Here is a 55632-nt window from a genome sequence, read left to right as displayed (position 1 = left end):
GTCGCTCTCCCCCACGCGGGCGAGCAATTCCATTTCCCCGCCGCGCGCAATGCGGAACAGGGGCGGCGAACCGGCGCTGACGGTCTGCCCCGGCTCGACACTGCGCTCGAGGACGAGGCCGGACACCGGGGCGACCACATTGAGACGCGCGTTTCGCGCCTGCAGTTCGGACAGCTGTGCCTGTGCGACGTTGACGCGGGCGCGCGCCGCGTCGCGGGTCGCGGTCAGGCGATCGACATCGGCGCGGGAGATGAAGCCACGATCGACCAGCTGGAGCGCGCGGTCCAGATTGCTTTGCGCCAGCTGCGCGTCGGAGCGGGCGACTTCGACCTGTGCCGCCTGGGCGCGGGCCTGCTGGTTCTGGACGGAGCGGTCGATCGACACGAGCACCTGGCCTGCATTGACCCATTCGCCCTGCTCGGCCGCCACGGCAACGACGCGGCCGCCTTCACCCACGACGCCGACGGGAATGTCCCGCCGTGCGGCCAGCGTGCCGGTGGCGGAAATCTCGCCTTCGATCGTCGCCTGGCCGGGAGAGATGACGGAAACGCGCGGCGCCTGTTCGTCGCGGTCGGCCGCCGGTGTCGCAGCGCCGTCACCGCCGGTAACGAAGTAATAGGCCCCTGCAATGACGGCGGCGAGAAGCACGGCAATGCCCACCCAGACCCACAGGCGGCGCGAGGATTTCCTCTCCGGCTGACCGTCCAGTCCGACCGGCGCTTCGTCGAGTTTCGGCGCGTTTTCGCTGTATTCGCTGGTCGAGTGGTAATTCATATCAGGCCCGTCACTGGTTTCCCTAGTGTGTTATACGGGTATATCACCCCGCGCAATCCCCATACCGCGCGCGATCGGGCCTTGGCAATCGAACCTTCTACCAACGGCGTTGAGCAAAAGACCGGCGTCAGGACGATACTTCGCAGCGGGACGAAGTCCTGCAACGAAAAAGGGCCGACTCTTGCGAGCCGGCCCTTGTTCGTAAATCGTTCTGGCTGCGGCGACTTAACGCACGCGGCCACGCTGGATCAGGTTCATGATGGCCAGCAGGACGATCGCACCGATAACGGCGATGATCAGTCCGGTCAGGCTGAATTCCTGGATCGAACCGCCCCAGCCGAATGCACCGGCGATGACGTTACCGATGACCGAGCCGATAATGCCGACGACGATATTCCAGAAGATGCCCATTGAGGCATCGCGGTTCATGACCAGGCTTGCGAGCCAGCCGGCGACACCGCCGACGATAATTGCGATAATCCAATCCATTGTTCTTTCATCCTGTTGCAGGCGTATCGGGGCTTTCAACGGGCCGACTGCGCGCCGGTTCCCGAACGAAAGCATTATAGCCTTTGGGAGGTATACACCCGTCCGGGCGCTTGCCCAGCGCGTTAGTATTTGAGCTGGCGCTCGTAGAGATCGCGGTAGTGCTGGATGCGGGTCACCCGCAGGCCCTGCATCCCCGAACGATCCACTGCGCGCTGCCAGGAAGCGAACTCCTCGAGCGTCAGATTGTAACGCTCCAGGACCTCGTCAAGGGTCAGCAGGCCACCGTTTACGGCAGCGACGACTTCGGCCTTGCGCCGCACGACCCAGCGTTTCGTCTTGGGCGAAGGGAGATCGGCCACGGTAAGCGGCTCGCCGAGGGGGCCGATCACTTCTGCGGGCCGGATTTTCTGGTTCTCTATCATTGTGCCTCTCGGTCGACATGGTCCGCGTGAGCCGCGGTCGGGGCAGACAATGCGTCGCCAGCTTTGCCGTCGGCTAAACCAACAAGGTTAATCGGCTCTTCATTTTTGCAATTTGGATGAGCGCCGCTTGCATCCAGGAGCTTTTCCGCTTTCAGGAAACTGCCCCCTGCCGCAGGCCGGGCATCCGCCAGGACCGTGCGAACATCCCGGGTCGCGGCAAGGCGTGCAACCAGCTCCGGCCACGCAAAGGCGCGGAGCGAAGGCGAATCGACGCCCGTTGCAGCCTCACGCAGGGCCGTGTCGGTGAGGTTGGTGTTTTCGAACATGCCCTGTCCAATAGGGCGGGCTGGTCAAGATCGGGTAAACCCGTGATTTACTTCGGGTTAGGATTACCGGAAAAACGGCTGCGGAGCGCGGAAACCCGGATGGCGCACCCTTTGCGGAAAACCTATTTGCGCCCTATATGACCGCCATGTCCGACACGCTGACCATGACACCGGCACAGGCTGCCGAACTGTTCGACCTGCCCGGCCCCATGGCCGAACGGCGTATTGTCGTTGCGATGTCGGGCGGCGTCGATTCCTCCGTGGTCGCAGCGCTTGCCGCGCGCAGCGGAGCACATGTCATCGGCATCACCCTGCAATTGTACGATTACGGCGCGGCCACGGGCCGCAAGGGCGCGTGCTGCGCCGGCGACGATATTGCCGATGCGCGCGCCGTGTCGGACAGGCTCGGCATTGCACACTACGTCTTCGATCACGAAAGCGCTTTTCGCGAGGACGTGGTCGAGCAGTTTGCCGACGATTACCTGCAAGGCCGCACGCCGGTTCCCTGCATCCGCTGCAATATGGGTCCGAAATTCACGGACCTGCTCCGCATGGCGCGTGAATTGGGGGCCGATTGCCTGGCCACCGGCCATTACGTCCGGCGCGTGACCGGTCCGGGCGGGCCGGAATTGCACCGTGCCCACGACCCCGCGCGCGACCAGTCCTATTTCCTTTACGGGACGACGCAGGAACAGCTCGACTTCCTGCGCTTCCCGCTGGGCGGCCTGCCCAAGGCGCAGGTGCGTGAACTGGCCGAGGAGGCGGGTCTGCGCAATGCGGCCAAGCCCGACAGCCAGGACATCTGCTTCGTACCCGATGGCGATTACGCCAAGATTGTCCGCAAGATGCGGCCCGAAGGTGGGCAGGCCGGCAGAATCGTCCATGCGGGCACAGGGGAAACGCTGGGTTCTCACAAGGGCGTCATCCATTACACGGTCGGCCAGCGCCGCGGTCTCGATATCGGCGGCCAGCCGGAGCCGCTTTATGTCGTCGGCATCGACGCGGAGAAGGCGCTGGTCCGGGTCGGCCCCAAGCGGATGCTGGCCATAGCGGAAGCAAAGCTGATCGAGACGAACCGCATCGGCCCCCTACCCGATACACAGCTCACCGCAAAGGTTCGCTCGCTATCGAAGCCCGTGCCTGTCGCGGTTGCCGGCGCGCTGGGTGACGGGGCGCAGGCCACCCTGCATTTCGAAACGGCGGAGCTGGGCGTCGCGCCGGGACAGGCCGCGGTCATCTATGCCGGGGACCGGGTCGTGGGAGGCGGGTGGATCGACCAGACGGTTGCAGCCCACTCTGCGCTCGGTGCAGTCACCGGGTGAAACCCCCGCGCAACAGGAACGGGCGGATCCCTCCCGCCGCGCTGGCGCTGTTACTGACCATCCTTGCCCTTCCCTTCATCTATTACCTCCTGCCGGACAGCCGGATTTGGACCGACCCCGGCTTCGCCCCTCCCCGCGTCGAACTTCGCTGGGAAGTCGAGCCGGGCGACGAAGACGCACCGCCGACCATCGGCATGGTGTTCGACGACGAAGGACGCGCTTCGGTCGGGGATGCACTGCAAGTCCTGCCGGTCGAGACCTACGGCCCCGGCGAAAGCGGCTTTTTCCCCGATCCGCCGGTCCAGCCCGACGTCGCCCGCTTCATCCTGGCCCGGCCGCACGAGATCACTCTTGGCCCGAGCGCGCAACGGGAGCGTGTGTCGACCTGCACCCTCGAAGGCGAGGCGCGATATGAAGGCCGCATCGTCCTGCACGATGGCTGTTTTCGCCTGCAACGCGGCGGGGACGCGGCGCCCGGCCCGATCGTGATGGGGTATTTCGCGGTTTTCCGCGATGCCGAAAATTACCTGACGATCGGGGCCATGGACGGACGACCCGAAGCAGCACTGCGGGTCGGTGAACCCGGTGCGCAGCTTTCCGGCATCGGATGTTCGAAAGACAAGCCCGTAAAGGCGCCGCCCGCTCTCGCGAAGCTCTGCCAGGCGGAAACGATGATACGGGTCGGTACCATCCGCCGCGAATCGATCTGCTCCGAAGAGCGCATCGCGGATCTCGTCAAGCGCGCATCCGACTACCGCATTGTCAGCGACCGCCTTCGCGCGGAAAACGCGGCCTGCATCGCCGAAAACGGTCGCGGCGCGCCCTGTCCGCCTGCTGCCGCTCCATTGCCTCCGCCCGGCGCGCAGACCTGCCGGATGCCGGAGGGCGCGGCCGAGAGGATCGAGCGCGCGATGCGCCCCTCAGCTTAGCCCTCCCAGGGGTCTAGCACGCAGCCATAGCCGTCCTTGAGGCGCGCCGTATCGCTCGCCACGAGGGGGAACGTCGCGGTGACGCTCTTCGCCTCCTCGTCCTCGCTCAGCATGACCAGTTCCATGCCGGGCAACTGGTCCTTGCCGCAATCGTCCAGATCGCGCCCCGCCACGAAGCGGCAGGAACAGGCGACCCGCGCGGAATAGGCCGTGCCTGCATTGCCATAACCGGCGATGGGCGCACGGTACGCGTAGGCAAGCGCTGCCACGGCCAGCAGCACGATCAGAAGAACAATAGGCCATCGGCGCCCCCTTCTCGCCGGGCCGGTGCGGGCAGTGGAACGCGGGGCGGGTTTTGCCATTGCAGGTCGATTTCCATCATGCGAGTGAGCCGCACCATGCCGATGCGCCGCGCCTCCCCTATCGCCATCCCCGCCGTAATCACAAGCCTTGCGGCGTTGACGCTGGCCGCCTGCGATTCGGACCCCGCCGAGCTGCCCCCGCTGAGCGAAGAGGCGCTGGCCGCTGTCGCAGACGATCCCGGTGCTCCCAACGACCAGCTCGCGCGCCAGCTGGACGAATGGTTTACCGACGAAACGGTGGGCGAAACCCGCGCGGCGCTGGTCATGCATGGCGGCGAAATCGCGGCCGAGCGTTATGCCGAGGGCTACGACGTCGATACGCGCTTCGTCAGCTGGTCGATGGCGAAGACGGTCACTGCCGTGCTGATCGGGATGCTGGTCGCCGACGGGAAACTGTCCCTCGACGAAAGCCCGCCCATCCCGCGCTGGCGTAGGCCGGGCGACCCGCGCGGCGAGATCACGCTGCGCCAGCTGCTGCAGATGCGCGCGGGCCTGCGCCATACGGAGGCCGGCAACCCGCCATTCGAATCGTCCGAAGTGCGGATGCTGTTCCTCGACGGGCGCGACGACATGGCGGATTATGCCACCGCGCAGCCGCTGGAGGACGAGCCGGGTCGGACCTTCGAATATTCCAGCAATACGACCGTGATCCTGGCCGATATCGCGGCCCGGGTCCTGTCCGATGACAGCCCCGATCCGGAGGTGCGGCGCCGGGCGGTGGCCGAGTACCTCCAGTCCCGCCTGTTCGGACCGCTGGGGATGGATTCCATGGTTCCGGAATTCGACGCCGCCGGCACCCTGATCGGGGGCAGCCTGATGCATGCGACGGCGCGCGACTGGGGGCGGTTCGGAGATTTCCTGAGGAATCGCGGCTCCTATCGCGGATCACAGCTCCTGCCGCGCAGCTGGGTCGATTTCATGACGAGCCCCAGCCCGGCCTCGGACAATTACGGGGGCCAGACCTGGCTCAATCGCGGCATCGGACTGGACCAGGACGGCAACAAGGCCAATCGGGGTCCGGACACGCTGTATTCGGCCATCGGGCACATGGGGCAGTATGTCCTGGTCTCGCCGGACCAGAAGCTGACACTGGTCCGGCTGGGGCATTCGAGCAGCGAGGAACGCGCCGTCCTGATGGACCAGATGATGGACGTGATCGAACTTTATCCGGCCGAGTAGCGCCTAGCCCGGCAGGCGGAAGCTCCCCTCGACGACGGTCACGCAGCCACCGCCGAGCCAGGCGCGATCTCCGTCCAGACGCAGGGCGAGATCGCCGCCGCGCTGCGAGGCCTGGTGCGCGGTGAAGCTGTCCCGCCCGAGCCGCGCCGCCCAGAAGGGCGTCAGGGCGGCATGCGCGCTGCCGGTCACGCTGTCCTCGTCGACGCCGCCACCGGGCACGAAGACGCGGCTCACGATATCCGTCCGCTCGCCGGGCGCAGTGCAGATGAACTGGTCGTCGCCCAGCGCGCCCAGCCCCTTGAGGTCCGGATCCAGCGCGCGCACCTCGGCCTCGCTCGAGAACAGGTAGATCCCGTAACGCCCTTCGTTCTGCCAGACTTCCTGCGGTTGAGCGCCCAGCAGGGCGACGGCTTCCGGCCAGTTCTTCGGCGAAACGGGTATGACCGGCAGGGCCAGCTCGTAACCCGCCGCACTCCGCCGCACTTCGAGTTCGCCCGCCTGGCGGGTGCGGAAGGTCACCCGCTCGCCGCCGTCCCGTTCCAGCAGCACGTGACCGCTCGCGAGCGTCGCATGGCCGCACAGCCGGATTTCGGTGGCCGGCGTGAACCATCGCAATTCCCAATCGCTGCTGCCAGTGTCGTCCTTCACGAGGAAAGCCGTTTCCGCGAAATTGTTCTCCTCCGCGATGGCCTGCAGGACATCGTCCGGTAGCCATTCCTCGAGCGGCATCACGGCCGCCTGGTTCCCCGTGAACGGACGGTCGGCGAAGGCATCGACATGCCAATAGGGCAGGGAAATCACGGCGTCTCGTCCTCCAGTTTTTCGAACTCGTCGGCTTCGACCAGGTCGTTCCCCGGTTCGTCGACATGACCCGCAGGGTCTATATGGATCAGCAACTCCGTTCCGGGAAACGCGCTGCGCAGGTCGGCCTCCACACGGTCGATCACGTCATGCGCCTCGCGCACGGTCATCTCTCCGGGCAGGTCGACATGGAATTGCACGAAATCGCGATTGCCCGCCGTACGGGTCCGCAAATCGTGCAGGTTCGACAGTTCGGGATGGGTCGCGGCCCGGGCGACGAAGGCGCTGCGGCGGTCCTCCGGCCATTCGCGGTCCATCAGGTGATCGACCGCCTCGTGGGAGGCATCCCATGCGCCATAGGCCAGCCAGGCCGCGATGCCGAGGCCGAAGAACGCATCCGCCTTGCCCAGCCCCAGCTGCGTCTGCAGGACCAGCGCCGCGATCACGGCAAGGTTCAGCAGCAGGTCGCCCTGGTAATGAACGTGGTCCGTCCGGATGGCGACCGAACCGGTTCGCGACAGGACGTAACGCTGCCACCAGAGCAGCACGAAGGTCAGCGCGATGGCGGCCACCGACACCCCGATCCCCACGGGCGCCTCGCCCACGGGTACGTCCTCCATCCATTGCTGGATGCTGCGCACGACCAGGGCAAAGGCGCTGAGCGCGATGAGGACGACCTGAACGATGGCCGCGATCGCCTCCGCCTTGCCGTGGCCGAAGCGGTGATCGTCATCCGCCGGCATCGCGGCATAGACCACACCGAACAGGGTGACGAGGCTGGCGACAAGGTCCAGCGCGCTGTCGGCCAGGCTGCCGAGCATGGCGACCGAATTCGTCTCGACACTGGCCCACAATTTCAGGGCGACCAGAACGGCCGCCACCGTGATCGATGCCATCGCGGCGCTGCGCGCCAGCCGGTTGCGGGTCAGTCGGTCGTCGTCCTGGGTCACGCAGTCCCCATTAGGGGTAGAGCAGCGTATCGGTCCAGCCGTCTCCTGCGCGTGTGAAAACCCGGCGATCATGCAGGCGGTTCGGCCGGTCGAGCCAGAACTCGATGGCTTGCGGTGCAAGCGTGAACCCGGTCCAGTGCGCGGGGCGCTCTACCTCGTCGCCTTCGAATTGCTCCTTCACCTGCTCGAACCGGTCGAGGAAGACCTGCCGTTCTTCCAGCGGGCTGGATTGGAAAGACGCAACCGCACCCAGCTGCGAATCCCTGCTGCGGGAATGGAAATAGGCAGTCGCCGCTTCCGGATCGACTTCGGTCAGCGTCCCTTCGATGCGGATTTGCCGGCGCAGGCTCTTCCAGTGAAACAGCAACGCTGCCTGGTCGTTTGCGCGAATTTCCTTGCCCTTGCGGCTTCTCGCATTGGTGTAGAAGGTGAAGCCGCCCTTCGGGCCGCCGACATCCCGCCCATGCCCCTTGAGCAGGACCATGCGCACCGACGGCGCGCCATCGGGCGCAGCGGTTGCCAGCGCCATGGCATTGGGATCGTTCGGTTCGCTCTCCTTCGCCTTTGCCAGCCATTCGTCGAACAGGGCGAAGGGGTCGGTCGCGGGGATGGCGCTTTTGCCGGGGTCTGTCTGGGCAGAATTCATCGAGGGTTCCTCAATATCGGGGAAGCGTGAGTGCAGTGTCCAATCGATCGGGCTTTGTCGATGTTCCCGTCGGCTTCCCGAAGAGCGCGGCCCCAGCCTTCATTTCCGCCGATTGCAGAACGTTACCGCGCTTGCATGGGGAGCATCGCCTCCCTAGCTGCAAGGAATGGCCGATCCTTATGCCACACTGGGTGTCCCGCGAACCGCCTCCGAGAAGGAGATCAAGAGCGCGTATCGCAAGCTTGCGAAAGAACTGCACCCCGACACCAACAAGGACAATCCCGCCGCCGCCGACAAGTTCGGCAAGGTGACGCAGGCCTACGACCTGCTGTCCGACAAGGACAAGCGCGCGCAATACGATAGGGGCGAGATCGACGGCGACGGCAATCCTGCGAACCCGTTTGCCGGCATGGGCGGCGGCGGTTTCGGGGGCGGCTATGGGGGCGGACGCGGCCAGCAGGGCGGCTTCCGGGCAGAGGATTTCCAGGGCTTTGGCGGCGGTGAAGCCGATCTGGGCGATATTTTCGAAGGCCTGTTCGGCGGCGGCGGTGCCCGCCAGCGCGGCGGCTCTCCCTTCGGCGGGGGGCGCAGGCCCCCTCCGCCGCAGAAGGGTGCCGACATCGCCTATCGACTGCGCGTCCCCTTTACCGAAGCGGCGACGCGCGCCGACCAGCGCATCACGCTGGCCGATGGCAAGACGATCGACCTGAAATTGCCCGCCGGCGTCGAGGACGGCACGCAGATGCGGCTGAAAGGCAAGGGCGAGCGCGGTCCGGGCGGCAATGGCGACGGCCTGGTCACCGTGTCGATCGACCGCCACGCCTATTTCGAGCGTGACGGACAGGACGTGCGGCTGGACCTCCCGGTCAGCGTTTCGGAAGCGGTGAAGGGCGCGAAGATCAAGGTCCCGACCGTCGATGGTCCGGTCATGCTGACGGTGAAGCCCGGCCTGTCCGGCGGCACGGTCATGCGCCTGAAGGGGCGCGGCTTCTCGACCAAGAGCGGTGGGCGCGGCGACCAGCTGGTGACCCTGCGTATCACCCTGCCAGACGACCTTTCGTCGCTGGAAGAGGCGCTGGGGGACTGGTCCGATCCCGGAAACCCCCGGGCTTCCCTTGGGGTGTAATCCATCATGAAGGGCTGGCGCGAGGTCTATGACCCGGACGAACGCCTGCCGGATCCCGAAGAACGGATCGTCCAGTCCCTGAGCCCGGAAGACAGGCGCCGCCATGCGATTCGCTTCTCGGGCGCTGTAACAGGCCGGGTCACCGAACGGGTCGGGCCCGGCTCGCGCATTTTCGAAATCGTCAAACGGGTGGCGGTCGGTACCTTCAACGACGGGTTCATTCACGCGGGCAATCTGGCCTATCTGTCGATGCTGGCCATCTTCCCGTTCTTCATCACGGGCGCTGCGCTGTTCTCGGTGATCGGTGAGGACTCCGAGCGGGCCGCCACGATCAACGCCGTCATCATGGCCCTGCCGCCGGTGGTGGCCGAGGTCATCGAACCCGTGGCTCGCAACGTCATCGAATCGCGGTCCGGCTGGCTGTTATGGGCCGGCGGGCTGGTGGGACTGTGGACGGTCAGCAGCCTCGTCGAAACCATCCGCGACATGCTGCGCCGTGCCTATGGGACGCAGGCGACCCAGGCTTTCTGGAAATACCGTATTGCATCGGCCGGGGTCATCATCGGGGCCGTCATCCTGCTGATGCTGTCGCTGCTGGCGCAGGTCATCATCGGAACGGCGCAGCAGGTCATTGATGCATATTTCCCGTGGCTGACCGACGTCATATCCCAGCTTGCGCTGGCGCGCTTCGTTCCGGCGCTGGGCCTGTTCGGGTCGATGTACATGCTGTTCTACACACTGACGCCGAAATCCTATCGCAATCGCCGCTATCCGAAGTGGCCGGGCGCGCTGGCCGTCACAATCTGGTGGGTCGGGGTGACCATCGCCCTGCCCGTCGTGCTGCGGCAGTTCTTCGCCTACGATCTCACCTACGGATCGCTGGCGGGCATGATGATCACGCTTTTCTTTTTCTGGCTGGTGGGCCTAGGGATGGTGGTCGGCGCGGAACTGAACGCCGCGCTTGCCGAAACGCCCGAGGAAGAAGACGTGATCGGGCAGGCGGATAATCGCAGACGGGCGGCCGAACGTGCTGCCGCCGCTGCCAGGGAAGGTGCAGAATGACCGGATTGATGGCTGGAAAGCGCGGGCTGATCATGGGCCTCGCCAACAACAAATCGCTTGCGTGGGGGATTGCGAAACAGCTCGCCGACCAGGGCGCACAGCTGGCCTTCAGTTATCAGGGCGACGCGCTGGCAAAGCGGGTAAAACCGCTGGCGCAGGAACTGGGAAGCGACTTCACCTTCGAATGCGACGTGTCCGACATGGATTCGCTGGACGCTGCCTTCGCCAATCTGGCGGAGCGGTGGGACAGCCTGGACTTCGTGATCCACGCCATCGGATATTCGGACAAGAATGAACTGCGCGGCAAATATGTCGATACCAGTCTAGACAATTTCCTGACCACGATGAACATCTCCGCCTATTCGCTCGTCGCGGTGGCGCAGCGTGCGGCCAAGATGATGCCGGAAACCGGCGGGTCCATCGTCACGCTGAGCTATTACGGCGCGGAAAAGGTCATCCCGCATTACAACGTCATGGGCGTTGCCAAGGCAGCGCTGGAGGCCAGCGTTCGCTACCTCGCGAACGATCTGGGCCCCGACGGCATCCGCGTGAACGCGATCAGCGCCGGCCCGATCAAGACGCTGGCTGCCAGCGGAATCGGCGATTTCCGCTACATCCTGAAATGGAACGAATACAACGCACCGATGCGCCGCAATGTCAGCATCGAGGATGTCGGCGGCGCCGGCCTCTATTTGTGCAGCGACCTGTCGGCAGGCGTTACCGGCGAAGTGCACCATGTCGATGCGGGCTATCACACGGTCGGCATGAAGCAGGAAGACGCCCCCGACATCTCGGTCGAATGAACATTTGTCGAATGCTGCGATGGGCGATGGGTTGAAGCAATATCTCGGGTTCTGACGGCGATAGCCGGTCGACTTGTGTCGGTGCGAGCGCGCCTCTAGGCGGAGCCGGCGAGAGCAATCACCATTAGACAAACGGGAATCGGCGAAGATGAAGGGTATTATTCTGGCAGGCAGCAGCGGAACGCTGCCTCTATCCTGCGACGATGTCGGTGTCGAAGCAGATTTTGCCCGTCTTCGACAAGCCGATGATCTATTATCCGCTGTCGGTCCTGATGCTGGCAGGCATTCGCGAAGTCCTGATTATCTCCACCCCCCGCGACCTGCCCGTGTTCGAGGCCCTGCTCGGCGATGGCAGTGCGTTCGGCATCGACCTGTCCAATGCCGTGCAACCCGATCCGAATGGCCTTGCGGAGGCATTCATCATCGGGCGCGACTTCGTGAACGGACAGCCCAGCGCGCTGATCCTGGGCGGCAACATCTATCACGGCGACAAGATGGGCGAAAAATGCCGCGCGGCTGCCGAAGAGGCGCAGGCCCGCGGTCCCAATGTCTTTGCCTATCATGTCGAAGACCCGGAGCGGTACGGCGTCGTCGATTTCGACAGCAGCGGCAAGGCAACCTCGGTCGAGGAGAAGCCTGCCGAACCCAATCGAACTGGGCGATTACTGGTCTCTATTTCTACGACGGTCAGGTGTGCGATATAGCCGCGAACATCGCGCCCAGCGCGCGGCGAACTGGAGATCACCGACATCAACCGCGCCTATCTGGAAAAGGGCACGCTGACAGTCAGCCGTTTGGGCCGCGGATATGCTTGGCATAATACCGCAACGCATGGTTCGTTGCATGAAACGATTGCTTATATCTGCACGCTGGAGCACCGCACCGGGATCAAGATCGCGCGTCTAGAGGAAATGGGACTGGAATTGGGCTGGATCGACGCGTACGCCGCGCTGGCCGGCGCGGATGGGTTGGGCGCTACGGGCTATGCCCATTATCTGCGCCGCCGCGTGCGCGAACTGGCCCGCTGACGCCACCGAGCTTGTGCCGACTCAAATCCACGTTCGGGCTTTTTGCTTTAGAACGGAACTGCTTAACAAGGGGTGCTTTCACCATGCGCGTTCTCATTACCGGGGCTGCCGGTTTCATCGGCGCGGCGCTGGCCGAGCGGTTGCTGGCGCGCGGAGATCAGGTGCTCGGCATCGACAATCTCAACGACTATTACCAGGTTTCGCTGAAGGAAGACCGGCTGAAGCGCCTCGGCGACGGCTTTTCGTTCCGGAAGGTCGATTTCGCCGACAACGCCGCCCTCGCCGCCGCGCTGGAGGGGGAGGCATTCGACAGGATCGTGCATCTCGGCGCACAGGCAGGCGTCCGGTATTCGATCGAGAACCCGCATGCCTACGTCCAGTCGAATCTCGTGGGGCACGTCAACATGCTGGAACTGGCACGGGCGCGCGAAGTACCGATGGTCTATGCCAGTTCCTCCAGCGTCTATGGCGGCAATACGAAACTGCCCTTCGCTGTCGAGGACCGGGCGGATTATCCCGTCTCGCTCTATGCCGCGACCAAGAAGGCGGACGAGTTGATGAGCGAAACCTACGCCCATCTTTACCGCATCCCGCTGACCGGCCTCCGGTTCTTCACCGTTTACGGACCGTGGGGCCGCCCGGACATGATGCTCTGGAAATTCACGAAGCGTATCCTCGCCGGGGAAACCATTCCGGTTTTCAATAATGGCGATATGTACCGGGACTTCACCTTCATCGACGATATCGTTTCAGGGGTCGTCGCCTGCATCGACGCGCCGCCAGCAGACGATGGCACTGTGAAGGCGGGCGGCAGCGTGAAGCCGCACGCGCTCTACAATATCGGAAATCATCAGTCGGAAAAGCTGATGGACGTCATCGCCGTCCTGGAAAGTGCGATCGGCCGCAAGGCGGAGATGGAGATGCTCCCCATGCAGCCGGGGGACGTTCACAAGACCTATGCCGATATCGAGGCGATCCGTCGCGACCTGGGGTACGAACCGACCACGGGTGTAGAGACCGGCGTGCCGGCCTTCGTCGACTGGTACCGCACCTATCACCAAGTCTAGGCGGGGCCCCGGCGGCCACCGCCCGGAGACCCTTAGCTGGCGAGACGCAGGCCCGGCGCCGTGCGCTTCACCTGCGCGTCCGGCCAGATGCCGCGCGTGTCGTAGATGGCCGCATGAGCGCGCTCTTCCGCCGGGATGACCTTGAAGACGTCATGGTCCACCAGCACGATCATGACGTCGCACGTTTCGAGCGCCGCGTCGATGTCGACCAGAGACGCGCCGGTGCCGTCGAATTCCCTCGGCAGTTCTGCCGCATAGGGTTCGACCACGCTGATGCGATCGCCGTAATCGCGGGCCAGCGCCGCGGCCACGTATCGGGCCGGGCTTTCGCGGAAATCGTCGATATTCGCCTTGAAGGCGAGGCCGAGACAGGCGATCTGCGCGTTCGGGTTGTCGTCCACCAGCGCTTTGGCCCGGGCAAGGACGTGATGCATCTTCGCATCGTTGGTCTGCCGCGCCTGCCGGATCATGTTCGCCTGTTCCGGCGCGCCATGGACGATGAACCACGGATCGACCGCGATGCAGTGCCCGCCCACGCCGGGTCCGGGCTGGAGGATGTTGACGCGCGGATGGCGGTTGGCCAGCCGGATCACTTCCCAGACGTCCAGTCCCTGCGCATCGGCAATCATGCTGAGTTCGTTCGCAAAGGCGATATTGGTGTCGCGAAACGCGTTTTCGACCAGCTTGGTCATCTCTGCGCTGGCGGCATCGGTCGTCACGCATTCACCGCGCACGAAACGCTTGTAGAATGCGAGCGCCTTCCGAGCGCAGCGGGGCGTGATACCGCCAATGGACCGATCGTTGCGGATCAGTTCTTCCAGGATTTTTCCGGGCAGGACGCGTTCGGGGCAATAGGCGATCGAGACGTCGGGCGTCCTGTCGGTCAGCCCGGGCATGGCGAGATCGGGCCGCAGCCCTGCGATGAGGTCGCGCATCGCCGCGGTCGTACCTACCGGCGATGTCGATTCCAGGATGATCGTGTCGCCTGCCTTCAGCACGCCTGCGACTTCCGTCGCCGCGCTCATGACATAGCTGGTGTCGGGCGTATGCTTGCCGTCCTTCTCGAACGGGGTCGGCACGGCGATGACGAATACGTCTGCCGGCCGGACCTGCGTGGACGCCTTCAGCGTGCCGCGCTGGACAACCGAGCGAACCAGTCCGTCGAGGTCGACTTCCTCGATATGGATCTCGCCCCGATTGATCGTGTCGACAACGGCCTGGCTGACATCGACGCCCGTGACCGGGCAGCCGCTACTGGCAATGACCGCCGCGGTCGGGAGCCCGATGTAACCGAGGCCGACAACGCAGACGTCGGGTTTGTTTTCGCCAATCATGGTGGTCGTGTGTCCTGCTAGCTAAGTCTGGCCGCCAGCCTTGGCAGGACGAGGTAAATATAGGGGTAACGCTTGCGCGAGTGCCGTGTCTTATTGCGCCAGCAGGTCGGCGATCCGCATCGCGGAACGGCCATCGCCGAACGGATTGTGGGCGCGGGCCATGGCTTCATAGGCCGCGGGGTCGTCCAGCAGCGCCGTCACTTCGGCCACGATCCTGTCGGCATCCGTACCCACCAGCTTCGCTGTGCCGGCATCGACGCCTTCCGGCCGCTCGGTCGTCTCGCGCATCACCAGTACGGGTTTGCCAAGCGCGGGCGCCTCTTCCTGCACGCCGCCGCTATCGGTCAGCATCAGATGGCATATATCCAACAGGCGGGCGAAATGCGGGTAATCGAGCGGTTCCAGCAGCGCGACATTATCCAGCCCCGACAATTCCTCGTTCATCACCGCGCGGACATTGGGGTTCAGGTGGACCGGGAAAACAATCGCGGTATCGTCCCGCGCGGCGATCCGTTTGACGGCATCGGCAATGGCCCGCATGCCCTCGCCGAAATTTTCGCGCCGATGGCTGGTCATGCCGATGATACGCTTGCCGGCAAAGCGCTTCTCTACCTCGGCAAGACCGCTTGCCAGGCCGGGCTCTTCCTCGACCTTCGCGGTGATCCAGTGGAGCGCGTCGATCACCGTGTTGCCGGTCACATGGACAATGGCGGGATCGACGTTCTCGCGCAGCAGCGCAGCCTGCGAAACCTCGGTCGGCGCACAATGGATCGCGGCCATGCTGCCGATGATCTTCCGGTTCACCTCTTCGGGCCAGGGATGATAGATATCCCTGCTGCGAAGGCCCGCTTCGACATGGCAGACCCGGATCTTGCGGTAATAGGCGGCCAGCGCGCCGCACATGGCGGTGGCCGTATCGCCCTGCACCACGACGTGGTCTGGCCTTACCCGGTCCATGACCTCGCCGATACCGGTCAGAAGGCGCGCGGTGAGTGCATCCAGCGTCTGGTCCGGCTGCATCACGTCCAGATCGTCGTCCGGCGTGATCCCCGCAATGTCCAGCACTTGGTCCAGCATCCCGCGATGCTGCCCGGTCACCAGGACATGGCTGTCGAACCGCTCATCGGCTTCCAGCGCATGGACGAGCGGGAACAGTTTTATGGCTTCGGGACGGGTGCCGAATACGGTCAGGATCTTGCGCGTGGTCATGCCGCCGCCATTAACCATCGAAGGTTAAGGCGATGCTAGCCCACACGGCGAAATGCGTAGCGAATTACGCGACGATTTGGCTTAACGGGTCCGGAGAACAGCCGAACCCGCACCGCGTCAGTTATCTCCGCCGATCTGTGCCGGCGCGCTGGCATCGACCGGCAACGGCTCCCCGGCGCCGTCGTCGAACGGACCTTCGCGCTCCGGGGCGGACGGGATGGCGCGGCCTTCGGTGTCGATGAGCGGCGGCGGGCTGCCGTCGACGACTTCGTCACCTACGGGTGCGGCGCGCTCCGCCTCCAGCCGTTCGAGATATTCGCGTTCGATCGCTTCGACCTCTGCCTGGCGAATGGCCGCGTCTTCGTCGATTGTTGCAAGCCGGGCGGCGCGCGCCTCGGCAATCAGCTGTCCGAAGCGCACTTCCGAGCTTTCGCGCCGCTCGCCATAGGCCGCGTCGATCAGTTCCTGGGTACAGCCGGTCGATCCGCCGGCGCCCGTGGGGGAGCAGGAAAACGTGCCGAAATCGCCGATGAACTGGAAACTTTCGACCCGCTGCGCCCACGCGGTGTTGGAGGGATCGTCGCTGAAGCGCAGGGTTTCGGGAATGCGATAACGCTCGCTCTCGGGAAGGCGCGCGACGACGACGATCTCGTCCGCATTGGCCGTCGGCTGCACATCGTCGTCGCCATAGACGATGACCATGTTCACGCGGTCGCCCGCCGAATCCTGCGCCAGCGCCGGAGTGGAAGCAGCCATGATTCCGGCGGCGAGCGGGAGAGTGAGAGAGCGCAAGTGCATCGGTTTCCTACCTTTGGGATCGGGCGTGAATGGCAGCCATAAACGGCGCGCGGCCCTGAATATCGTCTGAAGTATCTGCCTGAAAAGCGTATCGGGCGCCCGGGCGTTCCCGTTTCAGATTCGCTCGCTAATGCGGATCGCCGCCTTGCAGCCCAGGCGGATCACGCCCGACAGCAGCGGATAGGCCGGTGCCTTTTCCGCGCCAGCAGCCAGCGCGGCGTCGCGATGCTCGCGCTCGTCCTCGCGGAAGCGTTCGATCATGTCGGCGAGCCTGGGATCCGCGCCGCTTTCCTCCAGACGGTCGAGCTGGTCGGAATAATGCTTGTCGATTTCCTCTTCGACCGCAGCGGTGCACGCCATGGCGGCCTCTGGCCCGATCAGCGCGGTGGCCGCGCCCAGCGCGTAACCGGCGACGTTCCAGAATGGCTGGAGCGCCGTCGGGCGAACGCCGCGCTCTGCCATCAGGGCATCGAATTCGGCCCGGTGTCCTTCTTCCTGCCGGGCCATGGCGCGGATTTCCCCCGAATGGGGTCCGCGGTCGCCCATCACGGCAAGCTGGCCTTCATAGATGCGGGTCGCCCCGAACTCGCCTGCCTGGTCCACCCGGATCATGCGATCGATGTCGTTCTTGCTCGTCATAGCTTCGGTCCGTTCATGCCAGCGCCGGGTCCTTGCGGCCGATCAGCCACAGGATGGCAATCGCCGCGCCGGTCGAAATCAGGAAGTTCCATCCTGCAAGGGATACGCCCAGCAGGTCCCAAGGTGCCTGATCGCATCGCACCAGCGGCGCATTGAGGATCGAATCGAGCGCATCGCCCGCTGCCACGGTGTTCGAGGTGGCGCATCCGGTGATGCCTTCCCACCAGCCATATTCGACACCCGCATGGAAACCACCGATCAGTCCCGACGTCAGGATCGCCAGCGCGGCAAAGGCGGTCCAGACGCGCGCCGGGCCGACAAATGCGGCAAGCAATCCCAAGGCGACCGCTGCGAAATGCGGCCATCGCTGCCACCAGCACATCTCGCACGGATAAAGGCCGAATGCATACTGGCCGACATAGGCGCCCGCCAGCAGCAGGGCTGGAGCCGCGAGGGCGATCTGCCGGGCAAGCCGGACCGAGGGCGTTTCGGTCATGCGGCCCTACTTGCGGATGGCGACGGAACTGGGCGTCGTCCGGCGCAGGGTTTCCAGAGCGTAATGCAGCTGGAAATCCTTGATGCCTTCCGCTTCCAGTTCCTCAGCCGTTTTCACGAAGCGCGGATCGATCGTCTTGTCGTTCTCGAGCTCTTCGTCCTTGAGGCCGAGTTCGTTGACGAGATGCCCGCGAAGGTCCGACTCGCGCATCTGGTATTTCGTGCGGCGGGCAAGATCGGGATCGGAGAGCTGCGGCACCTTGATGTCGGGCTTGATCCCGCCTTCCTGCACCGAATGGCCCGACGGCGTATAATACCGCGCCGTCGTCAGTTTCAGCGCCGCGTCACGGCCCAGCGGCAACAGCGACTGGACGCTGCCCTTGCCGAAGCTGCGCTCTCCCATCACCAGCGCACGGCGATGGTCCTGCAGCGCCCCCGCGACGATTTCGCTGGCAGAAGCCGAGCCTGCGTCGATCAGGACCACGATGGGCACGCCCTTCGCCATGTCCCCGCGGAAGATGGATTCGGCTTCGTAGAGGCGATTCTCGCCACGCTCGCGCCCGCGCTGGGATACGATGCTGCCCGAATCGAGGAACAGGTCCGAAAGCGCGACCGCCTCGTCCAGCGAACCGCCGGGATTGGAGCGCATGTCGAGGACCAGGCCGTTCATCCGGCCGGACGCTTCCTGTTGCAGCGCATCCCAAGCGGCATAGACGTCGGCCCCGACATCGCGGGAGAATTCGTTGACGCTGATATGGCCGATATTGCCGTCCATCAGTTCATGCGTCACAGGCTCCAGCTCGATCACGCCGCGCGTCACGGTGACGTCGAACGGCTCGTCGCGGCCGGCGCGGAACAGCGTGAGTGTGATGTCGGTCCCCGCCTGCCCGCGCATCTGCTGGACAGCATCGTCGAGGTCGCCGCCATAGATCAGCTTGCCGTCGAGATGGGTGATGAAGTCCCCGGCCTTCACGCCCGACTGTTCCGCCGGACTGCCGCGGAACGGGCTGATGACCTTGACCGCGCCATCATCCATGATGACCGACAGGCCGAGCCCCGAATAATTCCCGTCGATCAGGGTTTCGAGGCGTTGCAGGTCGCTGCCGTCGAGATAGGCGGAATGGGGATCGAGGCTGGCCAGCATCCCGTCGATCGCCCCGCGCACGAGCTGCTCGTTATCGACCTCGTCGACATAGGCCGCCTTGATCTGCTGGTAGGTCGCAAACAGCTTCGCAAATTCCGGACCGGCGCGGCCATCGACCTGCGCGAAGCCGGCCGTGGTTGCCGGGATCAGCGCGACTGCGGTGACAAGCGCGGCAGAGCGGATGATGGGAGCGAATTTCATAATACGTGTTCTCCGGGCATTGCGGACACTATCGCGCATCAGGCGTGAACGGAAGATGAGGATTTGGACCAGTGTCGAGGCATCGGTCTGAAGTGCTGTGCCGGGCGACAAGGGGCCAGGAACCGTCAGCCCACGTAATCGAGCGGATTGACGGCCCTCTGGCCACGCCTGAGCTCCAGCGTGACCTCGGGATCCTCTACCCCCGCAACGCCCAGCGGGGCGCCCGCCACCAGTTCCTCGCCAACGTCGACATCGCTCCTCGCAAGGCCGGTGACGAGGCTGGTCCAGCCGCCGCCATGCTCCAGGATGACAATCCGCCCGAACCCGCGATAAGGCCCGGCGAAGGCCACGCGCCCGGCTGCCGGCGCGATGACCTGTGCGCCGCCGCGTGGGACGATGGTCACGCCTTCCGAACGTATGCCCGACGGCGAGACCGATCCGAACCCCGCGACCGTCCGTCCAGCAACAGGCAGTTGCAGGTCCACCGGGGCGAGGTGGCCCCGTCCACCGGTCGTGTTCGAGGCGCTGGCCGTGGCCGACGGGGTCGCATCGGGTGATTGCGCGGCGACTGCCGCGTTGTCGCCGAAAGGACGCAAGACCGGTCCGGGCAGTGCTGCCAGTTCTTCCCGAAGCTCGGCCGCGGAAGACAGCTCGCGCACCAGGCCCGACAGGTCGCGCGCTTCTTCCGACAGGGCCAGCGCACGCTCCGCCTCCCTTGCCGCCGCCCCGCTCGCCTGCCGCGACACGATACGCTGGCGGCTTTCGAGTGCAGCGAGTTCACGCTGTCTGCCGCCGAGCACCGTCTCCTGCTCGCGCAGCGTGGCAATCGCCTGGTCCGCTTCGCGGGCAAGCGCCTGTCCCCGCTCGATCGAGCTGCGAAGGGCGGCCGTGCGCTGACGGACCTGCGGCACGGTCGAATCGAGTAAGGCGCGAAGATAGACCGTCTCTCGCAGCGAGCCTGGCTTCAGCGCCGAAAGGGCCAGCGGCCTGCGGGCGAAATTCTGCAAGGCCGCGGTCAACCGCACCAGCGGTTCGCGCCGCTGCGCCAGCTGCCGGTCGAGCTTGCGTCGTTCCGCCTGGATCAGGGACAGGCGCGATTCGGCAGCCACGATCCCTGCTTCCGCTTCCTGGATGCGAGCGGCCAGCGCGGCGGCTTCCTGCGCGGTTTTCTCTGCCTCGGCGGTTGCTTTCGCCGCCTCTTCCTCGAGCTGGGCGCCGCGTTGCCGGGCCCGCTTCGCCTCGGCCTCGGCGCGTTGCATGGCGGCACGGGTCGATTCGGGATCGTCCAGCGCGCTATCCTGCTGCCCGGTGACCGGAACCGCCACCAGCATGGCCGCGCCCAGCGCGCCGGCGACGATCAGGGCGGTTAAGGAAAGGCGCAGGCTCATGCGGTCAGCCTGCCCGATGATAGGGGTGGCCGGCAAGGATGGCGGTCGCCCGGTAAAGCTGCTCCATCAGCATCGCGCGAGCCATCAGGTGCGGCCATGTCGCACTGCCGAAGGCGAGCAGCAGATCGGCCTCGTCCCGCTCCGCATCGGCATGTCCATCCGCCGCGCCCAGCACGAACCGGGTTTCCCGGATTCCGTCGTCCCGCCAGCGCCCCAGCGTTTCGGCCAGCTTCTCGGAAGCGAGATCCTTCCCCCGCTCGTCGAGCAGGACGGTGCGGAAAGGGGACTGGGGATCGGGTATCCGGCCCCCCGTTTCGGGCAGTTCGGTCAGTTTGAGGGGCCATGTCAGCCGCTTCTCGTATCGCGCGACGAGGTCGGCCTCGGGGGACCGAGCAATCTTCCCGCGGGCGATGACGTGGAGGAGGATGATCGTATCTCCCGGCCGGGCCTGCGCCCCCGCGCGCTCAGCGAAGGAGGCGCAGGGTCGGATGCAGTGTCAGACCCAGTGTCAGACCCACTGTCAGACGTTGCCGCCGACGGGCGGCGCGTCTCCGAACGCCCACATGCGCTCCAGATTGTAGAAGCTGCGAACCTCTGGCCGGAACAGGTGCACGACCACGTCGCCGCAATCGATCAGCACCCAGTCCGCGGCCGGAAGGCCTTCCAGCCGCACGGGGCCATGGCCCGCCTGCTTCACCGTTTCGGCCAGTTTCTGCGCCATCGAGGCGACCTGCCGCGTAGAGCGGCCCGACGCGATCACCATATGATCCGCAATCGAGCTTTTCCCGGCGAGCGGGATCGAAACCATTTCCTGTGCCTGGTCATCGTCCAGCTGCGTCAGAACCAGATGGTGCAGCGAACCGGGCTCCGCCTGTTCGAGCGGATTTTCGGGCAAGCTGTCATCCATTTCGGCGGGAATGGAGCTGGGATCGGAATGAGGCATATCGGTTTGCGCCTGCGTCATCGGCGTCGTGGTTACTCCTGTCATGACAAGTAGATGGGGTGCGTTTGGGCAATTTGCGAGTCGGGCCGTTCACCCCGTCACGCCTTCGCCGGGAATCGGTCGGTGCGTTACCTGGTCGCGCAGCGGTCCGCTGCCCATGCGCGCAGCCCATTCCGGATCGCTGCGACGAATGGACGTCGCCGATCGCGGGTCGGGATCGAAACGCATCATCACCAGGGTCGGCGCACTCCATTGGCCCCGTTTGCGAAAGACGGCCGGCGACACGCGGTGGGTCGCAAGCCACGCCATTGCGGGGCTGGCAACGGCAGCCGCATCATAGCCGGGCCGCGCAATCGTCGCAATCGGCATGATTCGCGCGATGTCGCGCCAGTCTTTCCAGCGGTGGAACGAGGCGAGGTTGTCCGATCCCATCAACCACACGAAATCCCGTTTCGGATAGCGGCGGGTAATCCGCGAGAGGGTATCCACCGTGTAGCGCGTGCCCAGCTCCCGCTCGATCGCGGTGGGGCGTATCGGCGCGCGGCGAGACATCTTCAGCGCGCTGCGATAGCGCGCCTGCAGCGGCGCCATGCCTTCCTTTGGTTTCAGCGGGTTCCCGGGGGAAACCAGCCACCAGACCACGTCGAGGCCGAGCGCTTCCATGGCAAACAGGGAGATACGGCGGTGTCCGCCATGGGCCGGATTGAAGCTGCCACCGAGCAGGCCCGTTCGCATACCGGTCATTCCGTCTCCGGGCCTGGCGACTGGCGGGAAGCGTTGCGAAACATGCGATTAGCGGGAGAATCCGGCATGAGCTCCGCCTAGCAAGCACCAAGGCGCTTGTCATGGACGAGGCGCATCAGCGCAGAAGGACAGGAATTGCGTGTCCCGCGATTGGTTCCCGAAAAACCCGCGAATTTTCGGTCCGAATAACGTTTCACCGCTCGACTCTCTCGGTTCGGCCACAGAATCGCCGCCCGGATTCGACCTGCCGGGTTTCGCTGCCTAAGCCCCGCCCGGGTCAAAAAAGAAAAGTACGGGGTCGCTTTGATTTCTGGAACCGATAGCGGCGGCATAGCCAGCCGCATGGCAAACCTGTTTCCCGAGCGCGAATTCTTCATGCGCTCGCAGGGCAATGTCCGCTTCATCAAAATCTCTTCGCGCGCTCAGAAACTGGTCGCCGGCGGTATCGTCGTCGCCCTGCTTGTCTGGGCCGTCAGCATGGGCGTCATGAGCTGGCTGCAATACCGTGCAGCCGCCGATCGTCTCTCGCTGCTGGAACGCGAGGCGCAGGTCGCAACCGCGTCCGAGCGTGTCGAGGCCTATCGCGAAGACCTGGGGTCTGTCGCCAGCGATCTCGAACGCAGGCAGACCTTCATCGAAGACATGGTTGCTGCGCTGCCCAGCGATGCAAAGGCAGGCGAAACGGTAACCGATTCTTCCAGCGAGACGGCAAAGACCGTCGACAAGGTCAGCGCTGCCCTGCCCGAAGCCAGGAGCCTGGCCGAACTCGAAGCGCGCCAGCTTGCCTTCGTCGAACGCCTGACGCGCTATGCCGATCGCCGTGCGCAGCGCGCCGAGGAAGCCATCCGCAAGCTGGGTCTCAACCCGACCACGATGCTTGCCGGTGCAGAGCGCGAGGCCATGGGTGGTCCGCTGGAGAAATTCGGCGCCGACGGTGAAATCGATCCGCGGTTCGAGCGGCTGGGCCTGTCCCTTGCCCGCATGGGCGCGCTCGAGCGCGGCCTGGCAGGCATCCCGCAGGTTTCGCCCGCCGATGTCGCGGCCGTCACGTCGAGCTATGGCTATCGCCGGGACCCGTTCACCGGCGCCGGCGCAATGCATTCCGGCCTCGATTTCCGCGGCCCCACCGGTGCCCCCATCTTTGCGGCGGCAGACGGCACGGTCAGCTTTGTCGGCACAAAGGGTGGATACGGCAAGACGGTCGAAATCCAGCACGGCAACGGCCTGATGACCCGCTACGCCCACATGTCGCGCTTCGATGCCAGGGTCGGCCAGAAGGTCGAGGCAGGCAAGACCATCGGCGCCATCGGCAGCACCGGCCGCTCGACCGGCCCGCACCTCCATTTCGAGGTTCGCATCAACAATCGCGCGGTCAATCCGCGTCCCTTCCTGGAGGCAGCCCCCGATGTTCTCAAAGAAGCACGACGAGACACAGTCTCCCGCAGCGCCAAGGCCCGCGCCGATGGCTAAGTCCAACAGCTCCGGCAGCTTTTCCGTCATCGGCGCAGATATCGTCATCACCGGCGACATCAGCGCATCGACCGAGCTTCACGTCGACGGGACGGTCAATGGCGACCTCACCTGTGCTAGCCTGGTTCAGGGCGAAGGAAGCAGCGTGAAAGGCGCGATCAAGGCGGAATCCGCCCGGCTCGCAGGGACCGTGGACGGATCCATCGATGCCCGCGAACTGGTGATCCTGCGCTCTGCGACCATCACCGGCGACGTCCACTACGACGCGCTGACGATCGAGCAGGGCGCGCAGGTCGATGGCCGGTTCGCCCCGCGAGGCAGCGGGAAGGCACAGCCGCAATCGCCACTGGCTGCGAAGCCGGGCAGCGCAGGCGACGAGCCGCAGCTCTCCATCGCTACCTGAACCGATTGCACGGGAAGGGCATGCCCCGTCCCGGTCTGTCGCCCCGTCAGAGAACCTCGGCCCGCAGCGCCTTGCGGTCGAGCTTGCCGATCATCGTCTTGGGCAATTCGTCGCGGATGACGACTTCGTCTACCCGCTCGTGCTTGCCGACGCGCGCATTCAGCCAGTCTGCCAGCCCGTGCGCGGTGGCGTCCGCCCCCTCGTTCAACGTGACATAGGCGCGCGGCACTTCGCCCCGGTAATCGTCCGGCACGCCGATCACCAGCGCCTCTTTCACCGCGTCGTTCTCGAGCAGTACGTCCTCGACCTGGCTCGGGAATACCTTGAACCCGCCGACCGCGATCATGTCCTTGATGCGGTCCACGATCTCGAGGAACCCGTCCTCGTCCACGGTAGCGACGTCGCCGGTGCGCAGCCATTGCTTGCCGTGATGCTGGACGAAGACGTCCTTTGCCGCTTCTGGACGGTTCCAGTATCCGGACATGATCTGCGGTCCGTGGATCGCCAGTTCGCCGGGCTCCCCGTCCGGGGCGATGACCGAAGGGTCCTCCTTGTCCAAGAGCAGGATCTCGGTCGATGCAACGGTCTGTCCGATGGTGCCGGGCTTGCGCAGGCCATCATAGGGATTGGCCGACACGACGCCGCTGCTTTCCGTCAGGCCATAGCCTTCGACGATGCGCACGCCCGTCCGTTCTTCCCATTTCTCGCGCAGCGGCGCCGGCAGGGGCGCGCCGCCGGAAATGCATACCTTCAGGGTCGACAGGTCGGTCTTGCCGATATCGGGATGGTCCAGCAGCGCCTGGAACATGGTCGGCACGCCCGGGAAGCCTGTGCAGCCGTATTTCTCGATCGTCTGCAGCACCTGCTTCGCCTCGAAGCGGGGCACGATGGCGATCGACCCGCCGCTCGCCACGGCATGGTTCAGCAATGCGGTGTTCGCAAAAACATGGAACATCGGCAGGGCGCCCATGAAGACCTCGTCCGCCGGATCGCCGAACGGGTTGAGGCCCGCGACCTGCCGCGCATTGATCGAGAGGTTGGCATGGGTCAGCATCGCGCCCTTGGGCGTGCCGGTCGTGCCGCCGGTATATTGCAGCAGGGCCACGTCGCCCGTTGCAGGGGGGCGCGTCTCGCTGCTGCTTTCCGCCAGCCACGATCCCCATCCGGTACGGACCTGCAGATCGTCCCAGCGCAGGATGGTGTCCGAATAGGATACGGCGGCAATCTGGCTGCGCTTGAATACGCGCATGGCAACGCCCTTCAGCGGGGCAAGCATGTCGGAAATCCGGCCAACGACCAGTGTTTCGAGCGCAGACGCCTCGAGTACCTTTTCCGCAGTGGCGTACAGTTCCGGCGCATCGACCGTCACCAGCAACCGCGCACCGCTGTCGGCGACCTGCTGGGATAATTCCTCGACGGAATAGAGGGGAGAGAAATTGACCACGATGGCCCCTGCCATCATCGCCCCGTAATAGGCGGAGACGTAGATCGGCACATTGGGCAGGAACAGCCCCACACGGTCGCCGCGCTTTATACCGCGTTCGCGCAGCCCGGCCGCAAAACGCACCGACTGGGTGTAGAGATCGGCATAGCTGTATGTGCGGCCCATGAAATGGATCAGGGGCCGGTCCGGTTGCCTTGCCGTGGTTTCGGCAAACATCTCCGGCAGCGTCATAGCTTCGAAAGTCGTATCCCACGGGGTGGGATGGTGCGTCGGCAGCTTACTTACATCCATGTAAGCCCGAATGGCGGGTCACGCCTCGCGGTGCAAGGCGAAACCCGGCATTCTTTCAGAAAATCACGCTTCTTCCGTGCCTTCTTCGGCGCGCTTGTTGGCCAGCCACTCGGCAGCTTCGGCCTCCTGGGCGGCTTCGGCAGCAGCTTTCTCGTTGGCGGTACGCTCGGCCCGCAATTCCTCGATCAGCTTGTCGCGGTCGTTCGTATCGCCGGCGGCCACCGCAGCGACATCCCCTTCGAGCCCGGCCTTCTTCGCAGCCTTGGCCACCACGGCATCGAGTTCGCGCTGCGAACACAGGCCCAGCGTCACCGGGTCCTTCGCCTGGATGTTCTGGATGTTCCAGTGCGTGCGGTCGCGAATCGCGCCGATCGTGTTGCGGGTGGTGCCGATCAGCTTGCCGATCTGGGCGTCCGAAATCTCGGGGTGGCTGCGCAGGATCCAGGCAATGCCGTCCGGCTTGTCCTGGCGCTTCGACACGGGGGTGTAGCGCGGACCCTTGGTGCGCTTCACCTCGACCGGGGCCTTCTGCATGACCAGCGAATAGGAACTGTCCTTCTCGCCCTTCTCGATCTCCTCGTGCGTGAGTTCGCCCGAGTGGACGGGATCGCGGCCGGTATATTTGCTGCCCGCAAGATCATCGGCCATCGCCTGCACTTCGAGAATGTGCAGACCGCAGAATTCCGCGATCTGTTCGAAGGCCAGCCCGGTATTGTCGATCAGCCAGGTGGCGGTCGCATGGGGCATCAGCGGAGTGGGTTGGTCGGCCATGAGGATATCCTTGACAAAATAGAAGGGCCGCCCCTTTCGGAGCGGCCGCTTGCGGTCCCATGTAAGCGTTTGCGCGGCTCAGGGCAAGGCGGCACGGTCCAGCAGGCTCAGCCCGCTGACGAACTGGTCGGTTGCCGCGCTCCAGCTGTACCGCGCGCCGAACGCGGCGCAGTCCGCCCTGTCGCACAGCAGCGCGGCGGCCGCGGCACGGCGTAGATCTTCCGACAGGGCCCCGACGGCATCCTCGATAATGTCTGCCGGGCCTGCGACCGGGAAGGCGGCAACCGGTGTTCCGCAGGCCAGCGATTCGATCATGACGAGGCCGAACGTGTCGGTCCTGCTGGGAAAGACGAAGACGTCGGCCCCGGCATAGCAGCCGGCAAGCTCCCGGCCCGAACGGCGGCCAAGGAAATGTGCTTCCGGGTAGCGAGCTTGCAGCGACCCGAGCGCGGGGCCGTCGCCGACCACGACCTTGCTGCCGGGGAAGTCCATGCCGAGAAACGCTTCGATATTCTTCTCCACCGCGACTCGCCCGACATAGAGCAGGATGGGTCCGGGCAATTCCGCATATTCCGGCGGCGGCGGCGCATCGGGCGAAAAGCACTCGAGGTCCACGCCGCGGCTCCAGTGATGAAGATGGCCGAGTCCCTGGTCCCGCAATTCCCGCCGGATCGTCGGCGTGGCCACCATGATCGCCTGCGACGGGCGATGGAACCAGCGGATGAAGGGCCAGAACATGCTCGCGGGGAGGTTCGTGCGCCGCGCCAGGTAATCGGGGAACTGCGTGTGGTAGGCGGTGGTGAAGGGAATGTTCCGGCGCACGCAATGGGCCCGCGCGGCAAGGCCCAGCGGTCCCTCGGTCGCGATGTGGATCGCGTCCGGCGCGAGGCTGGCCAGCGCCCGCCCTGTTGCTCCCGGCAGGGTAATGGCCAGCCGGATCTCGGGATAGGTCGGGCACGGGATGGACCGGTGGCCATCGGGCGACAAAATGGTGACGTCGCATCCACGATTCCGAAGATGCGCGGCGGTGGTGGACAGCGTGCGCACCACGCCATTGACCTGCGGATGCCAGGCATCGGTCACGATTGCGATGCGCGCGGGCAGGCTGCCGGAGTGTTTTTCCGAACGGATCGCGGCGGGCAGGTCCATCTGGTCGGCGAGCGCGTTCATGCAGCAGCCCGTTCGGAAACTGCGCTCTCGCTCTCTTCCGCCTCGCGCCGGGCAACCTCGTCCGCCCAGTGGAGGATTTCCATCCGGCCATCCTCGTGCTCGACCAGTGCGTTGCAGCCTTCGACCCAGTCGCCGTCGTTCCAGTATTCGACGCTGCGCCCTTCATGGTCGAACATCCGGTGCTCGGCCGTATGGATATGGCCGCACACCACGCCGTCGACCCCGCGCTCGCCCGCCGCGCGCGCCACGACTTCCTCGTATTTGGAGATGAATTCGACGGCGTTCTTGACCTTGTGCTTCGCCGCCTTGGAAATCGACCAGTAGGGCAGGCCCAGCCGCTTGCGGACCAGAGCCACCCAGCCGTTGATCTTCATCATCATGTGGTAAAGCGCATCGCCCACGAAGGCGAGCCAGCGATGGGCCAGCATCACCGTGTCGAATGCGTCGCCATGCAGGACCATCAGCCTGCGCCCGTCGGCGGTGTCGTGAAACGCGGCGCGGGCGATTTCCACCCCGCCGAAATTCATGCCCGCGAACGGCCGGATCATCTCGTCGTGATTGCCGGGAATGTAGATGATCCGCGTGCCGCGCTTGGCACGCTTCAGGATGCGCCAGACAATGTCGTTATGCTCCGGCGGCCAGAAGATCTTTTTCTTCAGCCGCCAGCCGTCGATTATGTCGCCGACGAGATACATGGTGTCGCTGTCGGTCCGGTCGAGAAAATCGATCAGCAGGTCGGCATTGCACCCTTTCGTGCCCAGATGGACATCGCTGATCCAGATCGTGCGGAACCGGCGACGCTTCTCGCCCTCAGGTTCGGGAATGGCGGGTTTTGCCGGGGGATGATGGATCCAGTCACCGATCGCGGTGAAGGACGATGGCGAAGGCGCTTGCAACGTATCGAGCATGGGACGCTCCTGTCGTTTCAGCAGGGCCCGGGCCGGGCAACCTGTCGGAACGAGTCCCGTCCATGCCTTGCGATTGTGACAGGCGATTCACAGTTTGGTGACAGCTCCGCTTCTTTTGTTGCAGGACGGTGTCAGCCCGCGCCGATATCCAGCACGATCTTGCCGATATGATCGCCCGCTTCCATGCGCTCGTGCGCCCCCGCAGCATCGTCCAGCGGGAAGCTGCGATCCATCACGGGGCGTATCGTGCCATCGGCGACCAGCGGCCAGACATGCTCCGCGATTTCGGCACATAGCGCAGTCTTGAACCGGTCGGAGCGCGGGCGCAGCGTCGATCCCGTCATCACCAGTCGCCGGCTCATCAGATAGGCCATGTTGAGTGACGTCTTGGCACCGCCCAGAACGGCGATGGTCACGTGCCGCCCGCCTTCGTGCAGGCATTGCAGGTTGCGCGGTACGTAATCGCCCGACACCATGTCGAGCACGATGTCGGCCCCTTCGCCCCCGGTGATGCGCTTCACCTCCTCGACGAAATCGGCCGTCTTGTAATTGATGGCATGATCCGCGCCGACTTCCAGCGCTGCTTCGCACTTGTCGTCGCTGCCGCAGGTGACGATCGACGTCATTCCGAAAGCCTTGGCCAGCATGATGGCCATGGTCCCGATCCCGCTGGTCCCGCCGTGAACCAGCAGCGTCTCGCCCGGCTTCGCGCAGCCGCGCTGGAAGACGTTGTGCCACACGGTGAACATAGTTTCCGGGAGAGCCGCCGCCTCGGCCAGCGGAAGATCGTCCGGCACGGCGAGGCAATGCCCGGCAGGGGCGATGCAATATTCCGCATATCCGCCGCCTGGCGTCAGTGCGGCAACCCGGTCGCCGACCGACCACTGCGTGACGTCATCGCCGATGGCAACGATCTCGCCCGCCACTTCCAGTCCCAGGATCGGCGATGCGCCGTGAGGGGCCGGATAATGTCCGGCGCGCTGAATGCAGTCGGGCCGGTTGACCCCTGCATGGGCCACGCGGATCAGGACGTCCTGCGGACCGCAGCCTGGCACATCCACCGTCTGCACGCCCAGAACCTCGGGCCCGCCCGGTTCGGCAAAGCCTGCCGCGCGCATCGTATCCGGAATGGTCAAAGCCTTCGTCCCCCCTTGTGCCCGGTGCATTCCGGTCTCTCGCGGGCAGCCCTAGGGCGCAACCCCATTGACAGCAAGCCGCGATGCAGGCGAAACCTGTCACCGGAACAGGTGGAGGCGCCGATGGAAGATGATGACCTGCCCCGCCCGCGCGGCGACGCTGCCGGCAAACTCGCCGGCGAGGACCTCGGCCCTTATTCGCAGGACGAATTGTCGCAGCGTATCCGCCTCCTGCAGCTCGAAATCGCCCGGGTAGAACAGCACCGCAGCCGGGCGGACAAGCATCGCGCCGCGGCCGACGCCCTGTTCAGTCCGAAATCCGGTACGTGACAGGCGCGGCGGGAATTTCCACCCGCATGCCCTTCGCCGGGCCCGTGAGCGAACACGGCCTTCGGACCGCGCTGGACTCTCGTCTGCCGGCCCCCATATTCCTGTCATACCCCCATGAGGGGCACCGCATACCGTCCAGGCGAACGCCTGACCGCCAGCTGCGAGTAACGCCCCGTTAACCACGAAGGTTCATTTTTCCCCCATGCCCAGTTTTGCCGCAAACCTCGAAAAGACCCTCCACAACGCCCTCGCCTTTGCGTCGGAACGCCGGCACGAATATGCGACGCTGGAACACCTGCTCCTTGCCCTGGTCGGGGACGACGACGCGGCAGAGGTGATGAATGCCTGCGGGGTCGACATGGGCGAACTGGGCGATGTCGTTCAGACCTATCTCGACCAGGAATACCAGTCGTTGCAGACGGAAGACGGGGCCGATCCGCAGCCCACGGCGGGGTTCCAGCGCGTGATCCAGCGCGCCATCCTGCACGTCCAGTCCGCGGCGAAGGACACGGTAACCGGCGCCAACGTGCTGGTCGCGCTGTTTTCCGAACGCGATTCCTATGCGGTCTATTTCCTGCAGCAGCAGGACATGAGTCGGCTGGATGCGGTCAGCTTCATCAGCCACGGCATCGGCAAGGGCGGCAAGCAGGTCGATTCCCGCCCGGTCAACGGTGCGGAAGATACCGAGGCGGACGAGAAGGGCGACGGCAAGGGCAAGAAGGAAACCGCGCTCGACCAGTTCACCGTCAACCTCAACGCGAAGGCGGAGGCCGGGAAGGTCGATCCGCTGATCGGCCGCGGTCCCGAAGTCGACCGCACGGTCCAGATCCTGTGCCGCCGGTCCAAGAACAACCCGCTTTATGTCGGTGATCCGGGCGTCGGGAAGACCGCCATCGCCGAAGGCCTGGCGCGCAAGATCGTCGAGAAGGACGTGCCCGAAGTCCTGGAAGATGCGGTCATCTACTCGCTCGACATGGGCGCGCTGCTGGCCGGCACGCGCTATCGCGGCGACTTCGAGGAGCGGCTGAAGCAGGTCGTCTCCGAGCTGGAAAAGATGCCCGAGGCGATCCTGTTCATAGACGAGATCCACACGGTCATCGGCGCCGGCGCGACCAGCGGCGGGGCGATGGACGCGTCCAACCTGCTGAAGCCTGCGCTTAGCGGCGGGACCATCCGCTGCATCGGTTCGACCACCTACAAGGAATTCCGCAACCACTTCGAAAAGGACCGCGCCCTGCTGCGCCGGTTCCAGAAGATCGACGTGAACGAGCCGACGATCGAGGATACGGTGAAAATCCTTCAGGGCCTGAAAAGCGCCTTCGAGGAGCATCACAAGGTCAAGTATACGGCCGACGCGCTGAAAACCGCGGTCGAGCTGTCGGCGCGCTACATCAACGACCGCAAACTGCCCGACAAGGCGATCGACGTGGTCGACGAAGTGGGCGCAATGCAGATGCTGGTCGCCCCCAGCCGCCGCAAGAAGAAGATCACCGCGCGCGAGATCGAGCAGGTCATCGCGACGATGGCGCGCATCCCCCCCAAATCCGTCAGCAAGAACGACAAGAAGGCGCTGGAAAATCTCGAGCGCGATCTGAAGCACGTCGTCTTCGGACAGGACGCGGCGGTGAAGAAGCTGTCGACCGCAATGAAACTCAGCCGCGCGGGCCTGCGCGATCCGGACAAGCCCATCGGCAGCTTCCTGTTCAGCGGCCCTACCGGCGTCGGCAAGACCGAGGTCGCCCGCCAGCTCGCCAGCATTATGGGCATTGAGCTCAAGCGTTTCGACATGTCGGAATACATGGAGCGCCACAGCGTTTCCCGCCTGATCGGCGCGCCTCCGGGCTATGTCGGTTACGACCAGGGCGGCCTGCTGACCGATGCCGTCGACCAGAATCCGCATTGCGTGCTGCTGCTCGACGAGATCGAGAAGGCGCATCCCGACCTCTTCAACATCCTGCTGCAGGTCATGGATAACGGGCGCCTGACCGACCATCACGGCAAGACGGTCGATTTCCGCAATGTCGTGCTGATCATGACCACCAATGCCGGCGCCGCCGACATGGCGCGCCAGGGCATCGGTTTTGGCGACGTGAGCAAGGAAGACGCGAGCGAGGAAGCGGTGAAGCGCATGTTCACGCCGGAATTCCGCAACCGTCTCGATGCGATCGTGCCGTTCGGTTATCTCGGCAAGGACACGATTGCCCGCGTCGTCGACAAGTTCATCCTGCAACTGGAGCTCCAGCTGGCGGAACAGAATGTCGACATCCAGTTCGACGCCGATGCGCGCGAATGGCTGGGCGACAAGGGCTACGATCGCCTCTACGGCGCGCGCCCGATGGGCCGCCTGCTGCAGGAAAAGATCAAGCAGCCGCTGGCGGAGGAATTGCTGTTCGGCAAGCTGGCCGATGGCGGCGAGGTGCAGGTGAGCATCAAGGACGGCAAGCCCGCCTTCGAACTCACCCCCGCCCCGCCCAAGGCCAAGCGGACGACGCGCAAGGCTGCCGCGAAGAAGAAGCCAGCCGCGAGAAAGGCCGCGCCCAAGAAGCCCGATGCCGATGCAGCGGACAAGGCGGATGGCGGCGACAGCTGATCCATCAAATCGACGAACAAGGGGGCGCGAATTCGGGAACGGTTCGCGCCCTTTTTGCTTGAACCTTGCATGAGTGCCCCGTTTTCCTGGATCAGGCCCGAACCGTGGGGCATCCATGTCGTGCCTGCCGACGCCTGGGTCGATCCGGGCCGCGCGGTCGAGCGCGCGCTGGTGACCCATGGCCACGCCGATCACGCCCGCGGGGGACACGGGGCGACGATTGCCACGCCCGAAACGCTCGCCATCATGAAACTGCGATACATGACCGGCGAGGGTCCGGACGGTGGCGACACCACACCTGTTGAATATGGCGAGACCATCCGCCTGCCGGGCGGGGTCGATGCAACCTACATCCCGGCGGGCCACGTCCTTGGCAGCGCGCAGATCCTGCTCGAACATGCGGGCGAGCGGATCATCTGCACCGGCGATTACAAACGGCGCGCCGACCCGACCTGCCCGCCTTTCGAAGTAACCCCGTGCGATATCCTGATTACCGAGGCGACCTTCGGCCTGCCGCTGTTCACCCATCCCCCGATTGAGGACGAGATGGCAAAGCTGCTGGACAGGCTGGCTGCCCATCCCGATCGCTGCGTCCTGATCGGTGCCTACGCTCTGGGAAAGGCGCAGCGGGTGATCGCCGAATTGCGCCGTGCCGGCCATAAGCAGCCGATCTACTTGCACGGCGCAATGGAAAAGATGTGCCGCCTGTATGAGGAACACGGTGTCGATCTGGGGGAACTGCGCCTCGTCGCGGATACGCCGAAAGACGAGATGCGCGGTCACATCGTCGTCAGCCCGCCCTCTGCCCTCAACGATCGGTGGAGCCGCCGCCTGCCCGACCCGATTACTGCCATGGCGAGCGGGTGGATGCGCGTCCGGCAACGCGCGCGGCAGCGCAATGTCGAATTGCCGCTGGTCATTTCGGACCATGCCGACTGGAACGAGCTGACCCGGACGATCGAGGAGGTGAATCCTCAGGAAACGTGGATTACCCATGGCCGGGAAGAAGCGCTGCTGCGCTGGAACCAGCTGCACCAGCGCCGCGCCCGCGCCCTGGCCCTGGTGGGCCGCGAGGACGAGGACGAATAGGGTGGAAGAATTCGCCGCCCTGATCGATGCGCTGGTCTTTACCCGGTCCCGCAACGAGAAACTGCGACTGATCGCGGAATATCTGCGTGCTGTGCCCGATCCCGATCGCGGCTGGGCGCTCGCCGCGCTGACCGACGGACTGGATTTCCCGGCGGTGAAATCCTCGACCATCCGCAACATCATGAAGGACCGGATAGACCCCGTCCTGTGGTCGCTCAGCCGCGATTTCGTGGGCGATACTGCGGAAACGGCCAGCCTGTTGTGGGAAACCGCGCAGATGGGAAGCGATAGTGCGGACACGCCGCCCCCGACGGTCAGCGAAACGGTCGCCGCGCTGGAGGAAATGACGCGCAAGAGCGTCACTACGCAGCTTCCCGCCCTGCTGGACAGGCTCGACCCGTCGGGCCGCTACGCCCTTCTGAAACTGGCAACGGGCGCCATGCGGATCGGGGTCTCCAGCCGGCTGGGCAAGGTCGCGTTTGCGCAGGCCTTCGATGTCAGCGTGGAGGATGTCGAGGAGTACTGGCACGGGTTGCAGCCGCCCTATGCCGAGCTGTTCGCCTGGGCAGCGGGCGGTGCGGACCCGCCAGACATCACCAACGTGCCAACCTTCCGCCCTTTCATGCTGGCACATCCGCTGGAGGAGACGAGGGTCGACATGGCGGACTACGCGGCGGAATGGAAATGGGACGGCATCCGCGTCCAGCTCGTCCATGCCGGCGGCGAAACGCGTGTCTATTCGCGCAGCGGAGACGACATTTCCGCGACCTTTCCCGAGATGGTCGACGCGCTGGACATTCCTGCCGTTCTGGACGGGGAGTTGCTGGTGCGCGGCAATGTGCAGGGCGGCCCGGAGAATCAAAAAACGCAGGGCGGCGCTGCCAGTTTCAACGCGCTCCAACAGCGCCTCGGCCGCAAGACCGTCAGCAAGAAGATGCTGACCGAAAGCCCCGCCTTCGTCCGGCTCTACGATGCACTTTCCATCGAAGGAGACGACGTGCGCGACCTGCCATGGAGGGATCGCCGCGAGCGGCTCGAGGCGTTCCTGCCGCGCCTGCCGGACAGTCATTTCGACATCAGCCAGATCGTCGAGGCAGACGATTTCGATACGCTCGCTGGGATCCGCGAAGGGACCCGCGACGACGCGATCGAGGGCCTGATGCTGAAGCGGCGCGACAGCCCCTATATCGCCGGGCGCAAGACCGGACTGTGGTACAAGTGGAAACGCGACCCGCTGCTGGTCGATTGCGTGCTGATGTATGCCCAGCGCGGCAGCGGCAAGCGTTCCAGCTTCTTTTCGGACTACACCTTCGGATGCTGGGACGGCGACCCCGATGCCGGCGCGGAACTGCTGCCGGTGGGCAAGGCCTATTCAGGCTTTACCGATGCCGAACTGAAGAAGCTCGACAAGCATGTCCGCAGCAAGACCGTGAACCGCTTCGGCCCCGTGCGCGAAACCGACAAGAGTCTGGTGTTCGAAGTTGCGTTCGACAGCGTGCACGAGAGCAAGCGGCACAAGAGCGGCCTCGCCATGCGCTTCCCCCGCATCCACCGCATTCGCTGGGACAAGCCGCCCCACGAAGCCGACCGCATCGAAGCGCTGAGGGCGCTGGTGCGCGACTGACGTGGGGAGCAATGAGCGAAAAGCAAGCAAGTAGCGCGGCGCAACACACGCCGCCGCGACGTCACCCGCCCAGCGCGTCGGCAACCGCCTTCGCATGGTCCTTCGCGTTGTGGGCATAATGCGCCGTGCCCATCTTCATTCCGGCGATGGCAGCGTCGGACAGGTCCTTCATCGGTTTTGCCGGACGCCCTGCCCAGAGCGAACGCGGCTCCATCACCTTGCCTTCGGTCAGCATCGCGCCGGCTGCGAGCATCGAATCGCTCGCAATCACCGCCTTGTTCATCGCGATGGAGCCCAGGCCCATGAAGCCGCGGTCCTCGATGATGCAGCCATGCGCCATGACCATGTGACCGACCAGCACATCGTCCCCGATCAGCAGCGGCGAGCCGTCCGGATCGCCCGGCCGCTCCGGATCGCAGTGCAGCACGCTGCCGTCCTGGATGTTCGTCCGCTTGCCGATCACGATCCGGCTGACATCGGCGCGCAGCACGCAATTGTACCAGACCGAGCTGTCTTCCCCGATCTCGACATCCCCGATGATCGTGCAGCCGGGGGCGATGAAGGCGCTGTCGTGGATGCGCGGGGTCTTGCCGTGGATCGGCACGATGTTCACGCCCGGGCGGTTCGTGGTCATTGCGAATTCTCCCATTGCTCTTTCGAGAGCGAATACTGGATCGTCGGGTTGTCTTGCGCCGGATAGGCCGGGTCGTGGAAGTCGAGATCCCTCCGCCGGACCATGCCCAGTTTTTCCATCAGCTTCCAGCAGCCGGTATTCGCCGGACTGGTCAGCGCCACGAGATACGGCGCGCCGACGCGCGTGAACGCCCATTCGATGACGGCGCGCATGGCTTCCTCGGCATAGCCCCTTCGCCAGCGATCCTCGCGAATCTTCCACCCGATCTCGTGGTCGCCGGTATTGGGCGCGAGCGGGTTCTCGACGCGCTTGATCCCGCAATAGCCGACCATCTCACCGCTCGCCTTCTCGACAGCAAACAGGAAGCTGAAGCCCTCGCGCGCATACATAGCCATCGCTTTTGCATGGCGTGCCTCGATCTCGTGCGGTTCCATCACGCCGCCGATATGCCGCATGATCGTGGCCGAATTCAGCAGCCGGTCGTGGTCCGCCTCGTCGCCTTCCGCAACGCTGCGCAGGACCAGTCGCTTCGTTTCGGCGACGATGTCAGCCATCCATCCTGCTCCGCGGCCTGACCGCGCCGCGCGCGGCCCATTCCTCCCGGTCGATCCGATAGACGATGAGCGTTTCGCCTTTCGCCCATGACGCGCTGTCTGCGAAATCCATGTCCGGGCGGCGTTCCATGCCCAGCCTCTCCATCAGGCCCCAGCTCTGTTTGTTGCCCTCCACGGTCAGCGCAATGACATGGGGCGCGCCGAATTGCCGGAATGCAAGATCGATGGACGCACTGGCAGCCTCTTTCGCATAGCCCTTGCCCCACGCATCCTCGCGCAGGCGCCAGCCGGCCTCGAAATCGCCGACCGGGCCGTTGGGTTCGTTGCATCGCTTGAGACCGCACCAGCCGAGGATTTCGCCGGACAGGTGTCCGCCGTCGTCGATCCTTTGGACGATCCAGAACGTGTGCCCGTATTCGTGGCTGTAACGCAGAAGCCTTTCCCGGGTCCTTGCGCGGTATGCTGCGTCCGCCACCCCGCCCAGGAAGCGGGAAACCGTGGGCGTATTGAGGTGGCGCCAGAACGGCTCCCAGTCTTCGTCCTGCCAGTCCCGCAATATCAGGCGCTGCGTGCGGTGTTCGAAGCCCGTCACGGCGGGCCCTATGGCCAGTCGCCGGTAAAGCTGCTCCACATCAGGTAGGGCAGGATCGATGCGTAATCGTCGGTCCAGCTGCGTGTGGCCGGGTCCGGCATGTCCTGCCATTCGGCATCGGGATTGGCGTTTCTCAGCTTCTCTGCGACCTCGGCATCGGGGGAAAGGACCACCCAGACCGAGTTCTCGATCGCGTACGCGCCGTTCGCCTGGTCGAAGCGCAGCATGGCCGACCAGCCGAAATCGCGGGCATGGGCGGACAGGACCGGACGGAGGTCGATGAAACGGTTCGAAATATGGATGACCAGCAGCCCGTCCGGCGACAGCGTATCGGCATAGGTCTGCATCGCTTCGCGCGTCATCAAGTGCATCGGAATCGCGTCAGAACTGAACGCGTCCACGACCAGCACGTCGAAGGCGCCCTCAGGCTCCCGCGCCAGTTCCAGTCGTGCATCGCCGACCACGATCTCGGACTGCGGCGCGCATTCCTCGTGGAAGGTGAACGTGCCGTTCCGCGAATATTCCACTACCACCGGATCGATTTCGTACATCTTCCACGTCTGGCCGGGCTTGCGGTAGCACAGCAGGGTGCCCGCCCCCATGCCCACGACCCCGATACTGGCATCGTCGCCGTAGAACGCGCCGGCATTGGAGAGCGCCAGTCCGGCCCCCGATGTCGGTCCGTAATAGGCAGTGGGCTGGAGGCGCCGCCCGGCATCGGTGAACTGCCTTCCATGCATGGTCGTGCCGTGTTTCAGCGTGCGCAAGCTCGCCTCGGGAATGTCGCCGATCGTGTAGACGCCGAAATAGCTTCGTTCACGCAGGTTCTGGGCGCTCGTGCCGATGTTTTCGAACCCGCCGCGGAAGAACATCAGGATGGCGAGCACGGCGACGAGCGACCATCTCTTGCCCAGCGCAAGGACGCCGAGCACGGTAATGGCCGCAGTCAGGCCGAGCGTGACCCAGGGAAGATACCGCAGCACGGACCATTGCAGCCACACGCCAAGGGCAGCAGCGGCCGCCACCAGCAGCAGGCGCATGCGGCGCTGGCGCGCTTCGTCCCACCCCTTGCGGTCCATCCACGCCACCAGCGCGCGGGGCGGCAGCAGGGCCGCTGCGGCCAGGATCAGCAGGGGGTGTTCCCATACCCAGTCGAACAGCACCGGTGCGACCAGCGCGGCGAACATCCCGCCCAGCGCGCCGCCCGCGCTCATCACGAGGTAGAACAGGGTCAGACGGTCCGGATCGGGGCGCAATTCGAACAGGTGACGATGCAGGGCCGTCGCGACGACGAGCAACATCACGATAGACCCGATGGCATCGGCGAGGTCGGCCTGTCCCGAACTCATCATCGCCTTCGCGCCCAGGAACAGGACGACAATAGGAGCAATCCGCGCAAAGAAGGCGGCAGTGCGGCTGACCGGATTGAACGCCAGCACGAAACTGAACAGATAGATGCCCAGCGGTATGACCCACAGCAGCGGCATGGCGACGAGATCGGTCGACAGATGCGTGGTGGTCGACAGCAAAAGGCCGGAGGGAACGGCAGACAGCGCCAGCCAGTGCGCAATGGTCCGCCAACCCGGTTCGGCGGATGCAGGCGCCATGGCACCCTCCGCCTCTTCGCTTGCCAAAGGACGGTTTGCAGCCTGATCGCCGACCGTATTCCAGCGCCAGAACCCGACCAGCACCATGATGGCGACAAGCACGCCGTATCCGGTCGACCAGGCGAGCGACTGCCCGGTCGTCGTCAGCGTCGGCTCCAACAGCAGCGGAAAGGCGAGCAGGCCGGCGAAACTGCCGATATTCGATGCCGCATACAGCCAGTACGGGTCGCCCGAATCCGGGTCGGCCGCATACCAGCCCTGCAGAAGCGGGGCCTGCGCCGAGATCAGGACGAAAAGCGGCCCCACGCTGGCCAGCACCAGTGCGGGCACCCAGAGCACTTCCCAGCCTGCCCCGGCCCGCTCCAGATCGGCGAGCCCCACGGGCAGGAACACTGCCGCCAAGGCAAGCAGCGCGATGTGGATGACGATTTGACGTCTGAGCGGCAGACGCGAGAGCAGGTGGGCGTAGAGATACCCGCCCAGCAGGAGCATCTGGTATACCAGCATCGCACTGTTCCAGACCGCAGGCGCGCCGCCCAGCAGCGGCAGAGCCAGTCGCGCGATCAGGGGCTGGACCAGGAACAGCAGGAAACTGCCGCACAATATGGCCAGCGCGAACAGCAGCGGGTTGGCGCCGCGCCTGCTGGCCGACATCGTATTCTCCAACGGCGCGGCCGTGTCCGCATGCATGGTTTCAGCCATTGAGTACTCGCGCAGCTAGAGGGGCATGATAGGTCAGGATTCCGGCGCAGCCGGCCCGCTTGAAAGCGATGAGTTTTTCCATGAGCAGCGGCTCGCGTTCGCCCACTCCTGCTGCGACGCCGGCCTCGATCAGGGCGTATTCCCCGCTGACCTGGTAAGCGAAAATCGGCACGTCGAACCGGGCGCGGGCGCGGGCGATGACGTCGAGATAGGCCAGCCCCGGCTTGACCATCACGCTATCCGCACCCTCTGCAATGTCGAACGCGATCTCGCGCATGGCCTCGTCGCCGTTAGCGGGGTCCAGCTGGTAGCTTTTCTTATCGCCTTTCAGCCGGTCGCCCGATCCCACCGCGTCGCGGAACGGGCCGTAGAAGGCGCTCGCGAATTTCGCGGAGTAGGCCATGATCTGCACATTGTGATGCCCGCCCATTTCCAGCGCCATGCGGATCGCGTGGACGCGTCCATCCATCATGTCGGACGGAGCCACGATGTCCGCGCCTGCTTCCGCCTGCACCACCGCCTGATCGACGAGGACGGCGACAGTATCGTCGTTCACGACATAGCCGCGCGCATCGAGCAGCCCGTCCTGCCCGTGCGTCGTATAAGGGTCGAGCGCGACGTCGGTCAGGATGCCCAGATCGCCGCCCACCGCATCGCGGACCCCGCGGATGGTCCGGCACATCAGGTTGTCGCTGTTATAGGCCTCTGCCCCGTCCTCGCTGCGCTTCGCATCGGGCGTGTTGGGGAACAGGGCGATGGCCGGAATGCCGAGCTCCACGGCCTCCTTCGCCCGCGCAACGATCCCGTCGATCGACCAGCGCGACACGCCGGGCAGGCTGGCAACGGGCTCTTCGGCCCCCTTCCCCTCGATCACGAAGAGCGGCCAGATCAGGTCGGCGCTGGTCATCACCGTCTCGCGGTGCAGGGCTCGGCTCCAGGCGGCGGTCCGGGTGCGCCGCAGGCGCGTCGCGGGATAGGAAGCTGTCATGGCGTCACCCCATGCCATGCTTTTGCCGAAACTCTCAATGATCCGCCCCCCCTCGTGCCGGTATTGTGCCAGTACTCAGCGCCGCTGCGCGTAGGATGCATCCAGCTTGTCGATCTCGCGCCGCACCTCGACCTCTTGCGGACCGGAGGGTTCGATGTCGGTCAGGGCCGCACCGGCTTCCACCGTCTTCAGCGAAGCGAGGCGCGACCGGAACCGGCGCAGCTCCTCGCCCGACAATTCGGCCCGGGTCACGTAGCTGACGGAGGCCGGGTCGATCTTCCGGTTGCCGCGATACATTTCGTAATGAAGATGCGGGCCGGTGCTGAGCCCCGTCGAACCGACATAGCCGATGACCTGTCCGCGCTGCACCGATGCGCCCGCGCGCACGGCGATCCGGCTCATATGCGCATAGCCTGTTCCCAGGCCGCCTGCATGGTTCAGCCGCACGAAATTACCATAGCCGCCCTTGCGCCCGGCGAAGGCCACGCGCCCGTCGGTCACCGCACGGATCGGCGTGCCGTATCCGCCGCGATAATCCTGCCCCGAATGCATCCGCTTGTAGCCGAGGATCGGATGACGCCGCATGCCGTATCGCGAACTGATCGCCCCGGGCACCGGGCGGACGAGGCCGCTGCGGGTTTCCCCCACGCCAGACGCTTCGTAGAACTTGCCCTTGTCGCCCCAGCGCATCAGCTGCGCCTTCGGCTTCCCGTCCCGTTCGACCCCGGCATACAGCAGATTGCCGGCCTGCCGCTCACCCGTTTCGGCGCGGCGGTAGGAGATGATCATGTCGAACGTATCGGCTGAACCGACAGAGCGGTCCATGTCGAGATGACCGCCCAACGCCTTCAGATAGGCCTGCACGGCGCTAGCCGGTGCGCCAGCCGCGCGCGCAGATCGGTACAGGCTGTCGCCGACGGTGCCGCGAATGCGCAAAGGCGTTTCGTCGACGGCGATCGGTTTACGTATGAGAGACAGGCCGGACGCGCCGCGCTCGACCGACAATGCCAGATCGAACCGCGCACGGAACGATAGCGATTCCAGTGGCCTCGGCTCACCCGGAGCGGTTCGGCGGCCAAGCGTTATGTCGAGCTGCGTGCCCGGTTCTATGTCCGCCGTGGCAATCGCGTTTTCGACCATGCCGGTAATCTGGGACGCCTCGCCCTTTCCGACGCCGGCGCGCTGCAGCATGCGCTGGAAACTGTCGCCCTGGGCCAGGGTGGCGACCAGCTGTATCTGCGGGCGCTCGGGCGCAGCGGCGAGTTTTCGGACTGCACCGGTGGCCGCCATGTGCCGCCCGCTATCGCTGCCAAGGGCAAGCGGCATGATCGACTGGCTGCGAAATTCGTCCCGCACCTCGCTGTCGGCAATCATGGCGGGGGCTGCTTCCAGCGGGGCGAAATCGGGCCAGAACGAAATGGCCGCAAAACCCAGCCCCAGCATCGTACCGAGCCCGCGCCACCAACGCCGACTACCGATATTTTCTGCCAGGCTGGGCGCGAGATCCAGCCCGTCCAGCCATGACGAGGCATCGAGATGCCAGGCATCGAATCGGCTGCGGAAAGTCGTGGTGCGGCGCAGCAGGTAGGAGCCGTCTTCGGCAATCACCTGTCCGTGCGAAAGCGCGGCGGCGCGCCAATGGCCCGCCCCGTCCTGTCCGGCATCGCTGCTGGCGCCGCTTTCGACACGTGCTACGTACATATGCCCTTCGTCCAAAAGGGGCCTGCCTGCTGTTGTGGTTTTACGACCCGACCCGGCAGTCCCTGTGCCAAACCTGCCTGCAGGATTAAAGTTAATGTCGATTTAATCCCCGATGGGCGGGGCGGGATTGGCGATGAGTCGAAAGGCGTGCGCGCCGTCTTGCGATACAGCGCGCACAGTGCCAGACAGTGCAGGTGAGCGACGCCCCGATCAAGGCGGTCCTCGGACCCACCAATACCGGCAAGACACATCTCGCCATCGAACGGATGTGCGGCCATTCGAGCGGGATGATAGGCTTCCCGCTGCGCCTGCTCGCGCGCGAAGTGTATGACCGCGTCGTGGCGATAAAGGGCGAGAAACAGGTCGCCCTGATCACCGGTGAGGAACGGATAGAACCGCCCGGTGCGCGCTATTTCCTGTGCACGGCGGAAGCGATGGACCGCACCGGCGGCGGTCATGCCTTCGTCGCGCTGGACGAGGCGCAATTGTCCGCCGACCGGGAACGCGGGCATATCTTCACCGACCGCCTGCTCAACGCCCGGGGGCGGGAGGAGACGATGTTTCTCGGCGCCGCCACGCTGGAGCCATTGCTGCGTACCCTGGTCCCGAAGGCGGAAATCATGGAACGCCCCCGGTTCTCCACCCTCACGCATATCGGCCCGCGCAAGCTGTCGCGCCTGCCCCCGCGCAGCGCCATCGTCGCCTTCAGCGCAGAGGGGGTGTACACTGCGGCAGAAATGCTGCGCCGGTACCGGGGCGGCGCGGCGGTGGTGATGGGTGCACTAAGCCCCGAAACCCGCAACCGTCAGGTCGAGCTCTTCCAGTCCGGCGAAGTCGACTACATCGTGGCGACCGATGCCATCGGGATGGGGCTGAACCTCGATCTGAACCACGTGGCGTTTGCGCAGCTCACCAAATTCGACGGGGTGGCGAAGCGACGTCTCGCGCCGGCGGAAATGGCGCAGATTGCCGGCCGGGCGGGCCGTCACCAGCGGGACGGTACGTTCGGCGTGCTCGGCGGCGGTCTCGCCGGCAGTAACGGTGGCAGGCGCGGACGCGGCGTCCCCCTCGAATTCGAGGAAGAGGAAATCTACGCGATCGAGGAGAACCAGTTCGCGCCCCTCACGCACCTTTACTGGCGCAATGCCGAACCGCGTTTCGATACGCTCGCCGTGCTGATCGCGGATCTCGAGGCGCGGCCGCCACAGCGCGAATTGCGCGCCGCGCCCGAGGCGATCGATCTCGCCGTGCTGAAGAAACTGGCAGACGAGCCGCTTGCCCGTGACTTCAAGGGGGCGGGCCGGGTCCGACGGTTCTGGGAAGCGTGCTCGCTGCCCGATTTCCGGCAGGCAGGCGCCGACCAGCACGCCCGTTTTGTCGCCCGGCTCTGGCGCGATCTGCAGGGCGGGTATATCGGCGCGGACTTCGTGGCCGCACGCATTGCCGAACTGGACAATGTGTCGGGCGACATCGCCACCCTGCAGGGGAGGATAGCCGCGATCCGATCCTGGGCCTATATCTGCCAGCGGCCCGACTGGGTGCTGGCGCGCGACGAAATGGCTTCCCGCGCCCGCGGTGTGGAGGCCCGCCTGTCCGATGCGCTCCATGCGCGCCTGACAGAGCGCTTTGTTAACCGGAGGACAGCGATCCTGATGAAAACCATGGGCGACGATCCGAGCCTGCTGCCCGTCACGCTGGACGATGACGGAACCTTGCGTGTCGAAGGCGAGTCCATCGGGCAGGTCGACGGTTTCCGTTTCACCATCGACACGCGGCTCGGCCATGATGACCGGCGCATGCTGCTGGCCGCCGGCGAGAAGGCGCTGCCACGCATTCTGTCGGACAAGGCCGACGGGCTGGCTACATCCGGGTTCGAAGGCGTCGAAATGGTTCGCGGCGAGATCTTCCACCTTGGGCAGAAACTCGCGCATCTGGAAGAAACCGCCGATCCGGCCAAGCCGCGCCTGGCGCTGGTGCGCGAGCTGGACGTCCTGCCCGATGCGGCGAAAGCGCGGTTCGCCGCTGCGTTGCAGGACTGGACCGAAAAACAGCTCGAACCGCTGGCGCCCCTGTCGAAACTGGTCGCGGCGACCCGCGATCCGGAGGCCGGTTCGCAGGCACGCGCACTTCTTCACGCTCTGATGGAAGGCCACGGCTATGCGCCAAGAGAGCGCGCAGGGATCCAGCATTTGCCCAAGGAAATGCGCCCCTTCCTTCGCCGCCTTGGCGTCACCTTCGGGGCGCTCGACATTTTTGCCCGCGACCTGCTGAAGCCTGCGGCGCGCGCGGCGATGCACGCGGCCGGCATCGACAGGCGTCTGCTGGAGCCTGCCATGCGCTCGGTCCTGCCGGGCGAAGGCATGCTGCCTTCCGGTTACCGTCCCGCAGGCGACCAGTATGTCCGCGTCGATGTGGCCGAGAAGATCTTGCGCGCCGCGCACGAGAAGCGGGCGAAGGCGAAGGACAGCAAGTCGGCCGTGCTGGATGCAGCGCTGCCGGTATCCACCGGTCTTACGCCCGACAGCTGGCACCGGCTGCTGGGCGCGGCCGGTTTCCGCCTGCACAAGGGCAAGGCGCTGGCGGAGGATGCTTTCGGTCCGCCTGCGCCCGATCGCTGGAGCTGGCGTCCGGGCGGCCATGCCAATGCCCGCCCCGGAAGGGGAGCGCGGAACGACGGCCGGAAGGGGCGGGGTTCAAAACCCGGCGACGGGAAGAAGGGCTCGCCCAAAACCGGCTCGCCAGCGCGCGGCAGGCGCGACAAGCCCGTCCAAACCGCCAATACCCCCGCAACCGGGAAGGCGTTTGCAGGCCTTGCCGACCTGCTGAAGCCCTGACGGAAGCCAGATGCGGCTGGACCTGCTGCTCTATCGCCTCCGGCTGGCCCGCACGCGGGGGCTGGCGCAGGCGAAAACGCTGACAGGTCATATCAGGGTCAACGGCAACAGGGTCCGCCGGGCAAGCCATGCCGTCTCCCCCGGCGACATGCTGACCCTGCCCCATGTAAACGGGGTCCTGGTGTGCGAAGTCCTGCACCTACCGGAGCGCCGCGGACCTGCTGCGGAAGCGCGTTGCTGCTATCGCGTGCTTGACCCCGATGCGCAAAGCGACTTAGCAGAGCGGCCAGATACGGATTGCCGAGGACCCGAGATTCCATGACCTACGTCGTCACCGATGCGTGCATTAAATGCAAATACACCGATTGCGTGGAGGTCTGCCCGGTAGACTGCTTCTACGAAGGCGAGAACATGCTGGTCATCAATCCCAGCGAATGCATCGACTGCGGCGTCTGCGAACCGGAATGCCCGGCAGAAGCGATCCTGCCCGATACCGAGGACAATCTCGAGAAGTGGCTCGAGATCAACACCAAGTTCTCTGCCGAATGGCCGAACATCACCAGCCAGAAGGAACCGCCTGCCGACGCCGACGAGCACAAGGGCGAGGAAGGCAAGTACGAGAAGTTCTTCAGCGAGAAGCCGGGCGAAGGCGACTGATTCGCTCCTGCCGGCCGCGCTTTCGCGGAACCGGTGCCCTGCCCGTCAATTGAACGGGCATGCTGTCCCACCTGAAGAATGCCGCAGGCCGTCCGTATATCGGTCTCGCCGCGGCGGGTATCGCCTATTACACGTTCCTGGCCATGGTCCCGCTGATTGCCAGCGCGGTCCTGATTTTCGGCATCTGGGCCGACCCCGCCACCATCGGATCGCAGGTCGATGCCGTGGCGCAATTGCTGCCGGGGGCAGCGGGCGAGCTGGTCGGAACGGAGATGCTGGAAATCGCAGCGGGCGACGATACCGCGCAGGGATTCGGCCTCGTCCTTGCCATCGCTCTTTCGCTGGTTGCAGCGCGCGGTGCGGCCATGGCGGTTATCGACGGGCTGGACCTTGCCTATCGCGCGGAAGACAAACGGAGTTTCATCCGGCGAAACGCGCTGGCACTGGGAATCACCGTGGCAGGTATTCTGGGCTTGGGCCTGATCGCGCTCGCCATAGGATATGCCGGGTTCACCGACGGAATCCTCTCGAGTGTCATCTCCTATTTTCTCCTGTTCGTTGCTGTCCTTCTGGGTGCGGCCCTTCTGTACCGCCGGGCACCCGACCGGCATCGTCCGCACTGGAAGAAGACCCTGCCGGGCGCGGCCCTCTTCGCCGCCGCATGGCTGGTCGGCACGGCGGGGTTCGGGACCTATGTGGCAAATTTCGGCAATTACGATGCGACCTACGGATCGCTGGGTGCGATAGTAATCCTGCTGACCTGGATCTGGCTCAGCGCCTATCTTCTCTTGCTCGGTGCGGCCTTCAATTCGTCACGGCAGGGTATCGACTGACCCTCGGTTTGCCGCCAGCCGCCGACGACTCGCAATTTTCTTGCAACTGTGCTATATAATGCAACAACTGCCGGGGTGATGCCCCGCGCAGATGGTTAGGTTGAAAGGCAGGATCCCCCGACATTCCAGAAATCGCCGTTTGTCGCATCACCGCGGCACGAGGGTTTCTGAACGCGTCCCGGCGACCCGGCCCGATTGAAAGGATTACGCATGGCAGCCAAGGCTACCGCCTTCGATGTTGGCGATTACGTTGTCTATCCCAAGCACGGCGTGGGCCGTGTGATCGAACTTCAGAACGAAGAAATCGCCGGGATGCAGCTGGAACTTTACGTCCTGCGTTTCGAAAAAGAGCGCATGACGCTGCGCGTCCCCACCAACAAGGTCGAATCGATCGGCATGCGCAAGCTGTCGAGCGACAAGACGCTGAAGGAAGCGATGGAAACGCTGAAGGGAAAGCCCAAGGTCAAGCGTACCATGTGGAGCCGCCGCGCACAGGAATACGAAGCGAAGATCAATTCGGGCGGGCTGGTCTCGATCGCCGAAGTGACCCGCGACCTGTTCCGCCCGGACGACCAGCCGGAACAGAGCTATTCCGAGCGCCAGATCTTCGAAGCGGCCTCCAGCCGCCTGGCCCGCGAACTCGCTGCGATGGAGAAAACGGACGAGCCGACCGCGCTCGAGAAGATTCTCGACATCCTGCGCGAGCATGCGCCGCAATATTACGAGAACGCCGAAGAGGGCTGATTTCGCCCAACCGGCATTTGCCATCGACGAAGGGCCATCCCGAAAAGGGGTGGCCCTTCTGCCATGACCTTGCGAGACGTCTCCCAGCGTATTATAACGCTAACACACTTTGGACGGGAGAATGTCATGCTCACCAGCCTTTTGAAAAAGCTCGCCCCGGTTGCAGCGATCATCGCCGCCTCCGCCAGTGCCGGATGCGACGGCCTCGATATTTCCATCGGAGATGACGACGGGGTGCCGCTGGCCGAACTCGACATGGGCGGCGATCCCCCGACCGGGATCGTTCTGGCCGGTCCCGACACCGTCATCGTGACCGAGGGCGAATCGCTCGACATCACGGTCGAGGGCGACGAGCAGGCGGTCGATGCCGTCCGCTTTTCCCGCAGCGACGATTCGCTCGCCATCAGCCGGGAAAAGAATGGCTGGGACGAAGGAAAGGCGACCATCCGGGTCACCATGCCCCTGCCCGACAACCTGACGCTGGCAGGCAGTGGCACGATCGAAGTGCCCGGAATGACGGACGCGGCCGAGGCGACGCTCGCCGGGTCCGGCACTGCGCGCCTGGGCCGTGTGTCGACCGACATGCTGGAAGTCACGATCGCGGGATCGGGCACGCTGGAGGCATCGGGTACGACCGAAATGCTGGAGCTGACGATTGCCGGATCGGGCAAGGCGAACATGGCCGGGCTGCGCGCTGAGGCAGCAGAAGTGACGATTGCCGGTTCCGGCGATGCGGAATTCGCGTCCGACGGCTCTGTCGAGGCGACGATCATGGGATCGGGCACGGTCAATGTGAACGGCAATGCGACGTGCGAAGTCAGTTCGATGGGTTCGGGCAAGCTGCGCTGCAAGGGCGGTACGACCGAGGCCTCCCCTTCCGCTGAAGACGAGAGTGCAGAGTCCGCTGCGCCCGAAGCGCCAGCCGCTCCCGCGGAGCCGGAAACCCCCGCAGCGGCAACGGAGACGGCGGGTGCGGCGTCCGACGAAACCGCCAGCCCCGCCCTGCGCGCGGCCCGTGCCGAAGCACGTGCCGCGAGGGCGGAAGCGGTTGCTGCGCGCGCGGAAGCCGATGCGGCCCGCGCAGAGGCCGACGCCGCAGCGGAGTAATTGTCCGTCCGGCGGATATTTTCCCCGTGGTGACCTGCCGGTCATCATGGGGTAAGCCTCGGGCAGGCAGGCAGGCTTTTCCTGCCGCCACGGAGATCCATCATGCCGAGGGCCGTCCTTCTCCTCCCGCTCGCATTTATACTTCAGGGCTGCCTGGCGAAGGCTGCGCTCGACGTGGCGACCCTGCCCGTGAAGGCGGCCAGCCGTGCCGTCGATCTCGCCACCACCAGCCAGTCGGAAGCCGATGAGAAGCGCGGGCGCGAAATCCGCCGCAGGGAAGCCGAACTGGCCAAGCTGGAGCGCCGGTACGAGGAGGAGCGGGAAGACTGCGAGCGAGGCGATGCGGACGCTTGCGAGGATGCACGCGAGACCTACGGCGAGATCGAACGCGTGCTACCCTCGGTCCCCGTTGAACCCACCCGCTAGGCCCTGTTCTCAGGCAGAGGCGCGGCGCAGCCGGTCATTGATCGCGGCGCCCAAGCCTGCGTCAGGGACCGGTGCCACGGCGATGCGCGCATGCGGCGCCTCGGCGGCGCGGTGCAGTCCCGCGTAAAGCCGCGCTGCCGCCTCTGCCAGATCGCCGGTGGGCGAAAGCGACCAGTCCCCTGCCGTCTCGCCGAAGCCCAACAGGAACTCGTCTTCTTTTGCCTCCGCAGCGTTCAGCCGGACAGGTTTCCCCGGGGCATAATGCCTGGCGAGCTGTCCCGGAGCCCTGATCCCGTTCCCTGCATTCTCTGGCGGACTTCCGAGAACTGCAGCGACCTCGTCCGCTGTCACCGGGCCGGGTCGCAGCATGGACCAGCCACCTGACGGCTCCAGCGCCACGATCGTGGACTCCAGGCCCTGCCTGCTTTCCCCGCCATCGAGAATTCCGTCGATCCGGCCATCGAGCGTGGACAGGACATGGCGCGCGCAGGTCGGGCTGACCGTCTCGCTCCTGTTGGCGGACGGGGCTGCCAGCGCATGACCCGTCGCTTCCAGCACTTGCCGCATCACCGGATGCGCCGGGCAGCGCAAGGCCACCGTCGGCAGGCCCGCGGTTACTGCCTGGGCGAGGGGTGCGCCGTCCCGGACGGGCACGACCAGCGTGAGCGGTCCGGGCCAGAAAGTGCTGGCCAGCCGACGTGCCCTTTCGTCCAAGTCGGCAAGAGCCTCTGCCATGGCCATATCGGGGACATGGACAATCAGCGGATTGAACGAGGGGCGGCCTTTCGCCTCGAACACACGGGCGACCGCCTCGGCATCATCCGCCCTTGCAGCGAGGCCATAGACCGTCTCCGTCGGCACGGCGACGATGCGCCCGGCGCGCAGCAAGCTTGCAGCACGGGCGATTCCGTCGCTTTCGGCCGCCAGCCGTTCCGTAGCGTTCTTGCCGTTCATGCCTGTGCGCTATATTCGCGCCCGCAACAATCCAAGCCTTTTCGGACATGAGGAAAGACGCGTGATCCCCTATACCGCCCCCACCCAGGACCAATTGCTCGCCATCAAGGTCAATGCCGGTATCGGCGAACTGGCACAGCACGAACGCTTCGCCGCTGCCGAGGCCGACATGGTCGAGGCGATCGTAGGTGGCATCGGGGAATTCGCAGCCGGGGAATGGGCGCCGCTCAACCGCATAGGCGACCTCGAAGGTGCGAAGCTGGAAAACGGCGTCGTTCGCCTGCCGGACGGCTTCGAGGCCGCGTACAAGGCCTATGTCGAGCAGGGCTGGAACGCGATCGCGGGACCGGTCGACCACGGCGGACAGGGCCTGCCCTTCACCCTAGCCTGCAACGTGCTGGAAAATCTCGGCGCCGCGAATTTCGCCTTCAACCTCCTGCCCATGCTGTCGGTCGGCGCGATCGAGGCGCTGGAGCACCATGGCAGCGATGCGCAGAAGGCGATGTACCTGCCCGATCTCGTGAGCGGTAAATGGTCCGGCACGATGAACCTGACGGAGCCGCAGGCGGGCAGCGATGTCGGTGCCCTTCGTGCGACCGCCACCCCCATCGGAGAGGGCGAACATGCGGGCAAATGGTCGATCAAGGGGCAGAAGATCTACATCACCTGGGGCGATCACGAACTGGCGGAGAACATCATCCACCTCGTCCTTGCCCGCACACCCGGAGCGCCCGAAGGCAGCCGCGGCATTTCCCTGTTCGTCGTGCCGAAATATCACGTGAACGCCGATGGTTCGCTGGGCGCCCGCAACGATCTGCGCCCCGTCAGCCTGGAGCACAAGCTGGGCATCAACGCATCGCCCACCTGCGTGATGAGCTACGGTGACAACGACGAATGTATCGGCGAGATGGTCGGCGACGAAAACCGCGGTCTGGCCGCCATGTTCACGATGATGAACAATGCGCGCATCAATGTAGGCGCGCAGGGCGTGCAGGTGGGTGAGCGCGCGACGCAGCAGGCGATGGGTTATGCCCGCGAGCGTATCCAGTCCGCCCGCGCCGGTTCGCCGGACAAGTCGCCCGTCGCCATCCTGGAACATCCCGATGTGCGCCGCATGCTGCTGCGCATGAAGGCACTGACCGAAGGCATGCGTGCCCTGCTCTATTACACGGCAGGGCAGGTCGATCGCGGTACGCTGGGCGATGAAGCCGCAAAGATGCGAGCCGAAGTGCTGGTACCGATGCTGAAGGCGTGGGCGACCGATACCGGTGTCGATGTCGCCAGCATCGGCGTGCAGATCCATGGCGGCATGGGCTTCGTCGAGGAAACCGGTGCCGCCCAGCATTACCGCGATGCACGGATCGCACCGATCTACGAAGGCACCAACGGCATTCAGGCCGCCGACCTCGTGACGCGGAAGCTGGGCCTTGCCGATGGCGAGGCGCTGATCTCGCTGTTCGAGGACATCGCCCGCGACGCAGCGGACGAGCCGGCCCTGTTCGCTCTTGCCGGCGACTGTGCAGCGATTGCCCGCTGGATGCGCGAGGATGCCAGTCTCGACGACCGGCTTGCCGGAAGCGTGCCGTTCACTGAAATGGCAGCCATCGCCGTGACGGCGTGGCAGTTGATGCAGCAGGCTAGCGCGGTCGAGAGCGGCGAAGCCCCGGCACTCGCCAAGAGCAAGCCTGTGACCACCCGCTATTTTCTCGACCACATCGTGCCCGAGGCTGCAGGCCTGAAGGCCGCGGCTACCGCCGGGGCGGACCTGCTCTATACGCTCGACGCGGACGCGCTGACCGGCACCTGATCGGCCGGTCACGCGCGCATCGCGGAGGCTCAGTTCCCGAGCGGGGAAACCTCGCGTGCGAATTCCTCTGAGAAGCTGGCGGCCGGATCGCCGGTCAGTTCGCGCTGCGGTCTCAGCGATCCGCGCTGCTGGCGCTCGATCGCGGCGGCAGGTGCGGCGCCGGGGGCGATGACGCGCCATACGATGCCGGCGGTATCGTCCGTGACCAGCAGCGAACCGTCCTGCGCCCATTCGACCCAGGTCGGGCGGCCCTTGGTCGTGCCATCGTCGTTCAGGAAACCGGTCAGGACGGGTTGCGGCTTGCCCTGCGGGTTGCCCCGCTCGTCGAAAGCCACATAGACCACGTCGTAGCCCGATGGCGGCTTGCGGTTCCAAGAGCCGTGCCGCGCGATGAAAGCGCCCCGGCCGAACGCCTCACCCATACGGTTGCCTTCCGCGCTGAACACAAGGCCCAGCGCAGCGACGTGGGGTCCCATCGCATATTCCGGGCGGCGGGCATATTCGGTCAGGTAGGCGGGCATCGGGGCCTCTACCCGTTCGTCGATATTGCTCTTCCAGTAGACCCACGGCCAGCCGTACTGCGCGCCGACCGGGACATTGGTCAGGTAGTCGGGTACCAGGTCGCCGCCCAGCATGTCGCGCTCGTTCACGGTGGTCCACAATTCGCCCGACATCGGGTTCCAGTCGAGGCCGTTGGGATTGCGCAGGCCGACCGCAAATTGCCGCTGGCTGCCGGATTCGATGTCGTATTCCCAGATCATGGCGCGGCCTTCCTCGACCTCCATGCCCTTCTCGCCGACATTGCTGACGGAACCGACCGCGACGTACAGCTTCGTTCCTTCGGGGTTGAGTTCGATATTGCGCATCCAGTGACCGCCGCCCGGCGGCAGGTCCATCAACTTGCGCGGATTGCCGGAGACTGCGCTTTCGCCCAGTTCGTAATCGAAGGCGAGCAGCGCATCGTGATTGGCGACGTAGAGCTTACCGTCGTTCCACGCCATGCCGGACGGGGAATCGAGATCGTCCGCAATGACCTGCCGCACGTCCGCGGCGCCATCGGCATCCGTATCGCGCATCAGGACGACCTGGTTCGCCGATTCGCCGGTAGCACCGGCGCGGCTCATCAAAAGGTTGGATATCCAGCTCATGAAACCGCCGCTGCCTTCCTTCGCCGGAGCCCGGGTCAGCGTTACCAGAATATCGCCATTGGGCAGCGCGTACAGGATGCGGGGGTGATCGAGCCCGTCGGCGAAACGCTGCACGACCAGTCCCTCGGCCGCATCCGGCAATTCGCCATCCTGCCAGCCCACCGGCTCTGCAATCGCAACGGTCGGCAGCAATCCGCCATCGGGCTCGGTCAGTTCTGGGTCGGTCCCGGCCACGGCGTCGACCGAAAGATCGGCCGTATTGCCGCGCAGGAGGAAGAACAGGACCACCCCGACGAGGAGGAGGATCCCAAGGATGGCGAGGAGGATCTTGCGACGAGTGCTCATGGCGTCAGCGTTAGGCATAGCCGCCCTTTCCCGCAATGGGGCACATGGTCCTCGCCATTCGCGGCGCGCGTGGGCTAAGGGACGCGCCATGTACGATTTTGCACCCGATACGGGTTCCAGCCCCGAAGAACGCTATCGCCAGCTTGGCGAAGCTGCCTCTGCCCTGATCGAAGGGGAAAGCGACGCGGTCGCCAACATGGCCAACCTTGCAGCGCTGCTGTGGGAGTTCATTCCGCGCATGAACTGGGCGGGTTTCTACCGCATGGTGGACGGCGAACTCGTACTGGGGCCGTTCGTGGGCAGGCCGGCCTGTATCCGGATTCCGGTCGGCCAAGGCGTATGCGGCGCGGCAGCCGCGACGGGCGAGACCCAGCTTGTGCCAGATGTCCATGCCTTTCCCGGACACATCGCCTGCGATGCCGTCACGCGTTCGGAAGTGGTCGTGCCGGTTATTCGTGACGGCAAGGTAATCGCGGTCATCGATTGCGATAGTCCGGAGGATGCCCGTTTCGAAGACGCCGATGCGCGCGGGCTGGAGGCTTTGGCCGAGCGGATCGCTCCGCATATCTGACGCCGAAAAAACGCCCTGACGTCTTCGCCCCGTTTCCGCCCCGAAACGGGACACGGGCCGTGCATCCCCCTGACTCCGGGGAACACGATGGTAGATTTTCCCTTAACGACAGGCGTGCCCCCGGTATCGGGATCAAGTATCGCCGCTGTCCAAGGGGAACTGGAACATGAAAATCCGCCACAGCTTCGTCGCATCGACCGCCATGGTCGCCGTTGCCGCCACAACGCCGGCCCTCGCCGCGCAGGAAATGAGCTACGAGCAGGACACGTACGAATTCGCACAGCCCCTGCCCGCCGGCGAAGTGCAGCCGATCTTCACGAGCGAGCCGGTCGTCCAGTCCGTCCCGGCACGTGTCGCACCGCCAGCCTTAACCGAGGTTTACGAGCGCGAGGTCGAGATCGAGGCGCCCACCGGCTATCACGGCGCGCCCGAGGTCGAGGTGATCCACCAGCCGGGTCATGCCTATCCGGCTGCGCCTGACTATCCGGTGGCGCATCATTCCGGTCCGCAGGCGCCTGTTCACCGTGCGCCGGCCAATCCCGTAAATACCTACCCCGCCCAGCATCATGCCGCACCGCATCATACCGCACAGCAGGTCCATGGCGGCCCGCCCCTCCCGTCCGAAATGGCTTTCGACCGCACCGGATGGCTCGATGCGTGCGAGGACGAACTGCGTGTCCGCAAGGAACGGGGTGCTGCAGGCGGTGGCCTGCTCGGCGCGATTGCCGGCGGCATCATCGGTAATCGCGTGGCCGACGGCGAACGCCTGGGCGGAACGCTGCTGGGCGCAGGCCTTGGCGGGATCGCCGGTGCCGCTATCGGATCGGCGATCGGGTCGGCGGTACGCGGCAACCCTTATCTGCGCGAGTGCAAGGCATATCTCGAAAACTGGGAGCGCGGCGGATACGGACAGGCAGGCTACGGCCAGTATTACGGACATCAGGCCTATGGCTACGGCTACACCTACATGCCGGGCGTCGCCTACGTCACCACGCACCAGCTCGAGCGGCCGGTCGTCCGTGAAATCGTGACCGAAGAATGGGTCGATGTCCCGGTGGAGCACTACGAATACGAGACCGTGGTCGAGCATCAGCCGGTGCACCGCCCGGTCCAGTACATCAAACAGAAGCCGGTCCGCCAAGTGAAGTACCGCAAGGGCAAGTAAGACCCCGGCGCTGTCTCCGGATCAGGAACCGGGTGCCGCCTCCTCCGCGATTTCGCCACCGGCGATCGTGGTCGGCAGCCCCGCTTCCAGCTTTATCGTCCCGAGGCGCGTGATCTCGTCGGGCTTGCCGACGGTGACGCCTGTTTCCAGCACGCTCTTGACCTCCAGGCGGCGGGCCATGCCCGGCGCAATACGGAGCCGGTAGGTGCCGTAGGGAACGCCGTCGAACAGGAAGAACCCGTCGAACTCGCTGATCGTCTCTGCGATCACCGCCCCGCGCGCATCGACCAGTTCCAGTTGTACGCCCTGCATTTCGTAACCGCTGGTCGATAACAGCAGCCCCTCGACCTCGCCGGAGCGGCCGACCGGCAGCTCGACTTCCAGCGGTACGCCCGGTCGCGGGACGATGACCATGCCGGTGGAGGCGGGCGTCAGGTAAGGATCGCCAAGGGACCCTTCGTCCAGTCGGACGAGGACGGGCTTGTATGGCGTAAGACCGTCGATCACCGTGCGCCCGTCTTCGTTAGTCGGCACCTGGCTGATACGCATCCCTGCAGCGGCATCGACATCGGGCAGCAGCGGTTCATCACCGTCCCGGATCCCGTTACCGTTCTCGTCGAGGAACACCTTAACCACGGCCTGCCCGCGGCGGGCGATCCGCTCGTTGGTGACACGTACCCCGCCATTGGCCGGGTCGGGGCCCAGCGAGAAGGCTAGCGACAGGCCGGCACCGATCGTACCCGCCGTGCTGTAGGAGGCATTGGCCGACAGCGCGAACTTGTCGAAAAGATGCGTGTAGCCAAGATTGAAGAAGCCCGTTTCGCTCCGCGGCAGGTAGTCCGCATTGACCGACAGG

The 55632-nt window shown here is 65.1% G+C and carries 55 protein-coding genes and 1 pseudogene (2 of these 56 only partly in view); 24 read left to right on the top strand and 32 right to left on the bottom strand.

Annotated elements, in window-relative coordinates; genetic code table 11:
- The 4 genes from ACGHJ7_RS03770 to ACGHJ7_RS03755 all read right to left on the bottom strand — a co-directional run.
- Positions 1-774 carry the 5' portion of an efflux RND transporter periplasmic adaptor subunit gene (locus tag ACGHJ7_RS03770; RefSeq protein ID WP_390474649.1) on the bottom strand. It extends 438 nt beyond the left edge of the window, so 774 of the gene's 1212 nt are visible here — the first part of the coding sequence; its start codon is at positions 772-774; its stop codon lies off the left edge, out of view.
- A 225-nt stretch (positions 775-999) separates the two neighbouring features.
- Complete coding sequence (locus tag ACGHJ7_RS03765) at positions 1000-1263, bottom strand: GlsB/YeaQ/YmgE family stress response membrane protein (protein WP_390474648.1); 264 nt, start codon at positions 1261-1263, stop codon at positions 1000-1002.
- Positions 1264-1385: 122 nt separating this feature from the next.
- A complete protein-coding gene (locus ACGHJ7_RS03760) occupies positions 1386-1685 on the bottom strand; it encodes a DUF1153 domain-containing protein (protein ID WP_390474647.1) in 300 nt (99 codons plus the stop codon).
- Positions 1682-2011 carry a hypothetical protein gene (locus ACGHJ7_RS03755; RefSeq protein ID WP_390474646.1) on the bottom strand — a complete coding sequence of 110 codons (330 nt, stop codon included), beginning with the start codon at positions 2009-2011 and terminating at the stop codon, positions 1682-1684. Before ACGHJ7_RS03755 ends, ACGHJ7_RS03760 begins: the two co-directional genes overlap by 4 nt.
- Before the next feature lie 137 nt (positions 2012-2148).
- Here ACGHJ7_RS03755 and mnmA point away from each other — a divergent pair, with 137 nt between their 5' ends.
- Positions 2149-3333 (top strand): tRNA 2-thiouridine(34) synthase MnmA, encoded by a 1185-nt coding sequence (mnmA, locus tag ACGHJ7_RS03750; RefSeq protein ID WP_390474645.1) that lies wholly within the window; start codon positions 2149-2151, stop codon positions 3331-3333.
- Positions 3330-4262 carry a hypothetical protein gene (locus ACGHJ7_RS03745; protein WP_390474644.1) on the top strand — a complete coding sequence of 311 codons (933 nt, stop codon included), beginning with the start codon at positions 3330-3332 and terminating at the stop codon, positions 4260-4262. Before mnmA ends, ACGHJ7_RS03745 begins: the two co-directional genes overlap by 4 nt.
- Here ACGHJ7_RS03745 and ACGHJ7_RS03740 read toward each other — a convergent pair.
- Positions 4259-4624 (bottom strand): hypothetical protein, encoded by a 366-nt coding sequence (locus ACGHJ7_RS03740; RefSeq protein ID WP_390474643.1) that lies wholly within the window; start codon positions 4622-4624, stop codon positions 4259-4261. The genes ACGHJ7_RS03745 and ACGHJ7_RS03740 overlap by 4 nt on opposite strands.
- Before the next feature lie 36 nt (positions 4625-4660).
- Between ACGHJ7_RS03740 and ACGHJ7_RS03735 the strand changes: the two genes are divergently transcribed.
- Positions 4661-5803, top strand: a complete 1143-nt coding sequence (locus tag ACGHJ7_RS03735) for a serine hydrolase domain-containing protein (RefSeq protein WP_390474797.1) — start codon at positions 4661-4663, stop codon at positions 5801-5803.
- Between the two features lie 3 nt (positions 5804-5806).
- Here the strand turns inward: ACGHJ7_RS03735 and ACGHJ7_RS03730 are convergent, their stop codons facing one another.
- The 3 genes from ACGHJ7_RS03730 to pdxH all read right to left on the bottom strand — a co-directional run bounded on the left by ACGHJ7_RS03730 (position 5807) and on the right by pdxH (position 8200).
- Positions 5807-6604 (bottom strand): PhzF family phenazine biosynthesis protein, encoded by a 798-nt coding sequence (locus ACGHJ7_RS03730; protein WP_390474642.1) that lies wholly within the window; start codon positions 6602-6604, stop codon positions 5807-5809.
- Positions 6601-7500 (bottom strand): cation diffusion facilitator family transporter, encoded by a 900-nt coding sequence (locus ACGHJ7_RS03725; RefSeq protein ID WP_390474794.1) that lies wholly within the window; start codon positions 7498-7500, stop codon positions 6601-6603. The genes ACGHJ7_RS03730 and ACGHJ7_RS03725 overlap by 4 nt, the downstream gene beginning before the upstream one ends.
- Positions 7501-7564: 64 nt before the next feature.
- On the bottom strand, positions 7565-8200 hold the full coding sequence (gene pdxH / locus ACGHJ7_RS03720; protein ID WP_390474641.1) for a pyridoxamine 5'-phosphate oxidase: 636 nt from the start codon (positions 8198-8200) through the stop codon (positions 7565-7567).
- Positions 8201-8366: 166 nt separating this feature from the next.
- Between pdxH and ACGHJ7_RS03715 the strand changes: the two genes are divergently transcribed.
- The 5 genes and pseudogenes from ACGHJ7_RS03715 (at position 8367) to ACGHJ7_RS03695 (ending at position 13286) form a co-directional block, all read left to right on the top strand.
- Positions 8367-9326 carry a DnaJ C-terminal domain-containing protein gene (locus ACGHJ7_RS03715; protein WP_390474640.1) on the top strand — a complete coding sequence of 320 codons (960 nt, stop codon included), beginning with the start codon at positions 8367-8369 and terminating at the stop codon, positions 9324-9326.
- 6 nt (positions 9327-9332) lie between these two features.
- On the top strand, positions 9333-10388 hold the full coding sequence (locus ACGHJ7_RS03710) for a YihY/virulence factor BrkB family protein (RefSeq protein WP_390474639.1): 1056 nt from the start codon (positions 9333-9335) through the stop codon (positions 10386-10388).
- Positions 10385-11191, top strand: a complete 807-nt coding sequence (gene fabI / locus ACGHJ7_RS03705; protein ID WP_390474638.1) for an enoyl-ACP reductase FabI — start codon at positions 10385-10387, stop codon at positions 11189-11191. Before ACGHJ7_RS03710 ends, fabI begins: the two co-directional genes overlap by 4 nt.
- A gap of 148 nt (positions 11192-11339) precedes the next feature.
- Positions 11340-12219: pseudogene (gene rfbA, locus ACGHJ7_RS03700) on the top strand (glucose-1-phosphate thymidylyltransferase RfbA).
- 83 nt (positions 12220-12302) lie between these two features.
- A complete protein-coding gene (locus tag ACGHJ7_RS03695) occupies positions 12303-13286 on the top strand; it encodes an SDR family NAD(P)-dependent oxidoreductase (RefSeq protein ID WP_390474637.1) in 984 nt (327 codons plus the stop codon).
- Between the two features lie 32 nt (positions 13287-13318).
- Here ACGHJ7_RS03695 and wecC read toward each other — a convergent pair whose 3' ends face one another.
- From wecC to ACGHJ7_RS03645, 10 genes are all read right to left on the bottom strand, one after another.
- On the bottom strand, positions 13319-14620 hold the full coding sequence (wecC, locus tag ACGHJ7_RS03690; RefSeq protein WP_390474636.1) for a UDP-N-acetyl-D-mannosamine dehydrogenase: 1302 nt from the start codon (positions 14618-14620) through the stop codon (positions 13319-13321).
- Between the two features lie 90 nt (positions 14621-14710).
- Positions 14711-15829 carry a non-hydrolyzing UDP-N-acetylglucosamine 2-epimerase gene (gene wecB, locus ACGHJ7_RS03685; protein ID WP_390474635.1) on the bottom strand — a complete coding sequence of 373 codons (1119 nt, stop codon included), beginning with the start codon at positions 15827-15829 and terminating at the stop codon, positions 14711-14713.
- A gap of 117 nt (positions 15830-15946) precedes the next feature.
- Positions 15947-16585: a hypothetical protein gene (locus ACGHJ7_RS03680; protein WP_390474634.1), complete on the bottom strand. Its 639-nt coding sequence runs from the start codon at positions 16583-16585 to the stop codon at positions 15947-15949.
- Positions 16586-16741: 156 nt separating this feature from the next.
- Positions 16742-17266 carry a demethoxyubiquinone hydroxylase family protein gene (locus ACGHJ7_RS03675; protein ID WP_390474633.1) on the bottom strand — a complete coding sequence of 175 codons (525 nt, stop codon included), beginning with the start codon at positions 17264-17266 and terminating at the stop codon, positions 16742-16744.
- Positions 17267-17279: 13 nt separating this feature from the next.
- On the bottom strand, positions 17280-17762 hold the full coding sequence (locus ACGHJ7_RS03670) for a disulfide bond formation protein B (protein ID WP_390474632.1): 483 nt from the start codon (positions 17760-17762) through the stop codon (positions 17280-17282).
- 6 nt (positions 17763-17768) lie between these two features.
- On the bottom strand, positions 17769-19106 hold the full coding sequence (locus tag ACGHJ7_RS03665; protein ID WP_390474631.1) for a S41 family peptidase: 1338 nt from the start codon (positions 19104-19106) through the stop codon (positions 17769-17771).
- A 125-nt stretch (positions 19107-19231) separates the two neighbouring features.
- Positions 19232-20494 carry a murein hydrolase activator EnvC family protein gene (locus ACGHJ7_RS03660; RefSeq protein WP_390474630.1) on the bottom strand — a complete coding sequence of 421 codons (1263 nt, stop codon included), beginning with the start codon at positions 20492-20494 and terminating at the stop codon, positions 19232-19234.
- Between the two features lie 4 nt (positions 20495-20498).
- On the bottom strand, positions 20499-20921 hold the full coding sequence (locus ACGHJ7_RS03655) for a 23S rRNA (pseudouridine(1915)-N(3))-methyltransferase RlmH (RefSeq protein ID WP_390474792.1): 423 nt from the start codon (positions 20919-20921) through the stop codon (positions 20499-20501).
- A 93-nt stretch (positions 20922-21014) separates the two neighbouring features.
- Positions 21015-21401: a ribosome silencing factor gene (gene rsfS / locus ACGHJ7_RS03650; protein WP_390474790.1), complete on the bottom strand. Its 387-nt coding sequence runs from the start codon at positions 21399-21401 to the stop codon at positions 21015-21017.
- Between the two features lie 126 nt (positions 21402-21527).
- Positions 21528-22181 carry a nicotinate-nucleotide adenylyltransferase gene (locus tag ACGHJ7_RS03645; RefSeq protein ID WP_390474629.1) on the bottom strand — a complete coding sequence of 218 codons (654 nt, stop codon included), beginning with the start codon at positions 22179-22181 and terminating at the stop codon, positions 21528-21530.
- 342 nt (positions 22182-22523) lie between these two features.
- Here ACGHJ7_RS03645 and ACGHJ7_RS03640 point away from each other — a divergent pair, with 342 nt between their 5' ends.
- Entirely contained in the window at positions 22524-23651 is a 1128-nt protein-coding gene (locus ACGHJ7_RS03640; protein WP_390474628.1) for a peptidoglycan DD-metalloendopeptidase family protein, read from the top strand.
- Complete coding sequence (locus tag ACGHJ7_RS03635; protein WP_390474627.1) at positions 23644-24054, top strand: polymer-forming cytoskeletal protein; 411 nt, start codon at positions 23644-23646, stop codon at positions 24052-24054. The genes ACGHJ7_RS03640 and ACGHJ7_RS03635 overlap by 8 nt, the downstream gene beginning before the upstream one ends.
- A gap of 46 nt (positions 24055-24100) precedes the next feature.
- On the opposite strand, the gene ACGHJ7_RS03630 is transcribed toward ACGHJ7_RS03635, so the two are convergent.
- The 5 genes from ACGHJ7_RS03630 to ACGHJ7_RS03610 form a co-directional block, all read right to left on the bottom strand.
- Entirely contained in the window at positions 24101-25789 is a 1689-nt protein-coding gene (locus tag ACGHJ7_RS03630) for a long-chain fatty acid--CoA ligase (protein WP_390474626.1), read from the bottom strand.
- A 63-nt stretch (positions 25790-25852) separates the two neighbouring features.
- Complete coding sequence (locus ACGHJ7_RS03625; protein ID WP_390474625.1) at positions 25853-26560, bottom strand: cell cycle transcriptional regulator TrcR; 708 nt, start codon at positions 26558-26560, stop codon at positions 25853-25855.
- A gap of 78 nt (positions 26561-26638) precedes the next feature.
- Positions 26639-27709, bottom strand: a complete 1071-nt coding sequence (locus tag ACGHJ7_RS03620; RefSeq protein WP_390474789.1) for a glycosyltransferase family 4 protein — start codon at positions 27707-27709, stop codon at positions 26639-26641.
- A gap of 17 nt (positions 27710-27726) precedes the next feature.
- Entirely contained in the window at positions 27727-28638 is a 912-nt protein-coding gene (locus ACGHJ7_RS03615) for a UDP-2,3-diacylglucosamine diphosphatase (RefSeq protein ID WP_390474624.1), read from the bottom strand.
- Between the two features lie 131 nt (positions 28639-28769).
- Complete coding sequence (locus ACGHJ7_RS03610; RefSeq protein ID WP_390474787.1) at positions 28770-29756, bottom strand: NAD(P)H-quinone oxidoreductase; 987 nt, start codon at positions 29754-29756, stop codon at positions 28770-28772.
- Positions 29757-29897: 141 nt separating this feature from the next.
- Between ACGHJ7_RS03610 and ACGHJ7_RS03605 the strand changes: the two genes are divergently transcribed.
- The 4 genes from ACGHJ7_RS03605 (at position 29898) to ACGHJ7_RS03590 (ending at position 35407) form a co-directional block, all read left to right on the top strand.
- The gene (locus ACGHJ7_RS03605) at positions 29898-30104 is read left to right on the top strand and encodes a DUF1192 domain-containing protein (RefSeq protein ID WP_390474623.1); all 207 of its coding nucleotides are present in this window, start codon (positions 29898-29900) and stop codon (positions 30102-30104) included.
- 202 nt (positions 30105-30306) lie between these two features.
- Complete coding sequence (clpA, locus tag ACGHJ7_RS03600; RefSeq protein ID WP_390474622.1) at positions 30307-32694, top strand: ATP-dependent Clp protease ATP-binding subunit ClpA; 2388 nt, start codon at positions 30307-30309, stop codon at positions 32692-32694.
- A 69-nt stretch (positions 32695-32763) separates the two neighbouring features.
- Positions 32764-33783, top strand: coding sequence for a ligase-associated DNA damage response exonuclease (locus ACGHJ7_RS03595; RefSeq protein ID WP_390474621.1), 1020 nt, complete (start codon positions 32764-32766; stop codon positions 33781-33783).
- A gap of 1 nt (position 33784) precedes the next feature.
- Entirely contained in the window at positions 33785-35407 is a 1623-nt protein-coding gene (locus tag ACGHJ7_RS03590; protein ID WP_390474620.1) for a cisplatin damage response ATP-dependent DNA ligase, read from the top strand.
- Positions 35408-35468: 61 nt separating this feature from the next.
- On the opposite strand, the gene ACGHJ7_RS03585 is transcribed toward ACGHJ7_RS03590, so the two are convergent.
- From ACGHJ7_RS03585 to ACGHJ7_RS03560, 6 genes are all read right to left on the bottom strand, one after another.
- Positions 35469-36041 carry a gamma carbonic anhydrase family protein gene (locus ACGHJ7_RS03585; protein ID WP_390474619.1) on the bottom strand — a complete coding sequence of 191 codons (573 nt, stop codon included), beginning with the start codon at positions 36039-36041 and terminating at the stop codon, positions 35469-35471.
- On the bottom strand, positions 36038-36595 hold the full coding sequence (locus tag ACGHJ7_RS03580; protein ID WP_390474618.1) for a GNAT family N-acetyltransferase: 558 nt from the start codon (positions 36593-36595) through the stop codon (positions 36038-36040). The genes ACGHJ7_RS03585 and ACGHJ7_RS03580 overlap by 4 nt, the downstream gene beginning before the upstream one ends.
- On the bottom strand, positions 36588-37187 hold the full coding sequence (locus ACGHJ7_RS03575; protein WP_390474617.1) for a GNAT family N-acetyltransferase: 600 nt from the start codon (positions 37185-37187) through the stop codon (positions 36588-36590). The genes ACGHJ7_RS03580 and ACGHJ7_RS03575 overlap by 8 nt, the downstream gene beginning before the upstream one ends.
- Positions 37188-37195: 8 nt before the next feature.
- On the bottom strand, positions 37196-39496 hold the full coding sequence (locus ACGHJ7_RS03570) for a spermidine synthase (RefSeq protein ID WP_390474616.1): 2301 nt from the start codon (positions 39494-39496) through the stop codon (positions 37196-37198).
- A complete protein-coding gene (hemB, locus tag ACGHJ7_RS03565; protein ID WP_390474615.1) occupies positions 39489-40484 on the bottom strand; it encodes a porphobilinogen synthase in 996 nt (331 codons plus the stop codon). Before hemB ends, ACGHJ7_RS03570 begins: the two co-directional genes overlap by 8 nt.
- A 75-nt stretch (positions 40485-40559) precedes the next feature.
- The gene (locus ACGHJ7_RS03560; RefSeq protein WP_390474614.1) at positions 40560-42185 is read right to left on the bottom strand and encodes a M23 family metallopeptidase; all 1626 of its coding nucleotides are present in this window, start codon (positions 42183-42185) and stop codon (positions 40560-40562) included.
- 194 nt (positions 42186-42379) lie between these two features.
- Between ACGHJ7_RS03560 and ACGHJ7_RS03555 the strand changes: the two genes are divergently transcribed.
- The 7 genes from ACGHJ7_RS03555 (at position 42380) to ACGHJ7_RS03525 (ending at position 48786) form a co-directional block, all read left to right on the top strand.
- Positions 42380-45019 (top strand): helicase-related protein, encoded by a 2640-nt coding sequence (locus ACGHJ7_RS03555; protein WP_390474613.1) that lies wholly within the window; start codon positions 42380-42382, stop codon positions 45017-45019.
- 10 nt (positions 45020-45029) lie between these two features.
- Positions 45030-45341, top strand: a complete 312-nt coding sequence (locus ACGHJ7_RS03550) for a S4 domain-containing protein (RefSeq protein ID WP_390474612.1) — start codon at positions 45030-45032, stop codon at positions 45339-45341.
- Entirely contained in the window at positions 45338-45676 is a 339-nt protein-coding gene (gene fdxA, locus ACGHJ7_RS03545) for a ferredoxin FdxA (protein ID WP_390474611.1), read from the top strand. The genes ACGHJ7_RS03550 and fdxA overlap by 4 nt, the downstream gene beginning before the upstream one ends.
- Positions 45677-45735: 59 nt before the next feature.
- Positions 45736-46509, top strand: coding sequence for a YihY/virulence factor BrkB family protein (locus tag ACGHJ7_RS03540; protein WP_390474610.1), 774 nt, complete (start codon positions 45736-45738; stop codon positions 46507-46509).
- A 210-nt stretch (positions 46510-46719) separates the two neighbouring features.
- A complete protein-coding gene (locus ACGHJ7_RS03535) occupies positions 46720-47253 on the top strand; it encodes a CarD family transcriptional regulator (protein WP_390474609.1) in 534 nt (177 codons plus the stop codon).
- A gap of 126 nt (positions 47254-47379) precedes the next feature.
- Positions 47380-48360 (top strand): head GIN domain-containing protein, encoded by a 981-nt coding sequence (locus ACGHJ7_RS03530; protein ID WP_390474608.1) that lies wholly within the window; start codon positions 47380-47382, stop codon positions 48358-48360.
- Positions 48361-48462: 102 nt separating this feature from the next.
- Positions 48463-48786 carry a hypothetical protein gene (locus ACGHJ7_RS03525; protein WP_390474607.1) on the top strand — a complete coding sequence of 108 codons (324 nt, stop codon included), beginning with the start codon at positions 48463-48465 and terminating at the stop codon, positions 48784-48786.
- A 9-nt stretch (positions 48787-48795) separates the two neighbouring features.
- On the opposite strand, the gene ACGHJ7_RS03520 is transcribed toward ACGHJ7_RS03525, so the two are convergent.
- Entirely contained in the window at positions 48796-49740 is a 945-nt protein-coding gene (locus ACGHJ7_RS03520) for an L-threonylcarbamoyladenylate synthase (protein WP_390474606.1), read from the bottom strand.
- A gap of 64 nt (positions 49741-49804) precedes the next feature.
- On the opposite strand from ACGHJ7_RS03520, the gene ACGHJ7_RS03515 reads away from it, so the two are divergent.
- Positions 49805-51547 carry an acyl-CoA dehydrogenase gene (locus ACGHJ7_RS03515; protein WP_390474785.1) on the top strand — a complete coding sequence of 581 codons (1743 nt, stop codon included), beginning with the start codon at positions 49805-49807 and terminating at the stop codon, positions 51545-51547.
- 29 nt (positions 51548-51576) lie between these two features.
- Here the strand turns inward: ACGHJ7_RS03515 and ACGHJ7_RS03510 are convergent, their stop codons facing one another.
- A complete protein-coding gene (locus tag ACGHJ7_RS03510) occupies positions 51577-53040 on the bottom strand; it encodes a PQQ-dependent sugar dehydrogenase (protein WP_390474605.1) in 1464 nt (487 codons plus the stop codon).
- Positions 53041-53128: 88 nt separating this feature from the next.
- On the opposite strand from ACGHJ7_RS03510, the gene ACGHJ7_RS03505 reads away from it, so the two are divergent.
- Positions 53129-53611 (top strand): GAF domain-containing protein, encoded by a 483-nt coding sequence (locus ACGHJ7_RS03505; RefSeq protein ID WP_390474604.1) that lies wholly within the window; start codon positions 53129-53131, stop codon positions 53609-53611.
- 166 nt (positions 53612-53777) lie between these two features.
- Positions 53778-54776: a hypothetical protein gene (locus ACGHJ7_RS03500; protein WP_390474603.1), complete on the top strand. Its 999-nt coding sequence runs from the start codon at positions 53778-53780 to the stop codon at positions 54774-54776.
- Positions 54777-54797: 21 nt separating this feature from the next.
- On the opposite strand, the gene ACGHJ7_RS03495 is transcribed toward ACGHJ7_RS03500, so the two are convergent.
- A protein-coding gene (locus tag ACGHJ7_RS03495; RefSeq protein WP_390474602.1) for a collagen binding domain-containing protein crosses the window boundary here: on the bottom strand, positions 54798-55632 show its end. The gene runs 1913 nt beyond the window's last position; only the last 835 of its 2748 coding nucleotides appear in the window; its start codon lies beyond the right edge, outside the window; it ends in the stop codon at positions 54798-54800.

Source organism: Altererythrobacter sp. MTPC7 (genome assembly GCF_042851395.1).
In the GTDB taxonomy this organism is placed as follows: Bacteria; Pseudomonadota; Alphaproteobacteria; order Sphingomonadales; family Sphingomonadaceae; genus CAJXSN01.
This window is presented reverse-complemented; position numbering and strand designations above follow the sequence as displayed.

Excerpts from the sequence above, each read along its gene's own strand:
- ACGHJ7_RS03755 (WP_390474646.1), bottom strand. The coding sequence starts at position 2,011 with ATGTTCGAAAACACCAACCTCACCGACACGGCCCTGCGTGAGGCTGCA.
- rsfS (WP_390474790.1), bottom strand. The coding sequence starts at position 21,401 with ATGGATGACAGCTTGCCCGAAAATCCGCTCGAACAGGCGGAGCCCGGT.
- ACGHJ7_RS03570 (WP_390474616.1), bottom strand. The coding sequence starts at position 39,496 with ATGGCTGAAACCATGCATGCGGACACGGCCGCGCCGTTGGAGAATACG.
- ACGHJ7_RS03560 (WP_390474614.1), bottom strand. The coding sequence starts at position 42,185 with ATGTACGTAGCACGTGTCGAAAGCGGCGCCAGCAGCGATGCCGGACAG.
- ACGHJ7_RS03640 (WP_390474628.1), top strand. The coding sequence starts at position 22,524 with ATGGCAAACCTGTTTCCCGAGCGCGAATTCTTCATGCGCTCGCAGGGC.
- fdxA (WP_390474611.1), top strand. The coding sequence starts at position 45,338 with ATGACCTACGTCGTCACCGATGCGTGCATTAAATGCAAATACACCGAT.
- ACGHJ7_RS03635 (WP_390474627.1), top strand. The coding sequence starts at position 23,644 with ATGGCTAAGTCCAACAGCTCCGGCAGCTTTTCCGTCATCGGCGCAGAT.
- ACGHJ7_RS03615 (WP_390474624.1), bottom strand. The coding sequence starts at position 28,638 with ATGCTCGATACGTTGCAAGCGCCTTCGCCATCGTCCTTCACCGCGATC.
- ACGHJ7_RS03610 (WP_390474787.1), bottom strand. The coding sequence starts at position 29,756 with ATGCGCGCGGCAGGCTTTGCCGAACCGGGCGGGCCCGAGGTTCTGGGC.
- ACGHJ7_RS03540 (WP_390474610.1), top strand. The coding sequence starts at position 45,736 with ATGCTGTCCCACCTGAAGAATGCCGCAGGCCGTCCGTATATCGGTCTC.
- ACGHJ7_RS03505 (WP_390474604.1), top strand. The coding sequence starts at position 53,129 with ATGTACGATTTTGCACCCGATACGGGTTCCAGCCCCGAAGAACGCTAT.
- clpA (WP_390474622.1), top strand. The coding sequence starts at position 30,307 with ATGCCCAGTTTTGCCGCAAACCTCGAAAAGACCCTCCACAACGCCCTC.
- ACGHJ7_RS03660 (WP_390474630.1), bottom strand. The coding sequence starts at position 20,494 with ATGAGCCTGCGCCTTTCCTTAACCGCCCTGATCGTCGCCGGCGCGCTG.
- ACGHJ7_RS03710 (WP_390474639.1), top strand. The coding sequence starts at position 9,333 with ATGAAGGGCTGGCGCGAGGTCTATGACCCGGACGAACGCCTGCCGGAT.
- ACGHJ7_RS03605 (WP_390474623.1), top strand. The coding sequence starts at position 29,898 with ATGGAAGATGATGACCTGCCCCGCCCGCGCGGCGACGCTGCCGGCAAA.
- ACGHJ7_RS03530 (WP_390474608.1), top strand. The coding sequence starts at position 47,380 with ATGCTCACCAGCCTTTTGAAAAAGCTCGCCCCGGTTGCAGCGATCATC.
- hemB (WP_390474615.1), bottom strand. The coding sequence starts at position 40,484 with ATGACAGCTTCCTATCCCGCGACGCGCCTGCGGCGCACCCGGACCGCC.
- fabI (WP_390474638.1), top strand. The coding sequence starts at position 10,385 with ATGACCGGATTGATGGCTGGAAAGCGCGGGCTGATCATGGGCCTCGCC.
- ACGHJ7_RS03580 (WP_390474618.1), bottom strand. The coding sequence starts at position 36,595 with ATGGCTGACATCGTCGCCGAAACGAAGCGACTGGTCCTGCGCAGCGTT.
- ACGHJ7_RS03645 (WP_390474629.1), bottom strand. The coding sequence starts at position 22,181 with ATGACCGGTATGCGAACGGGCCTGCTCGGTGGCAGCTTCAATCCGGCC.
- ACGHJ7_RS03760 (WP_390474647.1), bottom strand. The coding sequence starts at position 1,685 with ATGATAGAGAACCAGAAAATCCGGCCCGCAGAAGTGATCGGCCCCCTC.
- wecC (WP_390474636.1), bottom strand. The coding sequence starts at position 14,620 with ATGATTGGCGAAAACAAACCCGACGTCTGCGTTGTCGGCCTCGGTTAC.
- ACGHJ7_RS03675 (WP_390474633.1), bottom strand. The coding sequence starts at position 17,266 with ATGACGAGCAAGAACGACATCGATCGCATGATCCGGGTGGACCAGGCA.
- ACGHJ7_RS03520 (WP_390474606.1), bottom strand. The coding sequence starts at position 49,740 with ATGAACGGCAAGAACGCTACGGAACGGCTGGCGGCCGAAAGCGACGGA.
- ACGHJ7_RS03765 (WP_390474648.1), bottom strand. The coding sequence starts at position 1,263 with ATGGATTGGATTATCGCAATTATCGTCGGCGGTGTCGCCGGCTGGCTC.
- ACGHJ7_RS03740 (WP_390474643.1), bottom strand. The coding sequence starts at position 4,624 with ATGGCAAAACCCGCCCCGCGTTCCACTGCCCGCACCGGCCCGGCGAGA.
- ACGHJ7_RS03680 (WP_390474634.1), bottom strand. The coding sequence starts at position 16,585 with ATGGCTGCTTCCACTCCGGCGCTGGCGCAGGATTCGGCGGGCGACCGC.
- pdxH (WP_390474641.1), bottom strand. The coding sequence starts at position 8,200 with ATGAATTCTGCCCAGACAGACCCCGGCAAAAGCGCCATCCCCGCGACC.
- ACGHJ7_RS03510 (WP_390474605.1), bottom strand. The coding sequence starts at position 53,040 with ATGAGCACTCGTCGCAAGATCCTCCTCGCCATCCTTGGGATCCTCCTC.
- ACGHJ7_RS03620 (WP_390474789.1), bottom strand. The coding sequence starts at position 27,709 with ATGGACCTGCCCGCCGCGATCCGTTCGGAAAAACACTCCGGCAGCCTG.
- wecB (WP_390474635.1), bottom strand. The coding sequence starts at position 15,829 with ATGACCACGCGCAAGATCCTGACCGTATTCGGCACCCGTCCCGAAGCC.
- ACGHJ7_RS03550 (WP_390474612.1), top strand. The coding sequence starts at position 45,030 with ATGCGGCTGGACCTGCTGCTCTATCGCCTCCGGCTGGCCCGCACGCGG.
- ACGHJ7_RS03525 (WP_390474607.1), top strand. The coding sequence starts at position 48,463 with ATGCCGAGGGCCGTCCTTCTCCTCCCGCTCGCATTTATACTTCAGGGC.
- mnmA (WP_390474645.1), top strand. The coding sequence starts at position 2,149 with ATGACCGCCATGTCCGACACGCTGACCATGACACCGGCACAGGCTGCC.
- ACGHJ7_RS03695 (WP_390474637.1), top strand. The coding sequence starts at position 12,303 with ATGCGCGTTCTCATTACCGGGGCTGCCGGTTTCATCGGCGCGGCGCTG.
- ACGHJ7_RS03715 (WP_390474640.1), top strand. The coding sequence starts at position 8,367 with ATGGCCGATCCTTATGCCACACTGGGTGTCCCGCGAACCGCCTCCGAG.
- ACGHJ7_RS03625 (WP_390474625.1), bottom strand. The coding sequence starts at position 26,560 with ATGGCCGACCAACCCACTCCGCTGATGCCCCATGCGACCGCCACCTGG.
- ACGHJ7_RS03500 (WP_390474603.1), top strand. The coding sequence starts at position 53,778 with ATGAAAATCCGCCACAGCTTCGTCGCATCGACCGCCATGGTCGCCGTT.
- ACGHJ7_RS03630 (WP_390474626.1), bottom strand. The coding sequence starts at position 25,789 with ATGGATGTAAGTAAGCTGCCGACGCACCATCCCACCCCGTGGGATACG.
- ACGHJ7_RS03535 (WP_390474609.1), top strand. The coding sequence starts at position 46,720 with ATGGCAGCCAAGGCTACCGCCTTCGATGTTGGCGATTACGTTGTCTAT.
- ACGHJ7_RS03585 (WP_390474619.1), bottom strand. The coding sequence starts at position 36,041 with ATGACCACGAACCGCCCGGGCGTGAACATCGTGCCGATCCACGGCAAG.
- ACGHJ7_RS03665 (WP_390474631.1), bottom strand. The coding sequence starts at position 19,106 with ATGAAATTCGCTCCCATCATCCGCTCTGCCGCGCTTGTCACCGCAGTC.
- ACGHJ7_RS03670 (WP_390474632.1), bottom strand. The coding sequence starts at position 17,762 with ATGACCGAAACGCCCTCGGTCCGGCTTGCCCGGCAGATCGCCCTCGCG.
- ACGHJ7_RS03725 (WP_390474794.1), bottom strand. The coding sequence starts at position 7,500 with ATGGCATCGATCACGGTGGCGGCCGTTCTGGTCGCCCTGAAATTGTGG.
- ACGHJ7_RS03595 (WP_390474621.1), top strand. The coding sequence starts at position 32,764 with ATGAGTGCCCCGTTTTCCTGGATCAGGCCCGAACCGTGGGGCATCCAT.
- ACGHJ7_RS03735 (WP_390474797.1), top strand. The coding sequence starts at position 4,661 with ATGCCGATGCGCCGCGCCTCCCCTATCGCCATCCCCGCCGTAATCACA.